The organism is Streptomyces sp. NPDC049915 (assembly GCF_040656475.1).
Classification (GTDB): domain Bacteria; phylum Actinomycetota; class Actinomycetes; order Streptomycetales; family Streptomycetaceae; genus Streptomyces.
On record NZ_JBFAMH010000001.1, the window covers coordinates 230,687 to 288,357 of the forward strand.

General features: G+C 71.3%; 41 protein-coding genes and 1 pseudogene (2 of these 42 running past the window's edge). 14 read left to right on the forward strand and 28 right to left on the reverse strand.

Annotated elements, in window-relative coordinates:
- From AB0J12_RS00980 to AB0J12_RS01005, 6 genes are all read right to left on the reverse strand, one after another.
- Positions 1-1,176 carry the beginning of a glycoside hydrolase family 2 TIM barrel-domain containing protein gene (locus AB0J12_RS00980; protein WP_363262272.1) on the reverse strand. Its footprint begins 2,721 nt before the window's first position, so 1,176 of the gene's 3,897 nt are visible here — the first part of the coding sequence; the start codon lies at positions 1,174-1,176; its stop codon lies beyond the left edge, outside the window.
- A 210-nt stretch (positions 1,177-1,386) separates the two neighbouring features.
- Complete coding sequence (locus tag AB0J12_RS00985) at positions 1,387-1,896, reverse strand: SRPBCC family protein (RefSeq protein ID WP_363261968.1); 510 nt, start codon at positions 1,894-1,896, stop codon at positions 1,387-1,389.
- A 136-nt stretch (positions 1,897-2,032) separates the two neighbouring features.
- A complete protein-coding gene (locus AB0J12_RS00990) occupies positions 2,033-2,542 on the reverse strand; it encodes an O-acetyl-ADP-ribose deacetylase (protein WP_363261969.1) in 510 nt (169 codons plus the stop codon).
- A complete protein-coding gene (locus AB0J12_RS00995) occupies positions 2,539-3,948 on the reverse strand; it encodes an NAD(P)/FAD-dependent oxidoreductase (RefSeq protein WP_363261970.1) in 1,410 nt (469 codons plus the stop codon). The genes AB0J12_RS00990 and AB0J12_RS00995 overlap by 4 nt, the downstream gene beginning before the upstream one ends.
- A 148-nt stretch (positions 3,949-4,096) precedes the next feature.
- Positions 4,097-4,975 (reverse strand): inositol monophosphatase family protein, encoded by an 879-nt coding sequence (locus AB0J12_RS01000; RefSeq protein ID WP_363261971.1) that lies wholly within the window; start codon positions 4,973-4,975, stop codon positions 4,097-4,099.
- 108 nt (positions 4,976-5,083) lie between these two features.
- Complete coding sequence (locus AB0J12_RS01005) at positions 5,084-6,919, reverse strand: gamma-glutamyltransferase (protein ID WP_363261973.1); 1,836 nt, start codon at positions 6,917-6,919, stop codon at positions 5,084-5,086.
- 116 nt (positions 6,920-7,035) lie between these two features.
- Here AB0J12_RS01005 and AB0J12_RS01010 point away from each other — a divergent pair, with 116 nt between their 5' ends.
- Positions 7,036-8,100, forward strand: coding sequence for a biotin/lipoate A/B protein ligase family protein (locus AB0J12_RS01010; protein WP_363261974.1), 1,065 nt, complete (start codon positions 7,036-7,038; stop codon positions 8,098-8,100).
- Between the two features lie 173 nt (positions 8,101-8,273).
- Positions 8,274-8,945 (forward strand): hypothetical protein, encoded by a 672-nt coding sequence (locus AB0J12_RS01015; RefSeq protein ID WP_363261975.1) that lies wholly within the window; start codon positions 8,274-8,276, stop codon positions 8,943-8,945.
- Between the two features lie 14 nt (positions 8,946-8,959).
- On the opposite strand, the gene AB0J12_RS01020 is transcribed toward AB0J12_RS01015, so the two are convergent.
- From AB0J12_RS01020 to AB0J12_RS01060, 9 genes are all read right to left on the reverse strand, one after another.
- Positions 8,960-10,489: an NCS1 family nucleobase:cation symporter-1 gene (locus AB0J12_RS01020; protein WP_363261976.1), complete on the reverse strand. Its 1,530-nt coding sequence runs from the start codon at positions 10,487-10,489 to the stop codon at positions 8,960-8,962.
- Positions 10,490-10,604: 115 nt separating this feature from the next.
- Positions 10,605-11,627 carry a TIGR03842 family LLM class F420-dependent oxidoreductase gene (locus AB0J12_RS01025; protein WP_363261977.1) on the reverse strand — a complete coding sequence of 341 codons (1,023 nt, stop codon included), beginning with the start codon at positions 11,625-11,627 and terminating at the stop codon, positions 10,605-10,607.
- 20 nt (positions 11,628-11,647) lie between these two features.
- Entirely contained in the window at positions 11,648-13,051 is a 1,404-nt protein-coding gene (hydA, locus tag AB0J12_RS01030) for a dihydropyrimidinase (RefSeq protein ID WP_363261978.1), read from the reverse strand.
- 112 nt (positions 13,052-13,163) lie between these two features.
- The gene (locus AB0J12_RS01035) at positions 13,164-14,006 is read right to left on the reverse strand and encodes a nitrilase-related carbon-nitrogen hydrolase (protein WP_363261980.1); all 843 of its coding nucleotides are present in this window, start codon (positions 14,004-14,006) and stop codon (positions 13,164-13,166) included.
- 157 nt (positions 14,007-14,163) lie between these two features.
- Complete coding sequence (locus AB0J12_RS01040; protein ID WP_363261981.1) at positions 14,164-15,720, reverse strand: PucR family transcriptional regulator; 1,557 nt, start codon at positions 15,718-15,720, stop codon at positions 14,164-14,166.
- Positions 15,721-15,784: 64 nt separating this feature from the next.
- Positions 15,785-17,035, reverse strand: coding sequence for an aspartate aminotransferase family protein (locus AB0J12_RS01045; protein WP_363262273.1), 1,251 nt, complete (start codon positions 17,033-17,035; stop codon positions 15,785-15,787).
- 29 nt (positions 17,036-17,064) lie between these two features.
- The gene (locus tag AB0J12_RS01050; RefSeq protein WP_363261982.1) at positions 17,065-17,907 is read right to left on the reverse strand and encodes a nitrilase-related carbon-nitrogen hydrolase; all 843 of its coding nucleotides are present in this window, start codon (positions 17,905-17,907) and stop codon (positions 17,065-17,067) included.
- 194 nt (positions 17,908-18,101) lie between these two features.
- Positions 18,102-19,991: a hypothetical protein gene (locus tag AB0J12_RS01055; RefSeq protein WP_363261983.1), complete on the reverse strand. Its 1,890-nt coding sequence runs from the start codon at positions 19,989-19,991 to the stop codon at positions 18,102-18,104.
- A 128-nt stretch (positions 19,992-20,119) separates the two neighbouring features.
- The gene (locus AB0J12_RS01060) at positions 20,120-20,395 is read right to left on the reverse strand and encodes a helix-turn-helix transcriptional regulator (protein WP_363261984.1); all 276 of its coding nucleotides are present in this window, start codon (positions 20,393-20,395) and stop codon (positions 20,120-20,122) included.
- A 24-nt stretch (positions 20,396-20,419) separates the two neighbouring features.
- Here AB0J12_RS01060 and map point away from each other — a divergent pair, with 24 nt between their 5' ends.
- Positions 20,420-21,187, forward strand: a complete 768-nt coding sequence (map, locus tag AB0J12_RS01065) for a type I methionyl aminopeptidase (RefSeq protein WP_363261985.1) — start codon at positions 20,420-20,422, stop codon at positions 21,185-21,187.
- A gap of 205 nt (positions 21,188-21,392) precedes the next feature.
- Positions 21,393-23,927 carry an ATP-dependent Clp protease ATP-binding subunit gene (locus tag AB0J12_RS01070; RefSeq protein ID WP_363261986.1) on the forward strand — a complete coding sequence of 845 codons (2,535 nt, stop codon included), beginning with the start codon at positions 21,393-21,395 and terminating at the stop codon, positions 23,925-23,927.
- A gap of 9 nt (positions 23,928-23,936) precedes the next feature.
- On the opposite strand, the gene ggt is transcribed toward AB0J12_RS01070, so the two are convergent.
- Positions 23,937-25,736 (reverse strand): gamma-glutamyltransferase, encoded by a 1,800-nt coding sequence (ggt, locus tag AB0J12_RS01075; RefSeq protein WP_363261987.1) that lies wholly within the window; start codon positions 25,734-25,736, stop codon positions 23,937-23,939.
- Positions 25,737-25,813: 77 nt separating this feature from the next.
- Between ggt and AB0J12_RS01080 the strand changes: the two genes are divergently transcribed.
- Positions 25,814-26,572: a hypothetical protein gene (locus tag AB0J12_RS01080; protein ID WP_363261988.1), complete on the forward strand. Its 759-nt coding sequence runs from the start codon at positions 25,814-25,816 to the stop codon at positions 26,570-26,572.
- A gap of 372 nt (positions 26,573-26,944) precedes the next feature.
- On the opposite strand, the gene AB0J12_RS01085 is transcribed toward AB0J12_RS01080, so the two are convergent.
- Positions 26,945-27,688, reverse strand: a complete 744-nt coding sequence (locus tag AB0J12_RS01085; RefSeq protein ID WP_363261989.1) for an amino acid ABC transporter ATP-binding protein — start codon at positions 27,686-27,688, stop codon at positions 26,945-26,947.
- 147 nt (positions 27,689-27,835) lie between these two features.
- Positions 27,836-28,255, reverse strand: coding sequence for a DUF6278 family protein (locus AB0J12_RS01090; RefSeq protein WP_363261990.1), 420 nt, complete (start codon positions 28,253-28,255; stop codon positions 27,836-27,838).
- 264 nt (positions 28,256-28,519) lie between these two features.
- On the opposite strand from AB0J12_RS01090, the gene AB0J12_RS01095 reads away from it, so the two are divergent.
- On the forward strand, positions 28,520-30,226 hold the full coding sequence (locus AB0J12_RS01095) for an SGNH/GDSL hydrolase family protein (protein WP_363262274.1): 1,707 nt from the start codon (positions 28,520-28,522) through the stop codon (positions 30,224-30,226).
- Positions 30,227-30,268: 42 nt separating this feature from the next.
- On the opposite strand, the gene AB0J12_RS01100 is transcribed toward AB0J12_RS01095, so the two are convergent.
- The 5 genes from AB0J12_RS01100 to AB0J12_RS01120 form a co-directional block, all read right to left on the reverse strand.
- Positions 30,269-31,048 (reverse strand): exodeoxyribonuclease III, encoded by a 780-nt coding sequence (locus tag AB0J12_RS01100; RefSeq protein WP_363261992.1) that lies wholly within the window; start codon positions 31,046-31,048, stop codon positions 30,269-30,271.
- Positions 31,049-31,100: 52 nt separating this feature from the next.
- Positions 31,101-31,736, reverse strand: coding sequence for an MBL fold metallo-hydrolase (locus tag AB0J12_RS01105; protein ID WP_363261993.1), 636 nt, complete (start codon positions 31,734-31,736; stop codon positions 31,101-31,103).
- A 54-nt stretch (positions 31,737-31,790) separates the two neighbouring features.
- A complete protein-coding gene (gene pcaC / locus AB0J12_RS01110) occupies positions 31,791-33,092 on the reverse strand; it encodes a 4-carboxymuconolactone decarboxylase (RefSeq protein WP_363261994.1) in 1,302 nt (433 codons plus the stop codon).
- Between the two features lie 32 nt (positions 33,093-33,124).
- Positions 33,125-34,222: an IS110 family transposase gene (locus AB0J12_RS01115; RefSeq protein ID WP_363261995.1), complete on the reverse strand. Its 1,098-nt coding sequence runs from the start codon at positions 34,220-34,222 to the stop codon at positions 33,125-33,127.
- A gap of 853 nt (positions 34,223-35,075) precedes the next feature.
- A complete protein-coding gene (locus AB0J12_RS01120) occupies positions 35,076-39,431 on the reverse strand; it encodes a LamG-like jellyroll fold domain-containing protein (RefSeq protein WP_363261996.1) in 4,356 nt (1,451 codons plus the stop codon).
- Between the two features lie 459 nt (positions 39,432-39,890).
- On the opposite strand from AB0J12_RS01120, the gene AB0J12_RS01125 reads away from it, so the two are divergent.
- On the forward strand, positions 39,891-48,365 hold the full coding sequence (locus AB0J12_RS01125) for a ricin-type beta-trefoil lectin domain protein (RefSeq protein WP_363261997.1): 8,475 nt from the start codon (positions 39,891-39,893) through the stop codon (positions 48,363-48,365).
- Between the two features lie 28 nt (positions 48,366-48,393).
- Positions 48,394-48,861, forward strand: coding sequence for an SMI1/KNR4 family protein (locus AB0J12_RS01130; RefSeq protein ID WP_363261998.1), 468 nt, complete (start codon positions 48,394-48,396; stop codon positions 48,859-48,861).
- Between the two features lie 297 nt (positions 48,862-49,158).
- Here AB0J12_RS01130 and AB0J12_RS01135 read toward each other — a convergent pair.
- A pseudogene (locus tag AB0J12_RS01135) lies at positions 49,159-49,257 on the reverse strand (3-oxoadipate enol-lactone hydrolase); the annotation flags it as partial.
- Between the two features lie 300 nt (positions 49,258-49,557).
- Between AB0J12_RS01135 and AB0J12_RS01140 the strand changes: the two are divergent.
- The gene (locus AB0J12_RS01140) at positions 49,558-50,250 is read left to right on the forward strand and encodes a GAF and ANTAR domain-containing protein (protein ID WP_363261999.1); all 693 of its coding nucleotides are present in this window, start codon (positions 49,558-49,560) and stop codon (positions 50,248-50,250) included.
- A gap of 169 nt (positions 50,251-50,419) precedes the next feature.
- Entirely contained in the window at positions 50,420-50,938 is a 519-nt protein-coding gene (locus AB0J12_RS01145) for an ATP-binding protein (protein ID WP_363262000.1), read from the forward strand.
- Between the two features lie 72 nt (positions 50,939-51,010).
- On the opposite strand, the gene AB0J12_RS01150 is transcribed toward AB0J12_RS01145, so the two are convergent.
- Positions 51,011-51,964, reverse strand: a complete 954-nt coding sequence (locus AB0J12_RS01150) for a sensor histidine kinase (protein WP_363262001.1) — start codon at positions 51,962-51,964, stop codon at positions 51,011-51,013.
- Entirely contained in the window at positions 51,961-52,743 is a 783-nt protein-coding gene (locus tag AB0J12_RS01155; protein ID WP_363262002.1) for an MEDS domain-containing protein, read from the reverse strand. The genes AB0J12_RS01150 and AB0J12_RS01155 overlap by 4 nt, the downstream gene beginning before the upstream one ends.
- A 117-nt stretch (positions 52,744-52,860) precedes the next feature.
- Between AB0J12_RS01155 and AB0J12_RS01160 the strand changes: the two genes are divergently transcribed.
- The gene (locus AB0J12_RS01160) at positions 52,861-53,604 is read left to right on the forward strand and encodes an AraC family transcriptional regulator (protein ID WP_363262003.1); all 744 of its coding nucleotides are present in this window, start codon (positions 52,861-52,863) and stop codon (positions 53,602-53,604) included.
- A gap of 120 nt (positions 53,605-53,724) precedes the next feature.
- On the opposite strand, the gene AB0J12_RS01165 is transcribed toward AB0J12_RS01160, so the two are convergent.
- Entirely contained in the window at positions 53,725-54,189 is a 465-nt protein-coding gene (locus AB0J12_RS01165) for an ATP-binding protein (RefSeq protein ID WP_363262275.1), read from the reverse strand.
- Positions 54,190-54,361: 172 nt separating this feature from the next.
- Between AB0J12_RS01165 and AB0J12_RS01170 the strand changes: the two genes are divergently transcribed.
- Positions 54,362-54,739: an STAS domain-containing protein gene (locus AB0J12_RS01170; RefSeq protein ID WP_363262004.1), complete on the forward strand. Its 378-nt coding sequence runs from the start codon at positions 54,362-54,364 to the stop codon at positions 54,737-54,739.
- A gap of 239 nt (positions 54,740-54,978) precedes the next feature.
- Here AB0J12_RS01170 and AB0J12_RS01175 read toward each other — a convergent pair whose 3' ends face one another.
- A complete protein-coding gene (locus AB0J12_RS01175; protein WP_363262005.1) occupies positions 54,979-55,263 on the reverse strand; it encodes a cupin domain-containing protein in 285 nt (94 codons plus the stop codon).
- Between the two features lie 310 nt (positions 55,264-55,573).
- On the opposite strand from AB0J12_RS01175, the gene AB0J12_RS01180 reads away from it, so the two are divergent.
- On the forward strand, positions 55,574-56,011 hold the full coding sequence (locus AB0J12_RS01180) for an STAS domain-containing protein (protein ID WP_363262006.1): 438 nt from the start codon (positions 55,574-55,576) through the stop codon (positions 56,009-56,011).
- 288 nt (positions 56,012-56,299) lie between these two features.
- Positions 56,300-57,671: the 5' portion of a ribonuclease J gene (locus tag AB0J12_RS01185; RefSeq protein WP_363262007.1), read on the forward strand. The gene runs 314 nt beyond the window's last position; 1,372 of the gene's 1,686 nt are visible here — the first part of the coding sequence; its start codon is at positions 56,300-56,302; its stop codon lies off the right edge, out of view.

Consider the following 57,671-nt stretch of genomic DNA (forward strand, 5'->3'; position numbering starts at 1 on the left):
GAGCGCGAACTCCCGCAGCCCCACCCGGTGCGAGAGCGTCTCGGTCACCTTCCCGGCCGCGTCGCGCAGTCGCAGGACGGCGGTGTAGAGATACGGCCGCTCGGCCGACCACAGCTTCGGATCGGGTACGGCTCTGGCGGCCTGTACGGTCAGCTCGCCGCCGGAGCCGAGGTCGGCGCTCTGCTGCAGGGGCCGGGGCCACACGGGGTGGCCGGCCGCGTCGTACAGCATCGTCTCGACGGTGTACCGGCCGCCGCCCTCACCGGCGTAGTCGCGCACGCTCGCGGTCACCTTCAGCTCCGCCGACCGGTAGCCGTCGCCGAGCGGGGTGTCCAGCTTGAAGTCGCGCAGGTGCACGTTCGGCGTGGAGTACAGGTAGACCGAGCGGAAGATGCCGCTCAGCCGGATCATGTCCTGGTCCTCCAGCCAGTCGCCGTCGGAGTAGCGGTAGACCTCTACGGCGATCTGGTTGGTGCCGGGCTTCAGATGGTCGGTGATGTCGTACTCGGCGGGCGTGTAGGAGTCCTCGTGGTAGCCGACGAGCTGTCCGTTGATCCACACGTAGTGCGCGGACTTGACGCCCTCGAAGTGCAGGAAGGTGCGGCGGCCTGACCAGTCCTCGGGGACGGTGAAGGTGCGCCGGTACTGGCCGACGGGGTTGTAGCGGGTCGGCGCGGCGGGCGGCTGCACCTCCTCGCCGAGGCCGTTGGGACCCCAGTAGGGGTAGGTGATGTTGACGTAGATCGGGAAGTCGTGGCCGTGCAGCTGCCACACGGAGGGGACGGGGATGGTCTCCCAGTCCCGGTCGTCGAGGTCGGTGCGGTGGAAGTCGGCGTCCCGGTCGTCGGGGCGGTCGGCGTAGGCGAACTTCCAGGTCCCGTCGAGACTGCGCCGGTACGGCGAGGCGGTGCGGTCGGCCTTCAGCGCCTGGGCGAGGTTCGCGTACGGCATGAGCGTGGTGTGCGGTGGCTCGGTGCCGACCTGGAACAGGTTCATGTGCCCGTTCCACTCCGGGCGGTCGCCCGCTGCCTCGCGCGGTCCTGCGGCACGCGCGGTGGCGGACGGTCCGGACAGGGCGAGCGCGCCGAGCACGGCGGCGGAGGACTCCAGGAGACGACGGCGGCTGACGACCGTGCGCTCGGGACGGGCGGACGGGGACGCGTTCGGGTGCGGCATGACCAGGGCCTTCCTGACGACCGACACGCAACTCATGGTGACTGAGGGCTTACTGAGCCCCCGTCACCCTAGAACCCGAACACATTCCTATCAATGATTCTGTCGGAGTTTGTGCGATCCTGATGGGCACGCTTCGCCCATCAGGATCAGCGGCACGTGGCGTGTCCGGCTCGGGCCGCGCGGAACCGGCGGCACCTCGGCGCGGAACGGCTACGCCCCGACCTCGGCCTTCACACCGGCGAGCGTCGCCTCGATGCCGGTGCGCAGCAGGGCGAGCCGGCCCTCGATGATCTGCTCCTCACGCTCCGGATACTTCTCCACGAATTCCTGCAGCGGGCCGCGGCCGGGACCGATGCGCATGCCGTGCCGCAGCCGGGTGGCCGTCCCGTCGGCGACCGACTCCAGGGTGTACGTCCACAGGGCGAGCGCCTCTTCGTCCGGGTTGCTGTGCCGGACGACCTCCCAGGTGAAGGTGCGCGGCTCCTCGAGCGCCGTGATGCGGCTGACGGTGCGCCACTCCCCGATGCTCTCGTTGTGGTTGCGGCCGGAGAAGCGCGCGCCGACGGCCGGCCCGCGCGCCCCGTCGAGCCACTCCACCTCCTGCAGCTCCGGGCTGTACTTCGCCGAGGTGGCGATGTCCGTGACGACCTTCCACACCTGCTCCGGCGCGGCGGCTATCTCGATCTCACATTCGACGCCGGGACCATCGGAAAAACGCATCGCTTCGACCTCCGGAAAAGGGGAACGGCTCCATGCCGCGCGGCCGGTGAACGATCACCGGCTGCACGGCGCGGCCAGGCTAGCGCGCGCCTCTGACGCACCGTCAACGACGGGGGCCTTCGGGCGCGCCGCCGCGTCAGCCCAGTTGCCGGGCGAACGCCTCGTACGCGCGGTCGTCGAAGAGGACGAAGCGGACCTCTTCCACCGCCGTGGGGGTGGCGCGGACCGTCTCCACCGCGATGCGGGCCGCGTCGTCCATCGGCCAGCGGTAGACGCCCGTGGAGATCGCCGGGAAGGCGACGGTCTTCGCGCCGAGTTCGTCGGCCACGCGCAGGGACTCCCGGTAGCAGGAGGCGAGCAGGCCGGAGCGGTCCTCGCTGCCGCTGTGGACCGGGCCGACCGTGTGGATCACCCAGCGGGCGTCCAGCTCGCCCGCGGTGGTGGCGACCGCCTGGCCGGTGGGCAGGCCCTTGCCGTAGGAGGAGGCGCGCAGCTTGCGGCAGTCCTCGAGGATCGCCGGGCCGCCGCGGCGGTGGATCGCGCCGTCGACACCTCCGCCGCCCAGCAGGGAGGAGTTGGCCGCGTTGACGAGGGCGTCGGCGCTCTGCCGGGTGATGTCTCCCTGGGCCAGGGTGATCCTGGTCATTCCTGCCTCAGCCTCCTCCACACGGCCTTGGCCGCGTTGTGCCCCGACATGCCGTGCACGCCCGGACCCGGCGGGGTGGCCGACGAGCAGATGAAGACCGCCGGATGCGGGGTGGCGTACGGGAACAGGGACAGTCTGGGGCGCAGCAGCGTCTGGAGTCCGGACACCGCGCCGGAGGCGATGTCACCGCCTACGTAGTTGGCGTTGCGGGCGGCCAGTTCGGGCGGGCCGGCGGTGGCGCGGGCGAGGACGCGGTCGCGGAACCCGGGGGCGAACCGCTCCAGTTGGCGTTCCAGCGCGTCGGTGAGGTCGCCGGTCCAGCCGTTCGGGACATGACCGTAGGCCCAGAAGACGTGCCGGCCCTCGGGCGCGCGGGTGGGGTCGACCACGCTCGGCTGCACGGTGATCAGGAACGGCCGCTCGGGGGCGCGGCCCTCGCGGGAGGCAGCGCGCAGGGCCGCGCCGATCTCCGCGCTGTTCGCCCCGATCTGCACCGTGCCGGCGGTGCGGGCCTCCGGCGCGGTCCATGGGACCGGGCCGTCCAGGGCGTAGTCGATCTTGAAGGCGGCGGGGCCGTAGCGGAAGCCGTCGTAGTAGCGGCCGAATCCCGCGATGCGGGCCAGGGCGGTGGGTGAGGTGTCGAAGACGTAGGCGCGGGCCGGGGGCAGGTCGTCGAGCCGCTTGACCTCGTAGTCGGTGTGGACCTCGCCGCCCAGGTCCGTCAGGTAGGCGGCGAGCGCGTCGGAGATTGACTGGGAGCCGCCGCGGGCGACGGGCCACCCGCGGGCGTGTGCGGCGAGCGCGAAGACCAGGCCGATGGCACTGGTGGCGACGCCGCTGAGCGGGGCCATGACGTGCGCGACGAGACCGGCGAACAGCGTCTTGGCCTTCTCGTCGCGGAAGCGGCGGGTCAGCCAGGTGGACGGGGGCAGACCGGCCAGGCCGAAGCGGGCGAGCGTCACCGGGTCGCGGGGCAGCGAGGTCAGCGGCAGGGACATGAAGTCCCGGGCGAGGGTGTCCCATCTGTGCAGGAACGGCTCCACCAGCCGGCGGTAGGCGCCGGCGTCGCGCGGGCCGAAGGACGCGGCGGTCTCGGCGACCGAGCGGGCGAGCACGGCCGCGCTGCCGTCCGGGAAGGGGTGCGCCATGGGCAGCTCGGGGTGCAGCCACTCGAGCCCGTAGCGATCCAGCGGCATGGCGCGGAAGGCGGGCGAGTTGACAGCGAGGGGGTGCGCCGCGGCGCACGGGTCGTGGCGGAAGCCGGGCAGCGTCAGCTCCTCGGTGCGCGAGCCGCCGCCGACGGTGTCGCGGGCCTCGAACAGGGCGACGGAGAAGCCGCGGCGGGCCAGCTCCACGGCTGCGGTCAGTCCGTTCGGCCCCGCACCCACCACGACCGCATCGAGCATCGACGGCACCTTCGGACCCCTTCGTCAGCCGATGGCCTGCCTGAGGGGATCAGGATATGCCGGGGCACCGACGGGCCCGGCGGCGCGGTCGGCTCCCACCCCGCGGGCCTTGCCCGCCGGCCCCCTGCCACGGCACCGCTCCCCCCCCTTACGCCCCCTGCTGCGGCACCGCTCCTCCCCTTACGTCCGTCTGCGTCAGCAGGGCCTGTATCCGGCGCGCCGTGGCCGCGTCGCGGGCCGCGGTGAAGGGCAGGGCGTTGCCGCCGGTGATGCGGAACGGCTCTCCGGTGATCGTCAGGTGGGTGCCGCCCGCCTCCTCGACCAGCAGCAGGCCCGCCGCGTGGTCCCAGGCCGCCTCCCAGGAAAAGGCGACACCGTCGGACTCGCCGCGCGCGACGGCCAGATACTCCAGGCCCGCCGAACCGCAGGCGCGCGGCGCGACGCCCGGCGTCCACAGGCCCAGCAGGGCGCGCTTCTGCTCATCGGTGGTGTAGTCGGGGTGCGAGGTGGCGACCCGCAGGTCCCTCCCGGAGACCGGCGGTCCGGCGTACAGCCGCTGTCCGTCGAGGTGGGCGCCACCGCCCCGTACCGCGGTGGCGAACTGGCCGCGGGCGGGCGCGAACGTCCACGAGGCGCACAGGACGCCGCCGTGGGCGAGCGCGACCAGGGTGCAGAAGCCGTCCTCGCCGCGCACGAACTGCCGCGTGCCGTCGACGGGGTCGACGATCCACACCGGCGCCTCGCCCCGTATCGCCTCGTACGTCGCCGGGTTGGCGTGGACGGCCTCCTCGCCGACCACCACGGAGCCGGGCAGCAGGGCGCGCAGGCTCTCGGTGAGATACAGCTCGGCCTTGCGGTCGGCGTCCGTCACCAGGTCGTGCGGCCCGCTCTTGACGTCCACCTCGTGGTCGGCGAGCTGCCGCCAGCGGGGCATGATCTCGGCCGCGGCGGCCTCGCGGACCGCCTCCTCCACGTCGGCCGAGCGGCGGGCGAGAAACTCCTCGATGGTTCCCGTGTCTTGGATCATGCCTCCATCACAGCATGCGGCACTGACATTCCTCACTCGCCCCGTGCACATCGGGTGGAATCGGTATGAACGTGCGGCTCCGCACCTCCTGCACGAAACCGCGGAAGTTCAGCGTCCCACCGCGTACCCCTGCATCCCCCGCGGGTTCGCCGCCGCCGACAGCACGCCGGTGCGCGGGTCCCGGGCGACCGCGCAGAGCCGGCCCTCGGACCAGGGCGGGCCGACGGTGACGTCATGGCCGCGGCGGCGCAGCCCGGCGACGACGCCGGGGTCCGTGCGGGACTCGACGGTCAGGGCGCCCGGCCGCATGGCGCGCGGGTAGAAGGAGCCGGGGAAGCTGTCGTGGTGCCAGTTCGGGGCGTCGATGGCACCCTGCAGGTCGAGTCCGCCGCGCACCGGGGAGCGCAGGGCCGCGGCGAGGAAGAAGTGCAGCTGCCACTGGTCCTGCTGGTCGCCGCCGGGGGTGCCGAAGGCGAGGACGGGCACGCCGTCGCGCAGCGCGAGGGACGGCGTGAGGGTGGTGCGCGGGCGGCGTCCGGGCGTCAGGGAGTTCGGCAGCCCCTCCTCCAGCCAGGTCATCTGCAGCCGGGTGCCGAGCGGGAAGCCCAGCTCGGGCACGACGGGGTTGGACTGCAGCCAGCCTCCGCTGGGTGTGGCGGAGACCATGTTGCCCCAGCGGTCGACGATGTCGAGATGGCAGGTGTCGCCGCGTGTGGTGCCGTCCGCGGTCACCAGCGGCTCGCCCGGCACCGGGGAGGTGACCGGCTTGGCGACGGTGGGCTCGCCGACACCGAGCGCGGCCAGTGGATCGGAGCCCGGCCGGACCGTGGCGGCCACGCGCGCGTGCGCGCTGAGCCGTGGGGTGCGGCCGCCGGGGCTGCCGGGCCGCAGCTCGGTGGAGGCGGTGTCGCCGATCAGGGCCCGGCGGGCCGCGTTGTAGTCCTCGGAGAGCAGCTCGTCGACGGGCACGCCGGCGGCGTCGCCGTACCAGGCCTCGCGGTCGGCCATCGCGAGCTTGCAGCCCTCGACGAGCAGGTGGACGTAGTCGGCGGAGCCGTGGGGCGGCAGCTCCGGCGGGAGCAGGGCGAGTTGCTGGAGCAGGACGGGTCCCTGGCTCCAGGGGCCGGCCTTGCACAGGGTCCAGCCGTTCCAGTCGTACGTCACGGGCGCCTCGTAGGTCGCGGACCAGCCGGCGAGGTCGGCGAGCGTGAGGGTGCCGGTGTGGCGCTCACCGCTGGTGTCCAGCGTCGGCCGGCCGGCCTGGCGTACCAGCGCCTCGGCGATGAAGCCGCAGCGCCATACCTCCCGCGCGGCCTCGATCCGCTCCTGACGGTCCCCCGCCCCGGCGGTCTCGGCCAGCAGCCGCTTCCAGGTGGCCGCGAGCGCGGGGTTGCGCAGCAGTTCGCCGGGCCGGGGCGCGCGGCCGCCGGGCAGATAGACCTCCGCCGAGGACGTCCACTCGGTCTCGAACAGCTCCCGTACGGTCTCCACGGTCGCGCCGACGTTCTCCACGGGCGCGTGCCCGTGTTCGGCGTAGCCGACGGCGTACTTCAGGACGTCGGCGAGGGACTTGGTGCCGTGGTCGCGCAGCAGCAGCATCCACGCGTCGAAGGCGCCCGGCACGGCGGCGGCGAGCGGGCCGGTGCCGGGCACGAGGTCCAGGCCGAGCGCGCGGTAGTGCGCGACGCTCGCGCCCGCCGGGGCCACGCCCTGTCCGCACAGCACCCGCACCTCGCCGCCGGCCGGGGCGAGCAGGATCGGCACCTCGCCCGCCGGCCCGTTCAGGTGCGGCTCCACCACGTGCAGCACGAACGCCCCGGCCACGGCGGCGTCGAAGGCGTTGCCGCCGTCCTCCAGGACCGCCATGGCCGACTGGGAGGCCAGCCAGTGCGTGGAGGACACCATGCCGAAGGTGCCCTGCAGGGTGGGCCGGGTGGTGAACACGGGCGCCTCCTGGGTTCGGGGTACGTCTCCCGGGTGGATCGTACGAGCGTGATCACGCTCCGGGGAACACGGCGACGACCTGCGGCGTTGATCTCGTAGGCAGGAGGGGAGGCCCAGTGCACGGTGAGTACAAGGTGCCCGGCGGCAAGCTGGTTGTCGTGGACGTGGACGTGGCGGACGGCGTGCTGCGGCACGTGCGTGTAGCGGGCGACTTCTTCCTGGAGCCGGACGAGGCGCTGTACGCGGTGAACGGCGCGCTGGAGGGCGCCCCGGCGGACACCGACGCGGCGGGGGTCGCGGCCCGCGTCGACGCGGCGCTGCCCGAGGGCACCGTGATGTACGGGCTGACCTCCGAGGGCGTCGGCATCGCCGTGCGCCGCGCCCTCGCGCACGCCACGGACTGGACGGACTACGACTGGCAGCTGATCCACGACGGCCCGCAGTCACCGGCGCTGCACATGGCGCTGGACGAGGTGCTGACCGCCGAGGTGGCGGCCGGACATCGCCCTCCGACGCTGCGCGTGTGGGAGTGGGGCGCACCCGCGGTGATCATCGGCAGCTTCCAGTCCCTGCGCAACGAGGTCGACGCGGAGGGTGCCGCGCGCCATGGTGTCCAGGTCGTGCGCCGGATCTCCGGCGGCGGCGCGATGTTCGTCGAGCCGGGCAACACGATCACCTACTCGCTGTCGGTGCCGCAGGCGCTGGTACAGGGCCTGTCCTTCCAGGACAGCTACGCCTATCTCGACGACTGGGTGCTCGGCGCGCTCGGCGACATGGGCATCCGGGCCTGGTACCAGCCGCTGAACGACATCGCCACCGACCAGGGAAAGATCGCGGGCGCCGCACAGAAGCGGCTCGTGGCCCCGCACGGCGGGTCGGGAGCCGTCCTGCACCACGTGACCATGTCGTACGACATCGACGCCGACAAGATGGTGCAGGTGCTGCGCATCGGGCGGGAGAAGCTGTCCGACAAGGGGACCAGGAGCGCGAAGAAGCGGGTGGACCCGCTGCGCCGGCAGACCGGGCTGCCCCGCGAAGCCGTCATCGAGCGGATGGTCGACTCCTTCCGTACCCGGTACGGCCTGACCGAGGGCAAGGTCACGGACGAGGAGCTGGCACGCGCCGAGGAGCTGGCCCGCACCAAGTTCTCCTCACCCGAGTGGACCGCCCGGGTGCCCTGAGCATCCCGGCAGGAGCGGCTTTTCGCCCAAGTCCGGCGTCCGCCGACACGTCAGCGTCACCGCACCGGCACGGAGCGAGTTCGCCCTTCCGCCCCACGGGGAGTCATGTGACACTGTCGTCCCGTCCGCACTGCGGACCCCCCCTCACAGCCTCCCCCCATGAGAAGTGCGCCGTGCGTTTGCTTCCTCTGCCGCTCGCCCTGACCGCGCGCCTGTCCCCGGTGGCCGTGCTCGCCACGGCCGGCTGGGCGCTGTCGTCCGGCCCGCTCGCCCCGGCCCCGGCCGCGGGGCACGAACCCGTGCAGAACAAGACGGCCACCCAGTCGGCCACCGCCCCGTCGGCGACGACGGAGTCGAAGACGTACGCCACTGCGCCCGCGCCCTGCGACAGCATCGGCACCAAGACCATCACCGCGCTGGTGCCCGGCGCCAAGACGGGCGGCAAGGAGATCCCGTCCACCGACGCGAAGCTGCGCCGCACCTGCTCCTGGAACGCGCTCAAGGGCTACGACTACCGGTGGCTGGACGTCTCCTTCGAGGTCATGGGCTCCGGGGAGCAGGCGCAGAAGTCGTACCAGGAGCGCACGACGGAGAAGAGCGGCGGCGGTGCCGTGCCCGGTCTCGGGGACGAGGCCTACTCGGTGGTGAACCTGACCACCGAGGACAAGCAGCAGACCCGGGAGGGCGAGGTGATCGCCCGCGCCGACAACGCCCTGGTGGTGGTCACCTACAACGGCAGCGACTTCGAGACGAAGAAGGCGCCGAGCACCGACGAGATCAACAAGGGTGCGATCAAGGCGGCCAAAGAGGCGATGGCGGCGCTGAAGGGCGGCCAGGCCGGCTGACCGCCCTCGTGCGCTCACGCCTCGGCGTACGCGCGACGGCGGCGCGCCAGCATCAGCGCCAGGTACAGCACCAGGGAGGTGCCGAGGCCCACGGCCCAGCCGTAGTCCGCCAGATCGGCCAGCGCCGGGATTGGGCGGCCGTCGACGAGCGGGTGGAAGTCGGCGCCGCCGACGGCGAGTACCCCGCCCGCCGCGAAGGCGACCACGGCCCGCCAGTTCCAGCCGCCCGCGTACCAGTAGCGGCCGCCCGCCCGGTACAGGTCGGCGAGGTCGAGCCGGGCCCGGCGCAGGATCCAGTAGTCGGCGACGAGGATCCCGGCGACCGTGCCGAGCAGCCCGCCGACCAGGCCCAGCCACGTGAAGATGTAGCCCTGCGGGTCGGCGTACAGCTTCCACGGACAGATCAGCACGGCGAGCACGCAGGTGATCAGCGCGCCGGTGCGGAAACTCACCCGGCGCGGCGCGACGTTGGAGAAGTCGAACGCCGGGGAGACCAGGTTCGCCGCGACGTTCACGGACAGGGTCGCCACCAGGACCGTGACGAGGGCGTACAGCAGGCCGACCGTGTTGTCCGTCTTGGCGGCCAGCTGGACCGGGTCCCAGACCGGCTTGCCGTACACCGCCTGAGAGCCGGAGGTGACCAGCACGGACAGGAACGCGAACAGGGTCATCGTGGTGGGCAGGCCGAGCGCCTGGCCCCGGGTCTGCGCCTTCTGGCTGCGGCCGTAGCGGGTGAAGTCGGGGATGTTCAGCGACAGCGTGGACCAGAAACCGATCATGCCCATGAGCGAGGGCGCGAAGAGTTTCCAGAAGTCGGCGCCCCAGCCGAGCCTGGACGGCTGGTCGAAGAGCGGGCCGAGGCCGCCGGCCTTGTCGCTCATCCACCACAGCATGACGAACGCGCCGACCAGGACGAAGGGCGCCGCCCAGTTCTCGAAGCGGCGGATGGTCTCCATACCGCGGTGGATGATGGCGACCTGGAGCACCCAGAACAGCGCGAACGACAGCCACATGGTCCAGGCGTAGCCGCCGATGTGGGACGCCTGTGACCAGCCGGAACCGATCAGCTTCCCGGCCAGGAAGTAGATCGCCTCACCGCCGATCCAGGTCTGGATGCCGAACCAGCCGCACGCCACCAACGCCCGTACCACGGCGGGGAGGTTGGCGCCGCGCACGCCGAACGAGGCGCGCGCGAACACCGGGAACGGGATGCCGTACTTGGGTCCGGCGTGCCCGGTGAGCAGCATCGGCACGAGCACGATCACATTGGCCAGGGCGATGGTGAACACCGCCTGCTTCCAGTCCATCCCGACGGCGATCAGCCCGGAGGCCAGCGTCCAGGAGGCGGTGTTGTGGGCCATGCCGACCCACAGCGCGCAGAAGTTGTACGTCGTCCAGGTGCGCCGCGCCGCCGGGACCGGCAGCAGGTCCTCGTTGGCGTAACGGCCGGCGGGCGGCCCGGAGTCCGGCGCGAGCTCCACGCGGCCGTCGGGCAGGGTGACTTGGGTGGTCGAAGGTATCGCGGTGGGAGCGGTCTCGGTCATGGCAGCCCCATGGGGTGAGGTGGGTCGGGGTGTGTGCGGGCACCGGCCCCTCCCCCCGGGCGGCGGGGAGGGGCGACCAAGGGCATGAAGAAGGGGGGTTCAGGCGGTGAAGCGGTCAGGCGGTCAGTGCGGGGATGACGTGCTGCCCGTAGGCGTCGATGACGGCTTCCTGCGCGTCGTGCATGTCGTACACGGCGAACTGGTCGACGCCCAGCGCGCGCAGCGCCTGGAGCTTTTCGATGTGCCGCTCGACGGGGCCGATCAGGCAGAACCGGTCGACGATCTCGTCCGGTACGAAGGCGGTGTCGGGGTTGCCGCTGCGTCCGTGGTGGGCGTAGTCGTAGCCCTGGCGGGACTTGATGTAGTCGGTGAGTTCGTCGGGGACGGCCGCCGAGTGCTCGCCGTACTTGCCGACCAGGTCGGCGACGTGGTTGCCGACCATGCCGCCGAACCAGCGGCACTGCTCGCGGGCGTGGGCGAGGGCCTCGGGCGAGTCGTCGGCGGTGACATAGGCGGGGGCGGAGACGCAGACCGTCACCTCGGACGGGTCGCGTCCGGCGCCGGTGGCGGCGTCGCGGACGGCCTTGACCATGTACTCGGTCAGATACAGGTCGGCGAGCTGGAGGATGAAGCCGTCGGCCTCCTCCCCGGCCATCTTCAGCGCCTTGGGCCCGTAGGCGGCCATCCACACGGGCAGTTCGGCGCCGGGCCTGATCCAGGGGAACCGCACGACCGTGCCGCCGCCGAGGTCGGCCTCCCGGCCGCCGGCGAGGGCCCGGATGACCTTCATCGCCTCGCTGATCCGGGCGAGCGTGTTGGGCTTGCGGCCGGCGACGCGCATCGCGGAGTCGCCGCGGCCGATGCCGCACACCGTGCGGTTGCCGAACATGTCGTTGAGGGTGGCGAAGGTGGAGGCGGTGACCTCCCAGGTGCGCGTCCCGGGGTTCGTCACCATCGGCCCCACGGTCAGTGTCTCCGTGGCGGCCAGGATCTGGCTGTAGATCACGAACGGTTCCTGCCACAGCACGGCGGAGTCGAAGGTCCAGCCGTGGCTGAAGCCGTTGCGTTCGGCCCGTTTCATCAGGTCGATGACCCGGGATGCGGGCGGGTCGGTCTGCAGGACGAGTCCGAAATCCATGGGCGCCACTCCTCGTTCGACTAGTTCAGGTACTGGCAGGTGGAGCGGGGGAGATAGACGCCGTGACCGGCGTGTCCGGTGTACTCCCGCTGGTCGATGACGAGTTCGCCGCGCGAGAGAACGGTCTCGACACGGCCGGTGACCCGTTTGCCCTCGTACGCCGAGTAGTCGACGTTCATGTGGTGCGTCTCGGCGGAGATCACCTGCTCGGCGTGCGGGTCGTAGACCACGACGTCGGCGTCGGCGCCCGGGGCGATGGTGCCCTTTTTCGGGTACAGGCCGAACATCCGGGCCGGGGTGGCGCAGGCGATCTCGATCCAGCGGCGGCGCGAGATGTGCCCGTCGACGACGGCCTGGTGCAGCAGGTCCATCCGGTTCTCCACGCCCGGCAGGCCGTTGGGGATCTTGGAGAAGTCGCCCAGGCCCAGTTCCTTCTGGCCCTTGAAGCAGAACGGGCAGTGGTCGGTGGAGACGACCTGGAGGTCGTTGGTGCGCAGGCCCTTCCACAGCTGGGCCTGGTGCTCCTTCGGCCGCAGCGGCGTGGAGCAGACGTACTTGGCGCCCTCGAAGCCGGGCTCGGCGAGGTTGTCGGTGGACAGGAACAGGTACTGCGGGCAGGTCTCGCCGAACACCGGCAGCCCCTCGTCACGGGCCCGGGCCAGCTCGGCCACCGCTTCCGTCGCGGAGACGTGCACGACGTACAGGGGCGCCCCGGCCACCTGCGCGAGCCGGATCGCACGGTGGGTCGCCTCGGCCTCGAGCAGCGCCTTGCGGACCTCGCCGTGGTAGCGCGGGTCGCGCTCGCCGCGCTCCAGGGCCTGCTGCACGAGCACGTCGATCGCGATGCCGTTCTCGGCGTGCATCATGATCAGCCCGCCGTTGTCGGCGGAGCGCTGCATGGCGCGCAGGATCTGGCCGTCGTCGCTGTAGAAGACGCCCGGGTACGCCATGAACTGCTTGAAGGAGGTCACGCCCTCCTCCACCAGCAGGTCCATCTCCTTCAGCGTCTCGTCGTTGACGTCCGAGACGATCATGTGGAAGCCGTAGTCGATCGCGCAGTTGCCCTCCGCCTTGGCGTGCCAGGCGTCCAGCCCCTCCCGCAGGCTGTGCCCGACGCCCTGCACCGCGAAGTCGACGATCGTGGTCGTTCCGCCCCAGGCGGCGGCCCGGGTGCCGGTCTCGAAGGTGTCCGAGGCGAAGGTGCCGCCGAACGGCAGCTCCATGTGGGTGTGGGCGTCGACGCCGCCCGGCAGGACGTACTTCCCGGTGGCGTCGATCGTCCGCTCGGCCGTCCACGCCTCGGCGGCCGCGGTGCCGGAGGCGGCGAGGGCGGCGATGCGGCCGTCCTCGATCAGGACCTCGGCGTGGATCTCGTCGGACGCGGTGACGACGAGGCCACCGCGGATCACTGTCCGGTTGCTCATGTCTGGGTCGCTCCTCCCGGTGGGGACGTGTCGGTTGTCGGTGGCCGGTCGTGCCCGCGCGGCGGCAGCCGCGGATCGCCCGCGCCCCAGGGACCTTGCCCTCGGCGGCGCTCTACGGTGCCGTCAGCGGTTCGTACGCTCCCGGTGCGCGGTCCCGGTAGAACTGCCAGCGGTCGCGCACCTCGCGCAGCTTCGCCATGTCCAGGTCGCGGACGACCAGTTCGGCCTCCTTGTCACTCGCGACCTCTCCCACGAACTGGGCCTCGGGGTCGACGAAGTAGCTCGTGCCGTAGAAGTCGTTGTCGCCGAGGTCCTCGACACCGATCCGGTTGATCGCGCCGACGAAGTACTCGTTGGCCACGGCCGCCGCGGGCTGCTCCAGCTGCCACAGGTAGCGGGACAGGCCGCGCGAGGTGGCCGACGGGTTGAAGACGATCTCGGCGCCCGCGAGCCCGAGGGCGCGCCAGCCCTCCGGGAAGTGCCGGTCGTAGCAGATGTAGACGCCGATGCGGCCGGCGGCGGTGTCGAAGACGGGCCAGCCGCCGTTGCCGGGACGGAAGTAGAACTTCTCCCAGAACCCCTTGACCTGCGGGATGTGCGTCTTGCGGTACTTGCCGAGGTAGGAGCCGTCGGCGTCGATCACGGCGGCGGTGTTGTACAGGACGCCGGGCTGTTCCTCCTCGTACATCGGCAGGACGAGGACGATGCCTGCCTCCCGCGCGAGCGCCTGGAAGCGCTGCACGATCGGGCCGTCGGGGATCTGTTCGGCGTACGCGTAGAAGGCGGGGTCCTGGACCTGGCAGAAGTACGGCCCGTAGAACAGCTCCTGGAAGCACAGCACCTGGGCGCCCTGCGCGGCGGCGTCGCGCACCGCCTGCTCATGGACCTGGATCATGGACTCCTTGTCGCCCGTCCACGCGGTCTGGAAGAGGGCGGCGCGGATCACTCGGCTCATCACGTTCCTCCGCTCGGTCGGTGTGCGGCGAGCGTAGAAAGTCCGCGGGCGCGCGGTGAGGTACACGGTGTCACGTCCGCAGTGGTGCGGCGTGTCACCGTGTCACCCTTCGTCCGGGCCATGTTTCACCGCCGTTTTCCCAGGTGGTGGTCGTGTGTCAGGGGTGTTGCGCGTCGTGCGCGAGGAGGGCTATGTGCACCGAGACGGCCTGTTCGAAGTCGTCCAGGTCCACGCCGAGGCGGGTCTGTATCGCTTCCAGGCGGCGGTAGAGGGCGGGCCGGGAGACGTGGTGGAGCTGGGCGGTGCGGGATTTGTTGCGGCCGGTGGCGAGGTAGGTGCGCAGGACGGCGAGCAGGTCGTCGTCCGCGGCGCCGAGCAGCCCGTCCAGCTCCCGTTCCGCGAAGGACTGCACCTGCGGGTCGTCGCGCAGCAGCCGGATCAGGCCGCGCAGATGGACGTCCCGGAGGCGGACCACGGGCGGCAGGTCGAGGGGGGCGGTGGAGTCGGCGACGGCGTCGGCCACGTGCTGCGCCTCGCGCAGTCCGGCCGGTACGTCGTCCCAGGCGGTGCACGGGTCGGCGGCGGCGACCACCACCGGGGCCGCCTCGCGCAGCCGGGCCGCGAGGTGCGCGGTGAGCGCCTCGGCGTCCTGATCGCGGGCTAGGCTGAGGAGGACGGCGGTGGCCTTGCCGTCGGCTTCGGCGACGATTCCGGGGAGTCCCAACAGGCGCAGGAAACGGTCGAGTTCGCCTGGGCCGCGGTCGCGGACGACGAGCGGGACGAAGGTGCGCCGGTTGACCGGCAGCCCGGCGGCGCGCGCCCGGGGCAGCAGGTGCCGGGCCGGTACGGCGCCGGAGACCAGGTCGGTGAGCAGGCTCTGCGCGGACTGCTCCTCCCAGGTGCGGGCCGCGGGTCCGGCGAGCATGCGGTGCAGGACGAGGGCCTCGGCGGCCCGGTCGGCGAGGAGGCGGCCGACGGCCGGGTCGGTGCGGTGGCCGCACAGCACGAGGCGTCCCCAGCGTTCGCCGCGGCTGCCGAGTTCGGCGCGGATCCAGCCGTCGGCGTCACCGGCACCGGCCTGGCGCGCGATGCGGTCCCAGTCGCGCAGCACGTCGTCCACCGCGGGCCGCTCCCCCGCCGTGGCCAGCACCCGGTGGGCGAGGTTGGTGACGACGACGGGGCACCCGCTGTGCCGGGCGATCTCCTCCAGGAGGTGTTGCAGCGGGGCGCCGGAGGTGATCAGCGCGGTCAGCGCGGTGCGCACCGACTCCGACAGGCTGACCGCCGCGAACTTGCGCCGCACCAGCCGCGCCTGGACCTCCTCGGTCAGCTGGGCGAAGGGGAACGGCCGGTGCAGCACGACCAGCGGCAGCCCGCACCGCTCGGCCGCCCGGCGCATCGCCTCCGGCGCGGCCGGGAACGCCCGCCCGAGGCCCAGGACCACCGCGGCGGCCTCGGCGCGGTGCAGGGAGCGGATGTAGTCGGCCTGCTTGTCCTCGTCGCCGGCGAGGAGGACGCCGGTGGTGAGCACGAGTTCGCCGCCACTGAGCATCACGCCGACGTCGGGCGCCTCGGCGACGTGCACCCAGCGCACGGGACGGTCCAGCCGGCCGGCGCCGGCCACCACCTCGGGCTCCCCGGCGAGCACCCGCTCCAGGGTGAGGATCTGGCGTACCGACAGGGCCGGTTCCACGGGTTCCCAGGTGGTGGTCATGGCGCCTTCCCCGCTCAGTCTCGCCGCTCGGTTCCTGCCGCTCGGCTCCCCGCTCACCGCGCCGCTACTGAACGCTTCTCAGGGCGTCCTCGAGGATCGCGGCGCCCTCCTCGGCCTCCGCGACGGTCAGGGACAGCGGTGGGGCGATGCGCAGGGCGGCGGTGTTGTGCCCGCCGCCCTTGCCGATGAGCAGTCCCTGCGTGCGGCACGCCTCCAGGACGGCCGCGGCGGCCTGCGGATCGGCCTCGTCGGTACCGGGACGCACCAGCTCGACGCCGATCATCAGTCCGCGTCCGCGTACCTCCCGTACGGCCGGGTTCTGGGCGGCGATCGCCCGCAGCCGCTCCATGAGCAGGCCGCCGACGCGCCGGGCGTTGCCCTGCAGGTCGTGCTCCAGCAGGTAGCCCAGGTTGGCGAGGCCCGCGGCCATCGTGATCTGGGTGCCGCCGAAGGTGGAGATGCTGTTGGCGTCCAGGCAGTTCATGATCTCGGCGCGGGCGATCACGCCGCCGATGGACATGCCGTTGCCGATGCCCTTGGCGAAGGTGACGAGGTCCGGCGGGCCGCTGCGGGCGTGCGCCTGCCAGCCCCAGAAGTGGTCGCCGGTACGGCCCCAGCCGGTCTGCACCTCGTCGGCGATCCACAGGATGCCCCGCTCGGCGAGCACCTCGCGGAAGGCGGCGTACAGGCCGTCCGGCGGGGAGGTGAAGCCGCCGACGCCCTGGATCGGCTCGGCGATCAGCGCGGCGGGCGGGCGGGTGTGGCCGAGGAGGTCCTTCAGGTCGTCCACGCAGGCCGCGATGAAGTCGGCGTCGTTCAGGGAGGCGTAGGGCCCGCGGGTGCGCACCCCGCCGTGCACGTACAGCGTCTGCAGCGGGGACAGCGAGGTCGGTGACCAGCTGCGGTTGCCGGTGATGCCGACGGCGCTGAAGGAACGGCCGTGGTAGCTGTTGCGCATCGCGAGGATCGTGTTGCTGCGCCGGTGGGTCGTGGCAAGCAGCAGGGCGGTGTCGTTGGCCTCGGTGCCGGAGGTGGTGAAGAAGACACGGGCGTCGGGGATGCCGCTGAGCCGGGCGATGCGCTCGGCCAGCTCCACCATCGGGCGGTTGAGGTAGAGGGTGGAGGAGTGGATGATCCGCCCGGCCTGCTCGCTGACCGCCTTGGTCACCTCCGGCAGGGCGTGCGCGGTCATCGTCGTCAGGATGCCGCCGAAGAAGTCCAGGTAGCGGCGGCCGTCGGAGTCCCAGACATGGCGGCCCTCGCCGTGCGTGATCTCGATCGGGTCGTCGTAGTACAGCGCGAGCCAGTCCGGCATCACACTGCGGTGGCGGGCGTACAGGTCGCTCACGGCTCCACCAGTCCTTCGTAGGCGTCGGGGCGGCGGTCGCGGTAGAAGGCCCACTGCTGCCGCACCTGGTCGATCAGGTCGAAGTCGAGGTCGCGGACGACGAGTTCCTCCTTGGAGTCGGAGGCGGCCCCGCCGACGAACTGTCCTCGCGGGTCCACGAAGTAGCTCGTGCCGTAGAAGTCGTTGTCGCCGTAGGGCTCCTGGCCGACGCGGTTGATCGCCGCGACGAAGTACTCGTTGGCGACCGCGGCGGCGGGCTGCTCCAGGTGCCACAGATAGGACGACAGCCCTCGGTGGGTGGCCGACGGGTTGTAGACCAGCTGGGCGCCGTTGAGCCCGAGTTGCCGCCAGCCTTCCGGGAAGTGCCGGTCGTAGCAGATGTAGACGCCGACCTTGCCGACGGCCGTGTCGAAGACGGGCCAGCCGAGGTTGCCGGGCTTGAAGTAGTACTTCTCCCAGAAGCCCCGAACCTGCGGGATGTGATGCTTTCTGTACTTCCCCAGATAGCTGCCGTCGGCGTCGATCACGGCCGCGGTGTTGTAGTAGAAGCCGGACTGCTCGACCTCGAACACGGGGACGACCATCACCATGCCGGTCTCGCGGGCGAGCTCCTGCATACGGCGCACGGTCGGCCCGTCGGGCACGGGCTCGGCCCAGCGGTAGTGCTCGGGCTCCTGGACCTGGCAGAAGTACGGGGCGTTGAAGACCTCCTGGAAGCCGATCACCTTGGCTCCCTGGCGGGCGGCCTCGCGGGCGTGCTCCTCGTGCTTCGCCACCATGGACTCGGTGTCGCCCGTCCAGGTGGCCTGGACCAGGGCGGCACGGACGACGTTCGCCATGAGCTGCTCCTTCGACGCGACGTCAGAGCCTCTACGCCCGTAGAAACAGGCTGTAGAGGGACGAACGTAAGCCTCTCGGACGGGCTTGCCAAGACCATCGTCGCCAACCCGCTGAGTCGAGCGCGTATGACACTCCTCTGGGTGATGTCCGGGGCTGGTGGGGCGGGTGTGGCGTCCAGCGCTCGGTTTGCGAGTCAGTGGGCGAGACCGGCGACCCGCAGGGCGTGCAGGAGGTCCCAGTGGCGTTCGTCGGAGACGCCCCGGGCGGCCTCGAGCAGCAGCGGCGCGAGCAGCCGGGGGTCGGGGGCGGCGCTGCGGGCGGCCTCCTCGGGGGCGCGGACGCGGACGTAGGCGCCGAGCAGCGCGCGCACGTCGCGGTGGCGGCCGCCCGCGTGCAGCGTGCGCACGGTGGCCCCGATCTCCTCGGCGGGCCGTACGACGCCCTGGCGCAGGATGTGCTCGCCGTCGGCGTCCCGGCCGGCCGCCACGAGCGCGTCCGCGGCGGCGACCAGCCGCTCGGCGGGCAGCGAGGCGGCCTCCCACAGCAGCGTCGTCCAGTCCGCGCCGAGCCCGGCCCGGTGCAGCGCGGCGGCGAGCAGCGGGAAGCGGGCGGCGGGCCAGTGGGCGAGCTCGACGAGCAGCGCATGCGCGTCACCGGTACGGCCGTCGGCGCGCAGCCGCGCCAGCCGGTCCACGGCGCCCTGGACCGCGCGACGGTCGGCGCCGTCCATCGGCTCGGCCGAGGGTGCGGGCGCGGCCACGGGCGCAGCCTCGGCGTGTTCCCCGGCCCCGGCGAACCGGGCCCCCCGTGGGGCACGTCCGGCAGCGGGAACGGGCGCCGGCTCGGCGAGAAGGGGAGCGTCCCCCTCGTCGACGGCACCGGCGAACCGGGCACCGCCACGGCGACGCTTGCGCGTCGTGGCGTCGGGGGGTGCCGGGCGGACGGAAGGCTCGGCGCCGGGAGCGGCGGCTGCAGGGGGCGGCACGGGACCGGGCTGCGCCGAGGAGACGGCCTGTACTCCGGGCGGGGTGGACGGGCCGGCACCGGGCTGTGCGGGGGTTTCGGCGAGCCGGTGCGGGGCGGGCGCGGCAACGGCGGGAGCGGGCGCGAGGGCCGAGGGGGCGGGGCCGGGCAGGGGTCCGGAGGGTGCCGGGCGAGCGTCGCGCCCCGGCCGGGAGGCGGTCGCACCATGCCCTGTGTGCGGTGCGGCACCGACGGGGGCCGTGACCTCCCGGCCGCCGGGGAGTGACCCGGCATGCGGAGTGGAGACCGGCGCGCGATGCCCGGCGCCTGCCGCCGCATCCGTCGCCGCCACAGGGTCGGCGCCGCCTGCGCCCGCACCCCTGGCCGCCACAAAGTCGGCGCCCCCTGCCGCCGCACCCCTCGCGGCCACAGGGCCGGCGCCCTCCGCGTCTCCCGCCGCGAACCAGGAACCTCCCTCCCCGGCACGAAGCGCGGCCGCGTGGGCGTCGGGTGCGACCGGGACGTGGCCTGCTTGCCCGAGCGCGTCCCCGAGGGGGCCGTCGTCCCGGGAAGGGCCACCGTTCCCCCTCCCCCGCATCCCCTGCGTCGGCAGCCCCCGCTCCAGTCGCGCCATCCGGGCCCGCAGTTCCGCGCAGCGGGCGGTCGCGCGTTCGTGGTCGTCGTCGGACCAGGCCAGGTCGAGGCGGAGGGCATCGGCCTCCTCGCGGGTCGCGGCGCGCGCAAGCGTCCGGGTCAGGACCGCGCGGCGCTCCGCCGCGTAGCGCTGTTCGCGGAGCATCACGTCGAGACGGTCCGCGAGCGCCTCCCGGCCACCGGGGCGGGCGTCGTACGCGGCGACCGCGGCGGCGTGCAGGACGCGGGCCCGCTCCGCCTCCCGTGCCGCGGCCTCCCGGCCGTGACGGGAGGCGAGGTCCTGCAGCAGCGCCGCGACCACGTCCCAGGGCGGCATCTCGCGGCCCTCCCGGCACGCGCGCATGCCGTCCGGGTCGCGTTGCCAGAAGACGCCGCACCAGCCGTCGGCCGTATCGAGACGCCCCAGCAGGGCGTCGAGGTACTCCACGAACTCCCGCATTTCGCCCGGGAGTTGCTCCACCGCCATCGCCCGACTCCCACCCGAGGGGAACACTCCGGCCTCGTAGCCAACACCAGGTGTGTTACGGCGCGGCTACGCGGAGTTTTCCCCCGGGGTGCTGGGACCTCAGTCCCGCACCCCGGCCACGGTGACGTTCAGGCGGCGGCGAGGTCCACCCCCGCCTGCGCACACCGGGCGGCCAGCTCGTCCAGGGACAGCCCGAGCGCGCCGGCCAGCGCGGCCACGGTGAAGAAGGCCGGCGTCGGGGCCCGTCCGGTCTCGATCTTCCGCAGCGTCTCCGCCGAGATCCCGGCATCGGCCGCGACCCGCGTCATGCTGCGGGCGCCGCGGGCCTCGCGCAGCAGCCGCCCGAGCCGCTCGCCGCGCTCGTGCTCTTCGGGTGTGAGAGGGGTACGCACCATGGCACCCATTCTAATACCGGTATAGTAATTGGCATGGTGGAACTGAAGACGGACACGTCGATCGATGCGATGTACGAGGCGGGCCAGGTCGTCGCCCGGGCCCTGACGGCCGTACGGGAGGCCGCGGACGTCGGCGTCTCCCTGCTGGAACTGAACGAGATCGCCCACGACGTGCTGCGCGAGGCGGGTGCGACGTCCCCCTTCCTGGGCTACCGGCCCTCCTTCGCGCCCACCGCGTTCCCGGCCGTGCTCTGCGCCTCCGTGAACGACGCGATCGTGCACGGCATCCCCACGACGTACCGCCTGCGGGACGGCGACCTCCTCTCCGCCGACTTCGGCGCCGAGCTGAACGGCTGGGTCGGCGACTCCGCGATCAGCTTCACGGTGGGCCGCCCGCGACCGGCGGACCTGAAGCTGATCGAGACCGCCGAGCGGGCCCTCGACGCCGCCATCGCCGCGGCCGTCGTCGGCAACCGCATCGGCGACATCGCCCACGCCGTCGGCACGGTGTGCCGCGCCGCCGGCTACGGCATCCCCGACGGCTTCGGCGGACACGGCATCGGCCGCCGTATGCACGAGGACCCGGGCGTCCCCAACGAGGGCCGTCCCGGCCGCGGCCTGCCGCTGCGCCACGGCATGGTCCTCGCGATCGAGCCGATGCTGATCGCCGGCGGCACGGACGCCTACCACGCGGATCCCGACGGCTGGACCCTGCGCACCAACGACGGCACCAGGGCAGCCCACGTGGAACACACGGTGGCGATCACGGAAAGCGGGCCCCGCGTCCTCACCCAGCGGTGAGATGACGTGCGCAAGGGGCGCGGCGCTGTATCGATATGCGGCTCCGCCGCGTGAGCGCGAGCAACCACCGAGGACCCGCACCCGCGAGACGAGAGAACACCCCGAGTCGGAAGGCGCACCCCCACAGAACATGCCATCGTGGGCATGACCGACCCCACCCCCGGTTACCCGCCTCCGGTACGTCTCAGCGAAGGAACGGAGCGCCATGACCAGCGGCTACCTCGGCCCGGAGGGCGACCCCTTCGGAGAATTCCTCGCCCGCTTCTTCGGTGGCCCCCGTCCGGGGCCCCGCCAGATCGACATCGGCCGTCTGCTCAGTCAGCCCGCCAGGGAACTGGTGCGCGGCGCCGCACAGTACGCCGCGGAACACGGCAGCCGGGATCTGGACACCGAGCACCTGCTGCGAGCGGCGCTGGCCAGCGAACCCACCCGCAGTCTGCTCAGCCGTGCCGGCGCGGACCCCGACTCGCTGGCCTCGGAGATCGACGAACGCTCGGGGCCGGTCCAGCACCCACCCGGCGAGGCGCCCGCGCCGACCTCGCTCTCGCTCACCCCGGCGGTCAAGCGGGCGCTGCTGGACGCGCACGAGATGGCGCGCTCCACCGGCGCCGGCTACATCGGCCCGGAGCACGTGCTCAGCGCGCTCGCCGCCAACCCGGACTCCGCCGCCGGGCACATCCTGAACGCGGCCCGCTTCGCTCCCTCGGGCCCGCCGTCGGCGCCGGAGGCCCCGCAGATGCCCCGGTCCGAGCGGGCGCGCCCGACGGGCACGCCGACCCTCGACAAGTACGGCCGTGACCTCACCGACCTGGCCCGGCAGGGCCGTATCGACCCGGTGATCGGACGCGACACGGAGATCGAGCAGACGATCGAGGTGCTCTCCCGGCGCGGCAAGAACAACCCCGTGCTGATCGGCGACGCGGGCGTCGGCAAGACCGCCATCGTCGAGGGGCTCGCGGAGCGCATCGCCGACGGCGACGTCCCGGACATCCTCATCGGGCGGCGGGTGGTCGCCCTGGATCTGACCGGGGTGGTCGCGGGCACGCGCTACCGCGGTGACTTCGAGGAGCGGCTGAACAACATCGTCGAGGAGATCCGCACCCACTCCGACCAGCTGATCGTCTTCATCGACGAGCTGCACACCGTCGTCGGCGCCGGGGGCGGCGGCGAGGGCGGCAGCATGGACGCGGGCAACATCCTCAAGCCCGCCCTGGCCCGCGGCGAGCTGCACATCGTCGGCGCGACCACGCTGGAGGAGTACCGGCGCATCGAGAAGGACGCGGCGCTCGCCCGCCGTTTCCAGCCGATCCTGGTGCCGGAGCCGTCCGTGCCGGACACCATCGAGATCCTGCGCGGGCTGCGCGACCGCTACGAGGCCCACCACCAGGTCCGCTACACCGACGAGGCGCTGGTGGCGGCCGTGGAGCTGTCCGACCGCTATCTGACCGACCGGCGGCTGCCGGACAAGGCGATCGACCTGATCGACCAGGCCGGCGCGCGGGTGCGGCTCCAGGCGCGCACCAAGGGCACGGACGTACGGGCCCTGGAGCGCGAGGTCGAGCAGCTCAGCCGGGACAAGGACCAGGCGGTCGCCGACGAGAGCTACGAGACGGCCACGCAGCTGCGTGACCGGATCACCGAGCTGAAGCAGCGGATCGCCGAGGCCGGCGGCGACGGCGAGGCGGACGAGGGGCAGAACCTCCAGGTCACCGCGGAGGCGATCGCCCAGGTGGTGTCCCGCCAGACCGGCATCCCGGTCAGCAGCCTCACCCAGGAGGAGAAGGAGCGCCTGCTGGGCCTGGAGGAACATCTGCACGAGCGGGTCGTCGGGCAGGAGGAGGCCGTCCGCGTCGTCTCCGAGGCGGTGCTGCGCAACCGCGCCGGTCTGTCCGCCCCGGGCCGGCCGATCGGCTCCTTCCTCTTCCTCGGCCCGACCGGCGTCGGCAAGACGGAGCTGGCGCGGGCGCTGGCGGAGGCGCTGTTCGGCAGCGAGGACCGCATGGTCCGCCTCGACATGAGCGAGTACCAGGAGCGGCACACCGTCTCCCGGCTGGTCGGCGCCCCGCCCGGGTACGTCGGCCACGAGGAGGCCGGCCAGCTCACCGAGGTGGTGCGCCGGCATCCGTACTCGCTGCTGCTGCTCGACGAGGTGGAGAAGGCGCACCCGGACGTCTTCAACATCCTGCTGCAGGTGCTGGACGACGGCCGGCTGACCGACTCGCAGGGACGCACGGTGGACTTCAGCAACACCGTGATCGTCATGACCAGCAACCTCGGTTCGGAGGCCATCACCCGGCGCGGCGCCGGCATCGGTTTCGGGGCGACCGGCACCGAGGCCGACGAGGAGGCGCGGCGCGAGCAGATCCTGCGGCCGCTGCGCGAGCACTTCCGGCCGGAGTTCCTCAACCGCATCGACGAGATCGTCGTCTTCCGTCAGCTGACCGGCGACGAACTGCGCCGGATCACCCAGCTGCTGCTGACGCAGACCCGCCGGCTGGTGCAGGCGCAGGGCGTCTCGGTGGACTTCACCGACGCGGCCGTGGACTGGCTCGCCGAGCGCGGCTACCAGCCGGAGTACGGCGCCCGGCCGCTGCGCCGCACCATTCAGCGGGAGGTCGACAACCAGTTCTCCCGGCTGCTGCTGAACGGCACGATCAGCGAGGGCGGCCGGGTGACCGTCGACGTCGAGGACGGGCGGCTCGCGTTCCGCACGCAGGAGCGGCCCGCCCCCGAGCTGTGACGGCTTGCGCTACGGCGCCGGGCGGACGACCATCGCCGAGCCGCCGCCGCGCCGTACCTTCTCGGCGGCGGCGAGCCAGCGGCCGTCCGGCAGCCGCTGCACGCCGGTCCCGGCACCGATCTCCGGGTTGAGCTTGAAGGAGTGCCCGAGCTTCTCCAGCTGCGCCCTCAGATCGCTGTTCCACAATCCGGGTTCAAGCTCCGTCTGGGCGGCGTTGCGCTGACTGGCGCGCGGCGCGGCGATCGCGTCGACCAGTGGCAGCCCGCGGTCGAGGAACTCGGTCAGGGTCTGCAGCACGGTGGTGATGATGGTCGCGCCACCGGGCGAACCGAGCGCCACGACCGGCTTGTCGTGGCGGTCCAGCACGATCGTCGGGGAGATCGACGAGCGCGGCCGCTTGCCGGGTCCCGGCAGGTTCGGGTCGTGCACGGCCGGGTTGGCCGGGGCGAAGGAGAAGTCGGTCAGCTCGTTGTTGAGCAGGAAGCCGCGGCCGGGCACGGTGATGCCGCTGCCGCCGGTCTGCTCGATGGTGAGCGTGTAGGCGACGACGTTGCCCCACTTGTCGGCGACGGTGAGGTGCGTGGTGTTCTCGCCCTCGTACGTCGTCGGGGCCGCGGTGCCCGGGGCGCCGCAGTCGGCGGGGTGGCGCGGGTCGCCGGGCGGCACGGGGCTGGTGAGCACCGCGTCGTCCTTGATCAGGCAGGCCCGCGAGTCGGCGTACCGCTGCGAGAGCAGTTCCTTCGTCGGTACGTCCTCGAAGGCGGGGTCGCCGACCCAGCGCCCGCGGTCGGCGAACGCGATCCGGCTCGCCTCGATGTAGCGGTGCAGGTACTGCGCCTCGGTGGCCTTCGACAGGTCGGTGTTCTCCAGGATGTTGAGCGCCTCGCCGACGGTGGTGCCGCCGGAGGAGGAGGGTGCGATGGAGTACACACCGAGTCCGCGGTACGACGTCTTCGTGGGCGCCTGGTACTTGGCGCGGTAGGCGGCCAGGTCCCGCTCGGACAGCTCACCCGGGCGCGCGTTCCAGCCGGAGGCCGGGTCGACGGGCGGGTGGTTGACGGTGTCGACGATGTCCCGGCCCAGGTCGCCGTGGTAGATCGCGCCGACGCCCTTGCGGGCCAGTTCGGCGTAGGTGGCGGCGAGGTCGGGGTTCTTGAACGTCGAGCCGACGGCGGGCAGTTGTCCGCCGGGCAGGAACAGTTTCGCGGTGTCCGGGAAGTAGCGGAACCGGGTCTCGTTGGCGGCCGTCTGCGAGCGGAAGGTGTCGTCGACGGTGAACCCGCCCCGGGCGAGCCGCTCGGCGGGCTTCAGCACGCTCGCCAGCCGCTTGCTGCCCCAGGCGTCCAGCGCCGCCTGCCAGGTGGCGGGCGTGCCCGGGGTGCCGACGCTCAGTCCGCTGCTGACGGCGTCGGCGAAGGCGAGCGGCTTGCCGTTCTCCGTGAACAGGTTCTGATCCGCGCTCAGCGAGGCGGTCTCGCGGCCGTCGATGGTGTGCACGGTGCGCGACTCGGCGTCGTAGTAGACGAAGTAGCCGCCCCCGCCGATACCGGCGGAGTAGGGCTCGGTGACGCCGAGCGCGGCGGCGGTGGCGACGGCCGCGTCGACCGCGTTGCCGCCCTTCTTCAGCACCTCGATGCCGGCCGCGGAGGCGTCCGCGTCGACGCTGGCGACGGCGCCGCCGTAGCCGACGGCGAGGGGTGACTTCGGGACGGGATCCCGGTGGGCGGTGGGCGGTGCTGCCGCCCCCACCGACACCACGGCGGCCGAGACCGCCAGAACGGACAGTTTCCGGGCAACAGGACGACGCATCCGCACCTCCGTTGAGGGACCGTTCGCGCAGCCTATTCCACCATCATGGTCACGTCAGTCACGTAGCATGCGCGCCCATGAACGACGACGTGCGCAACATCCTCCTCGGGGTGATAGCGGCCGGTATCAGCGCCGCGCTGGGATGGCTGTCCCGCACCTGGTTGTGGAACCGGAAACTCAGGCGCAAGCAGGCCTTCTTCGGGCTGCCGGACGACTCCGAGTCGCTGCTGGTGGTGAACCGGAACGCCGCCGGACCCGAACTGGCGGTGATGCGCCACGACGTGTTCGCCCTGCTCGAACTCGCCGCGCTGATCAAGGACTGCCGCGCCCACGCGCAGGTGCTGCCGCACGACACGGCCCGTCAGGGCTTCGGGGAGCGCACCGAGTTCTGCGTCGGCGGCCCGGCCTCCAACCGCCGTATGGCCGCGCACCTGTCCTCCCTGCTGCCCGGGGTGCGGATCAACGTGGACGCCGAACCCGGCCCGGACCGGGGCGTCTACCAGATCGGCTCCGAGCGCTACCGGCTGGAGGCCGGCCGCGTCGAGTACGTGCTGCTCGCGCGGCTCACCGTGGACGGCAGCCACGGCGACCGGCCGGTGTTCCTCTTCTGCGGCCAGACCGCGCTCACCAACCAGGCCGCCACCCGCTACCTCGCCCGCAACCACGAGCGGCTCGCCCGCAAGCACGGCAGGAACTCCTTCGTGCTGCTGCTGAAGGTCGTCAACTCGCAGGCGTACGGTCCTGACGTGGTGGAACTGGTCGCGGACGTCACCCGGGCCGCGCTGGCGCCGCTGCCGGCGTCGACGCCGAGGAACTCGCACCGGGCCCAGGCCTGACGCCGTATCGGCCGGGGAAGACGTCCCCGGAACGAGCACAACCCGACCGGCGCGCGGCTGACCTTCTCCTCGCGGCCAGCGGCCCCTGGCGTGGGTCGCTGCCGCCGCGAGCAGTGATCTGCGGCCGCGGCCGGGCGGGTATGGCCCTGTGTACTGCTGCCCCCTACGGACGAGGGGCCGTGGGGGAACCCACCCCCGGCAGCAGCGTTCGTGGTGCGGCCGCACCGGCGGGTACGGCCTCGGTCGTCACCACAGGGATGAACGGCACATCGTAGTTGAGAACCGCCGTGCGGGCACAAGCGGTACGGACCATGCGGAGCGCTCCTCGTTCGATTCCGCGCAGGGCTCGGCGCCCCGAGGGCCTGAACTCCCTCAGTGCTTGAGGATCTTGGAGAGGAAGTCCTTGGCCCGGTCGCTGCGCGGGTCGGTGAAGAACTCGTCGGGGCGGCGGTCCTCGACGATCCGGCCGTCCGCCATGAACACCACGCGGTTGGCGGCGGAGCGGGCGAAGCCCATCTCGTGGGTGACGACGACCATGGTCATGCCGTCGCGGGCGAGTTGCCGCATCACCTCCAGCACCTCGTTGATCATCTCCGGGTCCAGGGCGGAGGTCGGCTCGTCGAACAGCATCACCTTGGGGTCCATGGCGAGGGCCCGGGCGATGGCGACGCGCTGCTGCTGGCCGCCGGAAAGCTGCGCGGGGTACTTGTCGGCCTGTTCGGCCACCCCGACCCGGTCGAGCAGTTCGTGCGAGCGCCGGTCGGCCTCGGCCTTCTTGCGGCCGCGTACCTTGACCTGGCCGAGCGAGACGTTCTGCAGCACGGTCTTGTGGGCGAAGAGGTTGAAGGACTGGAAGACCATGCCGACCTCGGCGCGCAGCCGGGCGAGCGCCTTCCCCTCCCCCGGCAGCGGCTGCCCGTCCAGCAGGATGGTGCCCGAGTGGATGGGCTCCAGCCGGTTGACGGCCCGGCACAGCGTCGACTTGCCCGACCCGGACGGGCCGATGACCACGACCACCTCCCCCGTGCCTACCGAGAGGTCGATGTTTTGCAGGACGTGCAGCTCCCCGAAGTACTTGTTGACGTTCCGCAGCTCGATCAACGGTTCGACGGCCATGCGCAGCCCTACTCACTCTCAGCTGTGTCGTGGTTGCCGCAACCTATCCAGCGGCTCTGCCCCCGGAGAGACGACACGCACTTTCCGGGCATAAGCCGTATTTAAGCCGGAGGTTGGGCCATGACCTCACCCTCGGATCCCTCGGAGTCAGTCCTCGGCGACCTCCGCGTACAGCTGCGACAGCTCGGGAACCCCGCTCTCGGCCCAGTCCCGGCCCGCCGCCACCACGTCGATCTCGCGCCCCGAGGCGAGCCGGACCACCGGCGGCCCGCCGGAGCGGATCTCCCACACCGCGCCGGGCACCGTGCGCACGACCACCGTGCCGAGGTACAGACCCGCGTCGTTGCCGAGCCGGGGCAGCGTCTCCGCGTCGTCCCGCCAGCGCGGCACCAACTGGTCCAGCGCCTCCAGCGAGACCGCCGTGTCGTCGAGCCGTACACCCGCCTCGGCGGCCTGCGAACGCAGCAGCTCGCACTCCGACAGCAGCGCCGCCACCGCCTCCGGTGCCGCCGTGAACCGTGCCTCATCGGTCTTCCTGCGCCCGATGCCCAGAAAAGGGAGATTCATAGGGACAGCGTGGCATTCGCACCCCCGTGCGCACCACAGGCGCGCGGACCTCCTTTTCACCCGCGCACGGGCCCCGTACGGCCCATTTCGCGCCCCCACCCGCGCATGGCGCGTTGACGGGTCCCTGACGGGTTCCTAGCTTCGCGGTGCGCGGGCCTGCCAGGGTCCGTATGAGCGGGAGAACGCGGGGAGGAGCGGGTGCCGGTGACGCGCCGAGGCATCGGGGGGCCGGTGGCGGCTCTCGTCCTGGCCACGGCCGCACCGCTGCCGGCCGCCGCGGTCCCGGCGGCGGCCACCGTGCCGCTGCCGCTGGAGCGGCTGTACGACAATGCCGCGGTCAGCGACGACTCCCGGCCCGGCGGCGCGGACTTCGACGGTGCGGGGGCGTCCCTGTCGGCGCAGGATCTCGCGGCCGCTGGCTGGACACCGGGCCGGACGCTGACCGTGCAGGGCGCGCGGCTGGCCTGGCCGCGGCGGGCACCGGGCGAGGCGGACAACGTACGGTCCGCCGGGCAGTGGGTGCGCCTGTCGGGGCGTGGTGACGCATTGGCCTTCCTGGTGGCGGGGACGGCCGGGGACGCCACGGGCGGCACGGGCACGGTCCGCTACACGGACGGCACGACCGCCCCGTACCCGCTCACCGCGCCCGACTGGCGCACCGGCCCGCCCGCCACGAAGGCGGTCGCGCTCCCGCACGTCAACACGCCCGGCGGCCGGCTCGCCCGCCAGGCCCGGCTGTACGTCGTGACGGTGCCGCTCGCCCCGGGACGCGCCGTGGCGGCGGTACGGCTGCCCGTCGCGCCTGGGCTGCATGTGTTCGCGGTGTCGGTGCGCTCGCACGCGCCGGGCTGGACCGGCAGCTGGGCCGCGCCGACCGGCGGCTGTCCGGCCGTCGGCCCGTGGACGGACCGCACGCTGCGGCTGGTCGTGCACACCTCGGCGGGCGGTCCCCGGGTGCGCCTGCGCTTCGACAACACCTTCGCGGGGGCGCCGGTGCGCATCGGCGCGGCGACGGTGGCGCTGCGGGCGCCGGGAGCGGCGGGGGCGGTGCCCGCGGCGGCGCCGGTGGCGCTGTCCTTCGACGGGGCGGCCGGGGTGGTGATCCCGGCGGGGGCCCAGGCGGTCAGCGATCCGCTGGACTTCGCCGTGCCGGCCGGGGCCGATTTGCTGGTCAGCTTCCATCTGCCGGGTCCGGTGACGGCGGCGCCCGTGCACCGGCTCGGGCAGCAGCGGTCGTATCTGAGCGAGCCGGGCGACCACACCGCGGACGTCTCCCCGGCCGCGTACACCGCGACCCTGACCAGCCGGCCGCTGCTGACCGGGGTGGACGTCGGCGGCGGGCCCGGGGCCGTGGTCACCCTCGGCGACTCGATCACCGACGGCGACCGTTCGACGCCCGACACGAACCGGCGCTGGCCCGATGTCCTGGCCGCGCGTCTGCGGAGGCAGAGTGCCGTGCCGCGCTACGGCGTGCTGAATCAGGGCATTTCAGGCAACCGGGTGCTGACCGACCGCTACCCCGGCGACGGCGTCTCGGCCGAGCAGTCCGGGGTGAGCGCCCTGCACCGGCTGGACCGGGACGTGTTCGCGCAGACAGGTGTGCGCACGCTCGTCGTCTTCGAGGGCGTCAACGACCTGCTGGACGGTGTCACGGCCGCGCCGCTGATCGACGGGCTGCGCACGATCGCCGACCGGGCCCACGCCCGCGGGCTGCGCGTCCTCGCCGCGACCATCCTGCCCTGCGGGGGCCACTCCCGGTGCCCGGCCGCCGTGGACACCGAACGGACGGCGGTGAACGCCTGGATCCGCTCCACCGGGGCCTTCGACGGGTTACTGGACTTCGACGCCGTGATCCGCGACCCCGCGCACCCGGCGCGGATGCCGGCGGCCTACGACAGCGGCGACCACCTGCACCCCGGGGACGCGGGGCTGGCCGCGCTGGGCGAGTCCGTGGACCTGCGGCTGCTGTGAGCCAGGGCCCCTCGCTCGGCCGGGAGGATCCGACGACGGGACCTACACGTCCAGGTCGACGACGACCGGCGCGTGGTCCGAGGCGCCCTTGCCCTTGCGCTCCTCCCGGTCGACGTAGGCGTCCTTGACGGCCGTGGCGAACGGCTCGTTGCCGTAGACCAGGTCGATGCGCATGCCGCGGTTCTTCGGGAAACAGAGCTGGCGGTAGTCCCAGTAGGTGAACGGGTGCTCGTACTTCAGCGGGCGCGGCACCACGTCGTTCAGCCCGGCCTCGCGCAGGGAGGCGAGCGCGGCGCGCTCCGCCGGGGTGACATGGGTGGAGCCCTCGAAGGCGGCCGCGTCGAAGACGTCGTCGTCGGTCGGCGCGATGTTGTAGTCGCCCAGCACCGCGAAGGGGCGACCGCCCTGGGCGTCACCGGCGACGGCGGCTCTGAGGGCCTCCAGCCACTGGAGCTTGTACGCGTAGTGCGGGTGCTCCACCTCGCGGCCGTTCGGCACGTACACCGACCACACGCGGACCGGGCCGCAGGTCGCGGAGATCGCGCGCGGCTCGACCCCGCCGTCGAAACCCGGGTCGCCGGGCAGGCCCTTGACCACGTCCTCGATGCCGACGCGGGAGAGCACCGCCACGCCGTTCCACCGGCCGGTGGCGTGCACCGCCGCCTCGTAGCCCAGCTCGCGCAGCTGCTCGACGGGGAACTGCTCCTCGGCGACCTTGGCCTCCTGCAGGCACAGCACGTCGGTGCCGCTGCTCTCCAGCCAGGCCAGCAGCCTCGGAAGGCGAGCGGTGATCGAGTTCACGTTCCAGGTCGCGATGCGCATGCCTCACAACCTACCCGGCGGCACTGACAACGCGATCCCGCCCGGGTCGGTCCTAGACGTCGGTGCTGTCGCCGGGGGTCAGCCGCCGGTGGTCCGTGCCGCCGAGGGCGCCGATCTGGCGGTCGTAGATCGGGCGGGCGAGGTCGGTGAGGAGGGCGTCGTGGATGTCGTAGGCGCGCCGCGGCTTCACCTCGCGGACGTAGTCGATGACCTCGGAGATCTTGTTCCAGGGGGCCATGACCGGCAGCATCAGCGTCTCGACTCGGTGGTCGGGGACGGTGAGCGCGTCGCCGGGGTGGAAGACGGTGCCGTCGTCGATGAGATAGCCGACGTTGGTGATGCGCGGGATGTCCGGGTGGATCACGGCGTGCAGCTCGCCGTGGACCTGCACGTCGAAGCCGACGGCGGTGAAGGTGTCGCCGTGGCCGACGGTGTGCACCCGGCCCGGGAAGGCCGCGGAGATCTGCTCGGCGACCGAGCGCAGGGTCCAGATCTCGGCGGCGGGGTTGTGCTCCAGCGCGGCGCGCAGCCGCCCCTCGTCGAAGTGGTCCGGGTGCTCGTGCGTGACCAGGACGGCGTCCGCGCCGAGCGCGGCGTCCTCCTCGCTGAAACCGCCGGGGTCCAGGACGAGGGTCCGGCCGTCCTTCTCCAGGCGGACACAGGCGTGCGACATCTTCGTGAGCTTCATGCGTCCCATCCTGCATGCGCGGGGCGGGGTGCGGTGGCGCACCCCGCCCCGGGATCACTCCGCGAGGGTGGTCTCCTCGAGGATGACCTGCTGGGCCACGCGGAAGGCGCTGTTCGCCGCGGGGATGCCGCAGTAGACGGCCGCCTGGAGCAGGACCTCCTTGATCTCGTCCGGGGTGAGGCCGTTGCGCAGGGCCGCGCGGGTGTGGAAGGCGAGCTCTTCCAGGTGGCCGCCGACGACGAGCGCGGTCAGGGTGACGCAGCTGCGGGAGCGCCGGTCGAGGCCGGGTCTGTTCCACACCTCGCCCCAGGCGTAGCGGGTGAGAAGCTCCTGGAAGTCGCCGGAGAAGTCACCGGCCTGCGCCAGCTCCCGGTCGACATGTGCGTCGCCGAGCACCTCCCGGCGTACCTTGAGCCCCGCGTCGTACGGGTCGGGCCGCCCGGCGGGCTGGGGCTGCGCCACGGGCGGCGCGATCTCGGCGATCGGCGCCGTCGGCTGCGGCGGCGGTGCGGCCAGCACCGGCTTGACGGGCGCGGCCAGGATCGCGATCTGGCCGGTACCGGGGTCGATGAGGGGCTGCCAGGCGGTCGAGAAGTGCGTGACCAGCAGATCGGTCACCGCGGCCGGCTGTTCCACGGGAACCAGATGGGAGGCGCCGGGTACGACCGCGAGGCGGGCGTCGGGGATGCCGGCGACCAGCGTGCGCGCCTCGGCGGGGCCGGTGACCTGGTCCTCGGAGCCGACCAGCACCAGGGTCGGCACGCCGACCCGGCCCAGCTCGGGCCGCACGTCGAACGCGGCGAGCGCCTCGCAGGCGGCGATGTAGCAGCCGGGGTCGGTGGTGCGCACCATCTGCACGGCCCACTCGGTGATCGCGGGCTGGGCGGCGGCGAAGCCGTGCGTGAACCAGCGGTCGGGGGACGTACGGGCGATCGGGTCGAGGCCGTTGGTCCGGACGATCACCCCGCGCTGGCGGAACTCGTCGGCGGTGCCGAACCGGGGGGAGGCGGCGATCAGCACGAGCGAGGCGACCCGCTCGGGGTGGCGCAGCGCCAGCTCCACGCCGACGGCACCGCCGAGCGCGCATCCCGCGTAGCCGAAGCGCTGCACGCCGAGCGCGTCGAGGGTGGCGAGCAGACGGGCGGTCAGCTCGGCGACCGACCCCGCGGGGTGGGCGGGCGCGCCGCCGTGCCCCGGCAGGTCGAACCGCAGGACGCGCCACTGCTTGGCAAGCTCGGGGACCTGCCGGTCCCACATGTGCCATGTGGTACCCAGTGAGGGACCCAGGATCAGGACGGGGGCCTCTTCTGGCCCGTCAAAGCGGTATTGCAGGGTGTTCGACGGTGTCTCACTCACGCCCCAGACCCTCTCACGTCTCACGGACGCCCCTATAACGCGGGGGTGCGGGAAACCGGTCTGACCAGGCTGAAGACCTCGCGGGCTGCGTATCGCTTGAGGCATCGGACGATCTCACGTCGTGTCTTGCCCTCCTGCGTGCGGCGTTCGTAGTACGCCTGGGTGCGCGGGTCGTGACGCAGCCGGGTGAAGACGATGCGGTGCAGGGCGGCGTTGGCCTGGCGGTCGCCGCCATGGTTGAGCCGGCGCGTGCGCCGTCGGCCGGAGGAGTACTCGATGGGGCTGACTCCGCAAAGGGCAGCAAAGGACGCCTCGGTGTTCAGTCGCTCGGGGTTGTCTCCCATGGTGATCAGGAGAGTGACGGCGCTGTCCGGGCCGATGCCCACCGGTTCGAGTAGCTGTGGGGCGTGGCGTTCGACGAGCCGGGTAAGGCGTTGGTTCAGCTCATTGATCTGTCCGGTGAGCTGCTCGATGCGCTCGGCGAGCATGCGCAACGTCAGGTGGGTGGCCTGGGCCACCGCGTCCTCGTCTCCCCCACCGCCGGGTAGGCCGAGGCGTGCGCAGGTGCGGAACAGTTCGCGGTTGCCCAGGCTGGACAGCTGTTCCCGCAGGGCGGGGTCGGCGATAACCAGGACGGCTTTGAGCTGGTTGATCGCCTGGGTGCGGGCTTTGACCGCGGAGTCCTTGGCGAGCTTGAAGATCCGGGCGCTGTGCACCGGACCGTCGCCGGACTTGGCCCGGGCCCGGGCACGACCACTGAGCACGGCTCGCGCGGCGGCCTGCGCATCGAGCGGGTCCGACTTGCCGAGCAGACGGCGGGCCGTGCGGTCGGGCCGGTTCACCTCGTACACCTCGACCTGCTGGGTCAGCAGGTAGCGGGACAGGCCCGCGCCGAAGGTGCCGGTACCCTCCACGCCGGCCCGGCGCACCGTACCCCGCTTGCGGGCCCACACGAGCAACCGGCGATAGCCGGCGGCCGTCGCCGGAAAGGACTCGGTTCCAAGAACCTTCCCCAGCGGGGAGACCACGGCGGCGACATGCACCTCGCCGTGCGTGTCCACACCCAGGACGACCTCGCGCCGAACGGGCGGATCCGTGCTCGAGGAGGTGCTGCGTTGTCGGGTCGTCATGATGGTTCGCCTCCCACGTGGTGACGTGCTGGGTGGATGGCACCGGCCCGTATGGGCGGTCTGAACCGTGATGGCGCCTGGAACTCGGCAAGGCCCCTATAGGGACACGCCCTGTGGCTCGGTGACAGGAGTACGCATCCCGCAACGACGGTCGACATGCCTGTGACTGGACACTTCGGTCAAAGATCTCAAGAGTCAGACCCCCGTACGGGACGGCATCGCGCAACCGTCCCATCGATCCCGGCGCAGCAGCACCTCCCGACCACAGCCGGATGGCTTCGCCCGAACCAGTGCCCAACCTGGCTGAGGCAGGCTGAGAATGAGTCGAATCCCCGCCCACTCGTGACCGGCAATGACGGACAACCGCCTGACCCGCCACACGGTCCTCCCTTCATCGATCATCGCACGAACGGCTTCGAGTCTTCTCTCCGGTACACGGCTTTCCACAAGTCATGTGGCGGGCGCCGACGGTCCTCGACGCGCGAACTCGGCCCGCTGTCGGCGTTCCCGCACCTGGCGGGTCTGGCTTGGGCTGTCCACCACTGCCGTACGCGAGCCTCGACGGCTGGGATTTGGTTTCGGGCCACGGGCGCATCGACTGCGGAGCCCTGACACCCGGCCTGCTCCAGCAGTTCTCGGTATCCAGCCGCGTGGGCGGAGCTCCCCGGTGACGAGCACTTCCCACACAAGGGGGAGCACAGCGGGAACATGGGTATCCTGCTGCGTCCACTCCCAGGACCACCTCTCCTGCAGTTCGGCTCCGCACCGTCAAGGATGCGATCCTCCGCCGTCCCTCGACACGCATGGGTGTGTGGAAGGGGCGGGCCGCTCGACGGCCCGCCCCGCTCGACGGTCAGTCCAGCTGTGTAATCCCCGGTAGTGACCCCGTTGCGGCCGCGTTCGCGGCGGGCAGGGCGGTCGGATAGACGCGCACGTCGCTGACCGAGCCGTTGGCGTACTCGCCGTACGCGCTCTGGTAGAGCCGGCGGCCTATCTGCACCCCTCCGTCGGCGTTCCACGTCGTGCCCGCGTATGCCTTGGTGGCCGAGAGCTTGCCGTCGACGTACAGGAGCAGCTGGTCGGTGTCCGCGTCGTACACGCCGACGAGGTGTGTCCACTTGCCGACCACGGCCGATGTGCCGTACGCCGCGGTGAAGGCAGTGCTGGCCGTGTCGTCGTGGTGCCGGCCGAAGGCCCAGGCTTTGGCCCCCGAGGAGTAGTACAGCTGGAATCCGTTGGCGTTGCCCGCCCCGTCCGACTGTGAGACGAAGGTCGAGTTGCCGGTCGCCGAGGCCAGCTTGACCCAGGCGGAGACGGTGAAGCTGCCCGAGGTGTCCACGGCCGGTCCGGTCGTGGCGGCGTACCCGGTGGTTCCGGAGAGGGTGAGCACCTTCCCGCGGGTAGCGTCCGTGTTCCAGGCGTACGTGCCGGTCAGTGAGGCGTCGAGGGAGCCGGGGCCGTCGGCAGCCGAGACGCCCGCGCCCTCGTCGAGGAGCCACTCGTGGGTGGCGGTGTTGCCGACGGCGCCCAGTGAGGCGGGGGCGGCAAATGTGGCCGTGTTGCCCGTGGGCGTGGTGCCTGCGTACTCGATGAGCTGTCCGGCGGTGTCGACGGTGTACAGCTCGGGATGCCCGTCGGGGCCGCCCGCCGGGCTGTTGAGATCGCCCGGGGACGTCACTGCGGGGTACGTTCCCGACCAAAGGACCGGTGAGAGCGCGTCGGGCGGATTGGTCCCCCAGCCGGCGGCAGCTCCTGTGGTCCAGTTTTGGGCGGTGGTGCCGTTGCAGGTGTAGATCTGCAGTTGTGCGCCAGGGGTGTTACTGCCGTTCGGGATGTCCAGGCACTTCCCAGAATTGGGGTTGACCAGGCTCCCCGAGGCGCCGGCAGTCCACTTCTGGGCGGCGGTGCCATTGCAGGTCCACAGCCGTACCAGGGTTCCGTTGGCCGTCCCGCCTCCGGTGACGTCGAGGCAGCTGCCCAGCGCCCGGAGCGCGCCGTCCGACGTCAGCATCCAGTTCTGTGCGCGGGACTGGTTGCAGGTCCACGTCTGGACCTTGGTGCCGTTGGCGGTCTGCTGCTGGTAGACGTCCAGGCACAGTTTGCCCCCACCGGCCGCCGCCACCGCGGAGGTGAGGGCCGACCGCACCGGGGCATGCAGCAGCGACGGCACCAAGGTGTCGGGGGTGTAGCTGATCGGGAAGCTGAACAGCGAGCCGCTGGAGTCGTCCCGGGCCCACAGGACCGGCCCGGTGAGGTTGCCCTTGTCGTCGGTGCCCGTGGCGAGCGTGCCGGGCGCGATCAGGGTGTAGCCGGACCAGTCTCCGTCACCGAGGAGCAGCGGGTGCTTGAAGTGGCCACCGCCGTCGGCCTGGTAGATCCAGAGCTTCTTGTTCTCCAGGGTGATCACCGCTGGGTAGCCGGCGCTGTTGCCGTACAGGTTGCCGGCCGTGACGATCTGGTCGACGTTCCAGGCACTGGCGTTGTAGCCGGCGGTGCGGCAGCGGGTCTCGTCCGCGATCCGCTCGACGGGCTCACAGGCGTCCTTGGGCACGACGTCGAAGCGCTTGCCCATGAACCCAGGGTAGGTGGAGTAAGGCGAACGCGGGAAAGCGTCGTCGGCGGCGGGGTCGAGGTCGTTCTTGACGATGTACAGCTGGTGGGTCTGCTTGTTGTAGGCGAACAGGTCGTCGACGTCCGAGCCGTGCAGGTTGCCGCGGTGGGCGATGAGGTAGTTGTTCCAGCCCGTCCCGTCCGGAGACTGCGCCGCGGTCGAGACCGTCACCGGGCCCGTCGCCGGGGTGGCGGGACCGGTCTGCGGGGCGGTCTGTGCCGGGGCCATCGGCTGCGCGGCATCGGTGTTGCCCGGCAGCATGACCAAGTCACCGGTGCGGGTGGTGGCCAGCAGGTCGGCGATCCCGTCGCCGCTGACGTCCCCAGGTGTGATCTTGGTGGTCGGGTTCCACGGGACGGTGTATGTGTAGCCGACCGGGGACTGCGAGAGGTTGCCGGCCTTGTCCACGGCGGCGACGTACAGCGTGTGGACACCCCAGGCCGTGACAGGGACGGTCAGCTTCGCGGTGGCGTCGCCGGAGCTGTTGGTACCGCTCGCGGGGACGGAGGTTCCGGCCTGCGCGGTCGGTTGGGCGTCGAGCCGCCACACGAAGTGGTCCACGCCGCTCATGAGGCACGGGCCCGGGGTGCAGGTGGCGGCGGGAGCGTGGTCGCCCGCGGAGACGTCGAACTGCGTGCTATTGCCGGGGCCCGCGTAGACAAGCGGGTCGCCCGCACCCCCGCCCACCTGCGGGAAGGACGGGTTGGTGGCGATGTCCGGGGTTTCGGGTGGGCTGAAGTCCGTGCGGAACCAGCAGTGTGCGGAGACCGGCGAAGTCAGGTGCGGGGCGGCGTTGTCCTTGGCGTAGACGTCCCAGCCGTACTCGTGGCCGTCCTGGAGGGTGACCCCCACGGGAACGTCGGCGTCCGTACCGGAGGCGACGTACGGGCTGGCAGGTGTGGCGATGATGGTGCCATTGCCATTGGTGAGCACAGTGCGGTCCCACACCTCGTAGTTGGCGCTGGCCAGTTCACCCGTGACGTTCGTGGTGACCGTTGCGTGCAGTTGGAGGTTGCTGCCGGCCGCGCCGTACGTCGTGGCGCCGATCCAGCCGACCCCGCTGGTCACACAGGGACCCGACGCACCGGCGGCGGACGGGGCGGTGTGCAGGGCGGTCGGGGTGCTGGGAGGGATGTCGAAGGTCGTGGTCAGGGTGAGGACCGTGGACATCCGCAGGTAGTTGTCGTTGTCGCTGGATATCGACTCGTCGCCGAAGAGACCGACGGTCCACCAGTCGGTGCCCGCGTCGGCGATTTTCTGTGCCTGGCCGGTCACGATGAAGCTGGCGGTGTGGTTGCTGCAGCTGCTGCCGGGGTTCGCCGCGCTCGGGATGGTGGTCTTCACGGGCGCGTAGGTGCTGTCGTTGGTGGCCGGCTTGCTGTTCCAGTCGGTACTGGAGTTGATCGACGCTGTGGTGTGCAGGGTGATGGGCTGGTCCTTGGAACAGTCCCAGCTGGAGGCGTACGTCGAGGCCACGGTGACGATCGCTTTGGAGACCACCATCGTGGGGCTCAAACCGCTGGTGTTGATGGCGTAATACGAGCGCTCCAGGCCCGTGCCGCAGGCTCCGCCCCAGCGCTGGTAGCCCACGCCCTCGCCGTTGGACTGCGGCTTGTCGTACTGAGGGCTGTCCGCGCAGGTCGAGCTGGAATACACCTCGGTGAAGTGACCGGACTTGCTGGAGACCGGGTTGGTGTACGGGTCGATGTAGACCGGGTAGACGGTGCCTGGGTCGGTGAGCACGGACGAGTCCGGGCGCAGGGTGACCCCGCTCTGGGTGGTGGTCATCGGGACCTGGTCGACCAGTGCGCCCGGGCCGGGGCCGTCGACCGAGGAAGCGGGAGTGTCGCCGGCCCCGTCGACGGTCGTCGTCGCTGCGTATGAGGCCGGCTGCACCCCGGCGGTGGAGGTCTGCGGCGAAGCCGCCGGGGCGTCGGAGGTGGCGGAGTCCCACATCACCGGGCGCGGGGAGACGTAGTCGAGGGTGCCGTCGGCAGTCTTGGCCTCCATGCCCCCGGAGGGCGTCGGGTGGAGAGTCAGGCCGTTGGTGGTGGCAGTGAGCATCAACTCCTTGACGCGCGGGTCGGCGGCCGCGGCCGCGTCGTGGATGATCAGGATGTCGCTGAAGCCGCCCTGATCGGTGACGGAGACCGACAGGTCGACGCCGGGCAGGACCGCCGGGTAGAGGGCGGTGTCTCCAGAGACCTGCGGGGCCGGCAGCGGGAAGGGCATGGTCAGCGCGAGCTCGCTGCCGTCCTGGTGGGTGAGCCTGACCATGGGGCCGCTGCCGCCGCTGGAGAGGGCCACTGAGTGCGGGCTCGCCTTGGGGGACCAGCTGCCGTCGGGGTTGCGCTCGAGCGTGGCGTCCACCGGGACCCAGGCGCCGTCCTTATGAACCCGTACGGGCATGAGGCTGGCGACGCTCGTGAACGTGCCGTCCGGATATGCCGTCGTCTGGGTGGTCTCGGTGGTGAGCGCGTCCACGGGCACGGGCTTGCCCTCGGTGACCGCCTCCTGCTGCGCGGTGAACAGGGGCCCTGAGGTGACGGACTCGCCGTCCTGCGCGAACGCCGGCACGGCGGGTGTGGTCAGCGCCACAGCGGACAGGCCCAGCAGGACTCTCTGAGTCAGTGTCAGGCGTCTGAGTCGTCGCGGATGTCGATCAAGATGGAAAAGCACGCGTCAAGTTCCTCACAAATCGAGTGGTGCGGAATCATCGATTCCCCCATGCGTCAGGCAGCGATCGTGCGACGGCATGGACTAGCAGGCCCTGCGGTTTGTCTGGTTGACTGATTCTTTATCCCGCACAAATCGGGCAGTTCGCGTGGCCGGAATTACCAATTCCGAATCGAACTGGGGTTCTGGGCCACGGTATTGATCGAACCTCCTGAACATCAATAGCCTCCCGCAGGTCGCACGCGCCGTGTGATCGATGGATGCGGTGGCCTCAGCAGCCACCGTCGGGTGGGGGGATGGCACGTGGCCGATCGGCGTCGCTGGTTCGTGGGCAGGAGATTCCTAAGATGGGGTGGCAAGGGCCTGTTGACCGTGGGCCTCTTGGCCACGCTGTCGCTGCTGCTCCCGCTGGCGTTCTCCCAGGGTCTCGACCTGAACCTGCTCAATGCGGCTTCGAACGACGACTGGGAGGGCCGGGGAGGACAGGCCGGCCACTACCACTTCCGCGGTGAGGTCTGGCACCCGAAGGAGGTCTCCGACGTCGCTGGTGTCGGCGGTCATCCGCTCACGCCCGTCCCGCCTCCCACGGCGGGTCACCCCCGTGGTTACCGGCCGCTCAAGTCTCACCGGGTGGCGCGCCCCTCTTGGCCGGCCTCCGGCAGCGCGGTCGTGCATCTGGGCGCGCCTGGGACACGTGCCAAGGGCGCCCCGGCACCCGTGAAGGCGGGCCGCCTGCCCGTGTACGTGGCCCCGGCGAAACCGGCGGCCGGTCTTACTCCGCACAGCACCCACAGCGGCAAGCGCACTGGCACGGCGGCCGCCCCCGACGCCGTCCGCGTCAAGGTCGCCTCGCACGCGCAGGCCCTGCGGGCCGGTGCCAATGGCATGCTGATCTCCGTCGCGCCGGCAGATACGGCGAGAGCCGCCGGCAGGGTCCAGGTCGTCATCGACTACGGGGCGCTGGCCAAGGCTTACGGCGGCGGATACGGCTCCCGCCTCCAACTCGTGCGCATGCCGGCCTGCGCACTGACCAGCCCTCAGCTCGCCGCGTGCCGCACCCGCACCCCGATCCCCTTCACCAACCGGGCGACCTCCGACCAGCTCACTGCCACCATCCCGGTCGGCAGTCCGGCTCCTGCCAAGTCGGCGAAGTCGGCCATGGCCGCCACCACCGCCCAGTCTGCCGACAGCACCACCACCATCGGTGTCACCTCCGGCAGCGGCGGCTCGCAAGGCGACTACGGCGTCACTTCACTCAATCCCTCGGGCAACTGGCAGGCCAGCGGCACCGGCTCGTTCACCTACTCGTACCCCATCGACGTCCCGGCCGGCCTCGGCGGCAACGCGCCTTCGGTGGCCCTGGGCTACGACTCCCAGTCCGTGGACGGGGAGACCTCGGCCCGCAACTCCCAGTCGTCCTGGATCGGCGACGGCTGGAGTTACGACCCGGGCTTCGTCGAGCGCGCCTACCGCGCCTGCGGCAGTCTCCGCGACGCCGACGGCAACCGCGTCCTCAAAGGCTCCGGCGACGAGTGCTGGGGTGGCGCCAACGCACAGATCTCCTTCGGCTCCCACTCCGGGGTCCTGGTGCCGGCCACCAAGGACCCGAACGTCCCCGGCCTGCTCCGCCAGTGGACGCTGCGCGGCGACGACGGCACGATCGTCCAGGAGTTGTCCGGTGCGGCCAACGGCCTCCAGGACGGCACATACTTCCGTGTCCTGACCACCGACGGCTCCGCCGCGTACTTCGGCTCGGACCACGCCCCCGCCGGGGTCGGCACCGCCGGCGTCCCGCAGTCCGGCACACCCACCGACACCAGCACCAACTCCGCATGGGGTGTGCCGGTCTTCCACCCGCAGACCGGCGACCCGTGCTACGACACCGCCAAGGGCAAGGCGTCCCGCTGCGGCAAGCCCGAGGGCTGGCGCTGGAACCTGGACTTCGTCGTCTCACCCAACGGCCTGGTCCAGCGGTACGACTACACCACCGAAACCAACTACTACAGCCTCGGTGGCGGCCAGGCACCCGACGGCGACTTCGGCGCGCTCACCCCCTACGTCCGGGGCGGCACCCTGGCCAAGATCAGTTACGGCTACACGCTCGCTGACGCGCTCGCCCAACGCACCCCTTCGGCACAGGTGCTCTTCAACTCCGAGCAGCGCTGCCAGCAGACCGCGGACTTCACGGACTGCTCCGCCGGCAACCTCAAGGACGAGACCTCACCACACTGGCCGGACGTGCCGTGGGACCTGCACTGCGACTCCACAGACAGCACCACGATCCCCGACGGCTCGACCACCGTCCCGAAGGACGTCTGCGTGATCGCGGGCCCGACCTTCTGGTCGACCACGCGCCTGGACTCCATCACCACCCTCGTACACGTCAAGGACGACGCGAACAGCACCGACAAACTGATACCCGTCGACTCCTACCAGCTCGGGCACGTCTTCTCCGACGCCGGCGGCAGCGTCGACCCGGTCACCGGCACCTCGGTGGACCCGCAGAATTCAGGCTTCCTCCAAGCCGTGATGTGGCTCCAGACGATCCAGCACACCGGCAAGGACACGTACCAGAACGGGAACAGCGACATCACCTTGAACAAGGTGGCGTTCACGGGCACCGAGATCGACAACCGCGTCAACGACGTCTCGCCCTCAGCCCCTCCGCTGTACCACCCCCGGATCTCGACGGTCCAGACGGAGACAGGTGAGTCGATCGCGGTCGACTACAACCTCGATCCGTGCGCGGGCAAGAGCCTGTCGTTCGCCACCGCGGACACCAACACCAATTCCTGCTACCCCGTGTACTGGAACGTGCCCGGGGCCTCCAAACCGATCGAGGACTGGTTCAACAAGATCACCGTCCACACGGTGACCACCTCCGACCTCACCATCGCCTCCGCCTACAAGCCCGACGGAACGGCCGCCCCGGCCGGCTCGGCCATACGCGTGGCGACCTACGACTACGCGAGCGCCGCCTGGCACCGTGACGACTCGTCCTTCACCGACGACCAGTACCGAACGTGGGGCCAGTTCCGCGGGTTCCGCACAGTGACCGTCCGAACGGGACGCGCCCCCGAGCCGGTCACCCAGACCGTCTCCACGTACCTGCAGGGGATGGACGGCGACTACAAGGCCGACGGCACGCAGCGTTCGGTGAGTGTGGCCGCCAAGGTCGGCGGCTCGGTCGTGCAGACCGTCACCGACGCCGACCAGCTGGCGGGCACCGAGCTCCAGAAGGACGTCTACACCCAGGCCGGTGGCACGATCGCGGCCACATCCGTCAACGCGCCCTTCGCCTACACCAGCACCGCCAGCAGCCCCCAGACCGCCTGGACCGGCTGGGACACGGCCGACCACCCCGGCGAGACCAAGCCGGCCCTGTCCACGCTGCCGCCGCTGGCCGCATACCGGATGAACAGCACGCAGAGCCACGGGTACGCGAAACTCGCCGACGGCACCTGGCGGCACACCCGCACCGACACGGTGTACGACACCCAGGGCCGGGTCTCCACGGTCGACGCGCACGGCGACGTGAGCGACGCGAGCCAGGAGAAGTGCACGACCACCGCGTACGCCACCGCGCCCGCGAGCAACCCGGCGATGCTGTCGTACCCCGACCGGGTCACCACCGTGCATGGCCCGTGCGGCACCGCGGCCGACGCCTCCACCCTGCTGTCGGACCGGAAGATCTACTACAAGGGCGACGGCACCCTCACCGGCCTCGGCGCCTTCGGCGAGGTCTCACCCGGCGCCACTGCCACCGGCGTGCAGATCGCCACCGGATTCACCGGAACCACCGAGAACTGGCTGACCTCGGCCGCCATGAAGTACGACGGCGTCGGCCGGGTCACCGACGCTCTCGACGCCACAGGGCAGAACACCCACACCGACTACGCCCCGCCCTGGAGCGGCTCCGGCAACAACACCGCCCCCACCACGGTCACCACCACCAACAGCAAGGGCTGGAAGGTCACTTCCACCCATTCGCCGCTGCGCGGGCTGGAGACCCTGCACACCGACGCCAACGGCCGCAAGACCGAGATCACGTACGACGCGCTCGGTCGCCGTACCGCGGTGTGGCTGCCCGGCCGTGACAAGGGCGCGGGCCAGAGCGCCGACCGTGTCTTCTCGTACTCGGTCAACCCGGGCGCCGTCGCGGCCCCCGGCGGCACGGTCACACAGCCCGGCGCGCCCATCTCCGTCACCACCAAGACGCTGCGCGAGGACGGCACGTACAACGTCAGTGTCGCCATCTACGACGGCATGCTCCAGCCGCGCCAGACGCAGAGCACGCCGCAGGGCGACAGCGACACCGGCCGGATCGTCGCCGACACCTTCTACGACTCGCACGGCTGGCCCGTCACCTCGTACGCCCCGTACTACGAGCCGACCACCGGGCCCTCGGGCACGCTCTTCGCGGCGAACGAGAACCAGATCCCCTCGGAGAGCACCACCGCCTACGACGGCCAGGGCCGCGCCATCACCTCCACCCTGTGGCACCAGGCCGTAGAGCAGTGGCACAGCTCCACCTCGTACCCGGGCGCCGACCAGACGGACAGCACTCCCCCGGCGGGCGGTCGCACGACGTCCACCATCACCAACGCGCTCGGGCAGACCGTGCGTACCGTGGTCAAGAACACCGACGCCACCGTGATCGTGCGCGGCGGCGACGTGATCCCCTCCGGCTCTTCGCTCGCCTCCAACAGCGTGCGGCTGACCATGCAGGGGGACGGCAACCTGGTGCTGAGCGCCCTGGCCACCGGCAAGGTCGTGTGGTCCAGCGGCACTGCCGGAAATCCTGGGGCCTACGCCAAGTTCGGGACCGACGGCAACCTCGCCGTGTACACCACGACCGGGACCGTGAAGTGGACCACGGGCCTCGCCGCCTCGACGGGCTCCACTCTCCGGGTGGGGACCGACTCCACCGTCGCGGTCGTAGCGAGCGACAACAGCACAGTTCTATGGAAGCAGGGCACCGCGGGCGCGGTCCCGCCGGCCAACGCCACCACGGTGTACGCGTACACGCCGGGCGGCCAGATCAAGTCGGTCAAGGACAACGCCGGCAACACCTGGTCCTACAGCTACAACCTGCTCGGCCAGCCTCTCACCCAGACCGACCCCGACACCGGCACCGTCAGCTTCGACAAGTACGACGTGGCGGGCAACCTGCTACAGAGCACGGACGCCCGAGGCCAGATCCTGTCGTTCACCTACGACTGGAGCAACCGCCGCACCGGCGAGTACACCGGCGCCTGGCAGGCCGCGCCGGATCCGACCAAGCTGCAGGCGAGCTGGCTGTACGACACCCTCGCCAAGGGATACCCGACCTCCTCGACCCGCTACGTCGGCGGTTCGACGGGCAAGGCGTACACAAAGGAAGTCACCGGCTACAACACCGCCTATCAGCCGCTGGGCAGCACCCTGACCATCCCGGCCACCGACGGCTTCGCCGCGGCCGGCCAGTCCACGGCGCCGACGAGCGGGACGGTCACGTACAAGACGACCGCGGACTACACGCCCACGGTCGGCCTGCTGTCCACTACCCACTACCAGGCCGACGGCAACCTGCCGATGGAGGACGTGGACTACGGCTACACCCAGCAAGGGAACCTGGACGTCTTCGGCGGGTACATCAACGCCGCCAACACCCCGGCGTACCTCTCGAACACAGTCCACGACGCTTTCGGCCGTGTCCAGCAGACCAACTACGGCCTGAGCGGCAAGCAGATGGCGACCTTCGCCCAGTACGACGGCACCACCGGGCGGGTCCTTCAGACCAGCAGCATGGTGCAGACTTCGGCCACCGCGCTGGACGTCGTCAACTACCGCTACAACCAGGTCGGCGAGATCACCGCCACCGACGACCTGCAGAACAACACCACACACGACACGCAGTGCTTCACCTACGACTCCTTCCAGCGCCTGACTCAGGCATGGACGGACACCGCCGGGATCACCTCCCCGTCGGCGGCACCCGTCGGCGCGGTCGGCGGCTGCACCACCGGCAGCGTGCAGACCAGCAACAGCAGTGGGCAGATCAAGACCACGACGGTCGGCGGCCCCGCGCCGTACTGGCAGACGTACACCTACGACCAGCTCGGTGACCGCACCGGCATGGTCAGCCATGACCCGAACGGCAACGCGCTCGCCGACACCACGCAGTCCATCGCCTACCCGGGCACGGACGGCACGGTCGCGGCCACCCTGCCCAACCAGGCGGGCACCACGGTCAGCGCCAACCCCGGTGAGGGATCGGCGACGTGGACGAACACCTACACGGACCCCGCCTACAGCAACAAGAACGCCGGCAACACCATCACCCGCAAGGTCACCACCACCGGCCCCCTGAGTACCGGATTCACGCTCTCGGGCGGCGGCAAACTATGCGTCGAGACCGCCGGTGGCGCCGCCACCGCGGGCACCAAGGTCCAGATCAACACCTGCTCGAGCACCAGCACGGCTCAGAAGTGGACCATCGGCACGGACGGCACCGTCAAGGTGCTCGGCATGTGCCTGGACACCGCATCCAACGGCACCGCGGCCGGCACCCTCGTGGTGATCGACACCTGTAGCGCCGACGCCACCCAGAAGTGGAAGGCCACCACCACCGGCACTCTGGTAAACAACGCCAACAGCGCCGTGTGTCTGACGGATCCGGCCGCCAACGCCACCAAGGGCACCCAACTCACCCTGGCTGCCTGCGGTGCCGCGGGCCAGTTGTGGAAGACGGCACAGACCGGAGCCGTCCCGGCCGGCCAGACCCAGACTCTGTCCTACGACACCGAGGGCCACACCGCCTCGGTCACCACACCTACCGGCACCACCACCAACACCAGCAAGTACCTGTACGACGCCGACGGCCAACTGCTCCTGCAAACCAGCGCCGTGGGCGGGACCGACAAGACCCGGATCCTGTACCTGTTCGGCGGCGCCGAGCAGATCACCCTGAACGTCACGGCCAAGACCTGGACGGGCCTGCGCCACTACGAGGGTCCCGACGGCACCACCATCACCCGCACCAGCGGGGGCTCCGTCAGCTACCAGATCGCCAACGCACAGGGCACATCCACGACTTCGGTGGACGCGAGCAGCCTGCTCGCCACCCGCCGGTACTACGACCCGTACGGCAACGCCCGCGGGCCGAAGCCCACGTCGTGGGTGTCCCCTGACGAAAACCGTGGCTTCCTCGGCCAGCCGATGGACCAGGTCACCGGCCTGAACCTGCTGGGCGCACGCCACTACGACGCCGCCACCGGCCGCTTCCTGAGCCCGGACCCGGTGTTCCAGGCAGGCGACCCGAACCAGATGGGCGGGTACACGTACTCGGCCGACAACCCGGCCAGCAGCAGCGACCCCAGCGGCGCCTGTCCCAAGGACGTCTGCGACGGCTACGGCCAGAACCCTACCCATCCCTCCTCTCCCCCTGCGCCTACCAACACCACGACCACGACGGTCACGACGACCACCACGACCTCATCCGGCGGTGGTGGCAGCGACGATGACGACTGCGACGGGTTCTGGGGTTGCGCCGGTCACTTCCTGAAGAAGGCAGCGCCGATCATCGAGGCGGTCGTCGTGGTCGTGGTGGTCGTGGTGGTCGTCGCCACGGTCGCCAGCGCCTGCGCCGGCACGGTGGTTCTCGCGCCGGCCTGCCTCCTCGGCCTCGGCGAGGCCGCAGGCATCGCGGGCGGTGCGGCAGGAGCGGACTGCGCGGCAATGGGCTGCGCCGGTGCCGGCGGCTTCCATCCATCCGTTGAAGGCGAAGGAGCGGCGGCCGAAGGCGCCGCCGGCGCCGGGGGCAAGGCGTCCGGAGAGGCAGCCGGCGCGGGGGCGAAGGCGTCCGGAGAGGCGGCCGGCTCCGCCCCGAAGGGCGCGGCCACCGCGAGCGGTGCCGCCAAGGAGGCGGCCCACGATGCGGCCGGCAGCAACGCGGCGGCCCCGAAGAAGGCAACGACGCAGGACGCGGCGGAAGCCAGCTCAAGTACGGCAACACACGCGGACGAGCCGAGCACTGGCACCCCCGGCACAACCTGCAGCTTCTCGCCCGAGACGCCAGTCCTCATGGAGGACGGCACGGCGAAGCCGATCGTGGAGATAACCGCGGGCGACAAGGTCGAAGCGGCCGATCCGGACAACGGCAAGGACAAGGGCTCCCGCACGGTCGTGGCCACTTGGGCTCACGCCGACAGCGACCTGATCGACCTCACCGTCGAGGTCTCCCCCGGTGACGCCGAAACGCTCCACACCACGTCGGAGCACCCCTTCTGGGACGCGACGACCCACGCCTGGGTCCCGGCCGCGGGCCTGATCCCCGGCCACGCGCTCACAACCCCCGACGGGCGCGCGATCCACGTGCGCAAGGTCCAGCCGACCCCGGGCACGGCCACCCGGTACAACCTGACGGTCGACCAGCTGCACACGTACTACGTGCACGTGGGCTCGGTCTTCGTGCTCGTGCACAACAAGTGCGGAGACGCGGTCAGCGGGGATATTCCGACCAGAAGGCCTGCTGCCGTCGGCAGCGGCGCACCGGTAAGCGCGGACTACCGGGCCAATTTCTTTAACGCGAACCCAAGCGTGAAGGCGAGTAACGGATACTGGGTCCACCATGCAGTTGAGCGACAGGTCCTGAAAAGATACCCCGGGCTATTCAGCATTGACGAACTCAACGCACCGGAAAACCTGCGGGGGATCCCGAGCAGCGTCAACAGCGATCTCCACCTAAGCCGTATACGAATTCTATGGAACGGCTTTTACAACACGCATCCGACAGCCACTAGGCAGGAGATCCTGGACTATGCCACGTTCATCGACGATTTCGTCGGTGGAGAATTCGAGCCTCGGCTCCGCTAGTTGACCGAATGCTGTATGCTGTCGCGGAGTGAAGCTTAAGCGAAGGGAATCCCCGGTGTGGAAAGAGTTGGCTACCGAGGCCTACGTCGGCGCCGCGTTCAGGGACCCTGTCCCTTCCGTCGACCTTGAGGAAGCGGAGCGCTCGCTGGGGGAATCCCTTCCGCAGGAGCTGAAAAGCCTCTTGGCAGAGACCGATGGAATCATTGGACGCACGAGCTCGGACGCCGTTTGGCCCTTGGAGAGGATTGTCCGGGAGAACCTGAGGTTCCGTCGGGAGAGCTCCTTCATCGAGCTCTACATGCCCTTCGATCCGTTTCTCTTCTTCGGTGACAATGGAGGCGGGGACCAGTTCGCCTTCGTGCTCCGCCCGGCGCGACCAGACATCTTCGTCTGGCAGCACGAGAGTGACAGTCGCAAGTGGGTCGCCAACAATTTGCAGGACTACCTTTCCCGCCGACTGAGCCAGGGCGGGGACGACTGGTACGAGAGCTACTAGCAGGGGGCGGCGGGAGCCCAGGCCGCTTAGGCCGCAGCGGCGCCGACCGCATCGCGCCCGACAGCGCGGCCGATCTCATGACGAAGCCGCACCGGAGAGCTCCGGTGCGGCTTCGTCATCCCACGGCTCCGCGCCCAGGCCCCGCCAGGTTGGACCTCGACGGGACCTCGCCGTATCACCTGCCTATCACACAGCCATCACCAACTGGGCGGCCCCTCGCGGACCAGGAGGCCCTGACCTGCGATTCCATGCCCGCGCTGGATTGGCGTAGACTTCCCTGGACGGCTCCTACAACCTGTGCCATGTGGTACCCAGTGAGGGACCCAGGATCAGGACGGGGGCCTCTTCTGGCCCGTCAAAGCGGTATTGCAGGGTGTTCGACGGTGTCTCACTCACGCCCCAGACCCTCTCACGTCTCACGAAATCGCACACGGCCGGGGGAACCGGCGGCAGCCCGAACGCCACATGGCGGACAAGCCGCGTCTTCCGCCCGTAGGGGACTTGGGGCCGTACCCCGACCGCCCCTCCCCACTTGCGGCTACCGGTCCTCGGCCGGGCGGCCGGTCGACGTAGCCGGCGTTCCGTCGGACCGGGGCAACGACTTGCCCTGGGTGGGCGGCTGTACTGAGGTCAAAAACATCCCCCGTCGCAGAACTCGGTCTAGTGTGGCTCGGTCGGTGACGAGGCGGGGTGGCTATGGAGTGGCGGAAGTACGCCGAGCAGATGGCGGTGCTCGCGCGGCATCTGCTGGCCCAGGATTCGCTGCAGGCGACGCTGGATGAGATCGCGGCGTCGGCGGTGAAGCTGATCGAGGGCTGTGATGCGGCGGGGATCCTTGCGGTGCGCAAGGGACGGGCGGTGACGCTGGCGGCCTGCGGGGACATGGTTTACGAGTCCGACCGCCTGCAGGGCGAGCTGGACGAGGGGCCCTGTTTCGATCTCGCCCGGCACAAGGACGGCGAACGCGTGTACCGGATCGAGGACCTGAACCAGCCGCAGCCGGCATGGGAGCGTTTCGCCGCGGAGGCCCGCAAGCTGGGCATCGGCAGCATGACCGGCGTACTGCTCTACACCGACGAGGACGACTTCGGCGCACTGAACCTGTACGCACGCCGTCCCGGAGCCATGGGCAAGGACATCGAGACCGCGGGCTGGCTGCTGGCCTCACACGCAGCCGTCGCCCTGGACAGCGCCCGCACCATCGACCAGCTCGAGCACGCCATGGAGTCCCGGCACTCCATCGGTGAGGCCATGGGCATCCTCATGGAGCGCCACCAGTTGAGCGAGGACGACGCCTTCGACGTGCTGCGCCGCATCTCCCAGCAGCACAACATCAAACTCCGCGATGTCGCCCAGCGGGTACGGACCGGACGCACCGACCCGGCCTGAGCGGCAGCCCGCACGCCCTGGCCGACCGTCCGGGCACGGTGTCGGCGTCGCAGTCCAGGGCGATGCACCGCACTTGCCGGCAATTCACCTGAGGTGTGTGCGGTCGACAGGGGGGTACACGCGGGCCCGACAGCCGCAATGGACGGCAAGCACAACGAAAGAGCCCCGGATGGTCACCCCGCTTAGGAATCAGGCGGCGGATGAACAGGGCACGGGTGAGCCCGTCACGCTGCGCTGCAGCGTGACGTGGGACGGCGGAACGGCCCGCGTCAGTGACGCGCGCCATGCTTTGCGCGCCTTCCTCGCCTGCGTCCGGTACCGCACGCCCGTGCCGCCCCCACTGGTCCTGGACGCCGAGCTCGTCGTCAGTGAGCTCGTCACGAACGCGATCCGGCACGCCCCCGGCCCGTGCGGGCTGACCCTGCAGCTGTCCGACGAAGAGCTCGCGATCACCGTCCGGGACACCTCCACCGAGCGGCCGACAGTGCACCGACGCGACCCACAGCGCGTCGGCGGCCACGGACTGCACCTGGTCCACGCGGTCAGCGATCACGTCGCCGTCACACCCCATGCCGTGGGAAAGCAGATCACCGCCCGTCTGCGCCTCATCTCGCAGGACGACACCTGTGCCACGGATCGGGCCCGCCGCATCGAGACGGCGGGCCCTGCTTCCTCACCGCGGCCATGAGCGTGCGGCTCAGGGAAGGTCCTCGCGACGCCGCCTCACTCCGGCGCTGAGCCGAGCGCGGCCCGGCAGAGATCAGCCGGGCAGCTCCGTGTGCAGACGGATGGTGGTGCCCGTATCAGGGGTGGAACGTATCTCGACGAGGTCGCACAGCTGGTGTACGAGCCAGAGCCCGCGGCCGCCGATCTGCATGCCGTGGGGACGGGACCGGCCCACGAGGGGGTCCTTGATGTAGCCGGCGTCGCGGAACTCGCACACCATCCGGTGGTCCTCGCCCCAGGTCCGCAGCACGCCCTGGCCTCCGCCGTGCCGGATGCTGTTGGCGGCCACTTCGGTGGCGGCCAGATGCAGCTCGCGCAGCTTGCGACCGCTCAAGCCGTGCCGTTCGGCACAGCGCTCGATCTTCTCCCGCACCGCCGTCAGGTCACCACGGGCATAGACCAGTTCGTCGTACGGGTCGCAGGGATTGGTCAGCGGATCGAAGGCGAACGGTGTGTGCGGAGCGTAGTCCGTGCACGGCACGGTGCGGCCGTCCCTGCGGACCTCGGGGTGGCAGCGCGCCATCTCCTCCAGCACGGCCCCGTGGCCGGTGGTGTCGTACGGGCACAGCAGCCACCAGGCCGGGCCGTCGGCGAAGGCCTTGTTCAGCAGCCACTCGTGGTAGTGCAGTTCCTGCGCCTGGGCGCGGTTGCGGATCTCGTCCCAGGGGGATTCGCCGATCCCGCGCACCGGCCGCCCCTCGGCGACATGCTCCTTGATCCACTCCTGCCAGGCTCCGATGAGCCGGCCCGGATGGTGCGCCACCATGGTGGTGTCGACGTAGCGCACCGCCGCTTCGGCGGGAATCTCGGCCCGCAGCAAGGACACCTTGTCCTCGGGGACGGCCACGACGACGGCCTCGTCACCGTCCAGCGCCTCCTGGATGAAACCGAGGGTTCCCTCGACGAACTGGTCCCGGCCGCGGTACGGGTACAGCTCGTGCCGGTACCCGGCGTCGGAGGGTGTGGAGGCGGTGTGGGTGGAGGTCACGGCGCCATCACCACCGGAACGTCCCGCACGGCGAAGCCGGACAGTTCCCAGGCCAGCCGCACGGTGTCGTTGGTCCCTTCCAGAACGACCTTGCGGTCCGGCAGGCATCTGGCCGCGCCGGCCAGGGCGCTCATCCCGGCTGCGTCGAAGAACTCCAGGGCGTGGCAGAGCAGGCGCACTGTCGCTGTCTGCGCGAGCAGCGTGCGCAGGATGTTCCCGAAGGCCGGCGCGCCTTCGCTGTCGATGACCCCGTTCACCGTCCAGCCGTCCTTTCCTGTCCGGTACACCTGGAATGCGGGTGATGCCGGACGGCTGCCCAGGTGGTGAGGGTGCACGCACCTGACCTGTTCCAGTGTAGAAGCGTCCCAGTCACCACCGCTGTAGGCGCACACCACCAGAGCCCCGCTGTCGGTGGCGAACTCCTCCAGCTCGAGCTCGCTGCGCAACAGGTCCTCCGGCCGCTCCGTGCGGCCGCTGGGCGTCACGTGATGCAGCACCCGAAGCGAGCGGAAACCCTCACGGCCGGCGCTCACCGCCTCGCGCCGCACGGCGGCAAGGAGAGAGCCCTCCAGCCGGGAAGGGTCGAGCACCAGCTGGGCGAACTCGCCGCCTGTCCGCGGAGCCGGGCCGATGATCACCACTTTGTCGCCGAACAGCGCCCCGTCCGCGACGAAGGCCCGGCTGCGGTCCATGACATCGTCCGCAGGATCCAGCACCTGGCAGACATGATCACCAGGGTCGACCTCGTCCAGGGTCGCCAAAGTCCGCGCCGCTCTCACCGCTCCTCCCCTCGCCATCGCATGCCCACCCTACTGACCCGCACACCTGTCGCCGCCCAGAGGGCCGGGCGGCGACAGGGAAGATCCACCGTCGGGAAGTGGCTGGGCAGCGGGGTGGTGACCTCGTCTCGGGGCGCTCGTGCCGGCACCGGCGCCCACGAAGCGGACTTCCACACCTACCGGCTGGCGGAAGGCAGCGCCGTATGGATCCGGCCCGGCATGGTGCACCGCTGGAGCGACATCGACGCCTGCGACGGCCCGCTGGTCCTCTTCCGGCCCGGCTTCCTCCCCGGCCTCACCGCCGCGGAGGCCACCGCCCCGGCGTGCCGGCGCCTGGACCGGCAGCGGCTGGACCTGGCCCTGCTCGCGGCCGAACACCTCGGCCGCGAGCACGACACCGCAGCGCGCACCCCGCTCCTGGCATCTCCCGCACTGCTGTCCCACCTGCTGGCGGCGCTGGTCCTGCGCGTACTACCGGACGCGCCGGCCCGAACCGACGGAGTCCCGGCAGGCAACCGGTCCACGGACGTGTTCCGCGCCTACCGGGCCGCCGTCGAAGAACACTTCACCGACTGGCACCACGTGGCCGACTACGCCCGGGCACTCGGTTACGACGTACGCACCCTCACCCGGGCGACGCGCGCCGCCACCGGCACGGGCGCCAAGACCTTCCTCGACCAGCGCACCCTGTTGGAAGCCAAGAGGCTGCTCGCCCACACCGACCTGCCGGTCGCCGGCTGCGCCCGACGCCTCGGCTTCCGGGACGCCGGCAACTTCACCACCTTCTTCCGGCGTCAGGCAGCCACGACCCCCGCCGCCTGGCGCGACGCTTACGGCGCGGCCGACATCCGCGGGGTCTGATGTCGCCACGACCCGTCCCGATCAGGGACCCCGGGTCCGGCTCCCAGAGCAGCGAGTTCGCCGCAACGGCCACGGCGTGAGCAGGGGCGCTCACCGGGCAGCACGCAGGTTCCCCGTGCCCTACACAGAAGTGCGGCCGCGGAGGTCTCCGCCCGGGTCGTCCAGCAGGGTGATGCGGGCGGTGACGCGTTTGCCAGTCCGCTCGCGCTGGACCTCGAAGCCCTGTGTGACGGCCATGACGATCTCCAGACCGTGCTGTCCCACCCGTCCCGCGTCCGCGGCCCGCGCCACCGGCAGCACCGGATCGGAATCCCGCACCGCCACCTCGACCGCGTCCCCCGTGATCCGCACTTCCAGCAGCACCGGACCGGGCGCGTACTTACGGGCGTTGGTGACCAGCTCGCTCACCACCAGCTGCGTCACTTCCATGGCGCGCCGCGAGACCGGAAGGCCGTGCTCCGCCTGGACCCGGGTCAGGAAGTCCGCGGCCACGTGCCGGGCACGAGCGATGACGGAGCCGTCGCCGTCCAGGGCCGCCGTGACCTGGAGCGCCCGCGCGTCGGGCGTGGTGGGGTCCTCCTCCAGCGGAACTCGTTCCGTCACGGCCGCCTTCACCATCCCGTTCACGCCCACGCGCTCACCCGCGCCCGGTCGGCTGCACACCCCAGCCCCTGCGCCGGCTCCCGCGGCACGCGGACACCCGGTTCTTGCTGGCCGGCGCTTCGAGCGTGGGTCTCGGTGTGCCAGTATCACCGCTATGGCGGACGGACGAACGACGGACACCGAAACCACCGGGCAGCTCGGCGGGCTGTCCGTAACAGCCACGGCCGCCGGCGGCGCCCGCGTGCTGACCCTGGCCGGAGAGATCGACCATCACACCGCCGACACGCTCCGCGAGGCCCTGGACGTCACCGGCGCCCCGCGGCCGCGCCTCGTGATCGACATGCGCCAGGTCACCTTCATGGACTCCAGCGGCATCAACATCCTCATCGCCGCCTACCAGGCCGTCACCGCGGCCGGCGGCCGGCTGCGCCTGGCCGGACCCACCCTGCCCGTGCTGCGCACCCTCCAGCTCGTCGGCATCGACACTCTCATCGACTGCCACCCCACCCTCGACGACGCCCTCGCGTCCTGACCACTGCCGATCCGGTCCCGGGCACACGGCCGGGGCGAGCGTGAAGGCACCCCTGGGTGCGGCGAACCGCATCACCACCCGGTTGGCCCCGTGTCCGCGCGCTGATCCAGGGCATCCGGCTCTGGTCCCTGGGCGTAGGCCTCTCCCGCGCCCCGGGCGGTGGTGCCGCGGCCGATCCCCGAGTACGGACGCGGCACCACCCGGCCAGGGCCACGAGGTGAGCGGCGGTGTCCGTTGCGCTACTTCAGTTCGATCTCGACGAAGGCCAGCGCGGAGGTGCCGGCGTTGACGACCTCGTGTTCGCCGCCGGCCGGGCGCGCGTAGGACTCGCCCGCGCGCAGCTGCGACAAGGTGACCGTGCCGTCGGCGGTGATCACCTGGGTCTGCCCGTCGGTGACCGGCACGACGACGTAGTCGTACCCGTGCACATGACGGCCGGTGCTCTCTCCCGGCCGGAAGTCCCAGCGGGTCACCCGGATCCGCTCGTCCTCGTGCTGCACGGTGGCACGGGCGGTGCTCGCCATGAACGCCTCCTCTTCGTCGGTTGCCCCCACAGACAGGTGCGGCAACATCCCAGGTGGCAGGCTATCCGCCAGGCTCTGCCGTACTACGTGACGCGGGGCGTCGCCCGGGTCGTCCGCCTGCACCACCCGCCCCCCGCCGGCCACTGACAGGCGCCGGGCCCAGGCATCGGCGAGCGAGCATCGCGCCGCCGCACTCGCCCCCTCACACGGGTGACGACTTTCCCCCGCAGTGGGGAACCGGTTCCCGTGGCAGGGTGAAGGCCGGGCGCGTCGCGCGTCCTTGATCAACCCGGGCTTGGTTGATAGGGGCATGAGCAACACGGACACGAGCCCGATACTGACCACACCGGCCGAGAAGGCCGGGGCCGCACAGGGCGCGGACGCCGCGCCCGGGGACATACTCTCCCTGTCCTGCACCACACCCGACGCACGCACGGTGAAGGTGGTCGCGCGCGGGGAGGCCGACCACTTCGGCCTCGCTCCGCTGCGTGTCCTTCTGACCACCGCGGCCGTCTACGGTTACCGGCGACTGGTCCTCGACTGCCGGCACGTCACCTTCTGCGACAGCGCGCTCCTGGCCGCCTTCGATTCCTGGTACGCGGCGGGCGGGAGGGTCGTGATCCAGCACCCGCCGCCCCAGCTCGGGCTGCTCCAACCCCTGCTGCGGCGATTCCGGCCGGGGCCGCCGACGGGGGCACCCGGCGGCCGGCGAGCGGCGACGGCCGCCGGCTTCCTGCCGGGGACGTGAGCGGCGGGCGCCGAAGGGCGCTGTGGGAAAGGACCGCCTGCATGCACGGTGTGCATGAACCGTGTGCATGAGCCTTCGGCCCCTGGCCGATACGCGCACCTGATGAGGGCCCGGACCATCGCACGGGGTTCGGGCCCTCCCGCACGACCGGCCCGGGCCCAACGGGGCTGGTCCGGCGGCTGATCGGGTCGTCCCGGGGTGCCCGCTGCGGGTGCCCCTCTCCGCTGGGAGAAGCCAGATCGCGGAGGCAATGGATCACCCCGCCCACTCTCCGGGTAACGTCAAGGTATGAGTCATCCGCACCCCGAACTGAAAGCCGCCCCGCCCCTGCCCGAGGGAGGGCTGCGCGTCATCGCCCTGGGCGGCCTGGGGGAGATCGGCCGCAACATGACCGTCTTCGAGTACGCCGGCAAACTGCTCGTCGTCGACTGCGGTGTGCTGTTCCCCGAGGAAACCCAGCCCGGCGTGGACGTGATCCTGCCGGACTTCACCTCGATCCGGGACCGGCTGGACGACATCGTGGCCGTGGTGCTCACCCACGGTCACGAGGACCACATCGGTGGCGTGCCGTACCTGTTGCGCGAGCGGTCCGACATTCCCCTCGTCGGCTCCAAGCTGACGCTGGCGTTCCTGGAGGCCAAGCTCAAGGAACACGGCATCCGGCCGCGCACGGTGCGGGTGCGGGAGGGCGACCGGCGCGGCTTCGGGCCGTTCGACTGCGAGTTCGTGGCGGTCAACCACTCCATCCCCGACAGTCTCGCGGTCGCGATCCGCACCGGCGCCGGGATGGTGCTGCACACCGGTGACTTCAAGATGGACCAGTTCCCTCTGGACGACCGCATCACCGATCTGCGCGCCTTCGCCCGCCTCGGCGAGGAGGGCGTGGACCTGTTCCTCACCGACTCCACCAACGCCGAAGTGCCCGGCTTCACCACGTCCGAGCGTGAGCTGAATCCGGCGATCGAGCAGGTGATGCGCACCGCACCGCGCCGGGTCATCGTCTCCAGCTTCGCCAGCCATGTGCATCGCATCCAGCAGGTCCTGGACGCCGCCCACCAGCACGGCCGCAAGGTCGCCTTCGTCGGCCGGTCGATGGTCCGCAACATGGGCATCGCCCGTGACCTGGGTTATCTGAAGGTTCCGTCCGGTCTGGTCGTGAGCACGAAGGAGCTGGAGAAGCTCCCGGATCACAAGGTCACTCTGGTGTGCACCGGCTCCCAGGGCGAACCGATGGCCGCGCTGTCCCGGATGGCCAACCGCGACCACATGATCCGCATCGGCAAGGGCGACACCGTCCTGCTCGCCAGCTCCCTCATCCCCGGCAACGAGAACGCCATCTACCGGGTGATCAACGGACTCACCCGGTGGGGCGCCCACGTGGTCCACAAGGGCAACGCCAAGGTGCACGTCTCCGGGCACGCGAGCGCCGGCGAGCTCGTCTACTGCTACAACATCGTCAAGCCGCGCAACGTCATGCCCGTGCACGGTGAATGGCGGCACCTGCGGGCCAACGGCGACCTCGCCATCCGTACCGGCGTCGACCCCGACCGGGTCGTCATCGCCGAGGACGGTGTCGTCGTCGACCTCGTCGACGGGCGTGCGTCCATCACCGGCAAGGTCCCCGCCGGCAACGTCTACGTGGACGGCATGGAAGTCGGCG

What these genes read in the sequence shown, in the direction of transcription:
- AB0J12_RS01175 (WP_363262005.1), bottom strand. Translation starts at nt 55,263, where the DNA reads ATGGCGAGCACCGCCCGTGCCACCGTGCAGCACGAGGACGAGCGGATC.
- AB0J12_RS01035 (WP_363261980.1), bottom strand. Translation starts at nt 14,006, where the DNA reads ATGAGCCGAGTGATCCGCGCCGCCCTCTTCCAGACCGCGTGGACGGGC.
- AB0J12_RS00990 (WP_363261969.1), bottom strand. Translation starts at nt 2,542, where the DNA reads ATGACCAGGATCACCCTGGCCCAGGGAGACATCACCCGGCAGAGCGCC.
- AB0J12_RS01115 (WP_363261995.1), bottom strand. Translation starts at nt 34,222, where the DNA reads ATGACGACCCGACAACGCAGCACCTCCTCGAGCACGGATCCGCCCGTT.
- AB0J12_RS01085 (WP_363261989.1), bottom strand. Translation starts at nt 27,688, where the DNA reads ATGGCCGTCGAACCGTTGATCGAGCTGCGGAACGTCAACAAGTACTTC.
- AB0J12_RS01070 (WP_363261986.1), top strand. Translation starts at nt 21,393, where the DNA reads ATGACCAGCGGCTACCTCGGCCCGGAGGGCGACCCCTTCGGAGAATTC.
- map (WP_363261985.1), top strand. Translation starts at nt 20,420, where the DNA reads ATGGTGGAACTGAAGACGGACACGTCGATCGATGCGATGTACGAGGCG.
- AB0J12_RS01145 (WP_363262000.1), top strand. Translation starts at nt 50,420, where the DNA reads ATGGTCACCCCGCTTAGGAATCAGGCGGCGGATGAACAGGGCACGGGT.
- AB0J12_RS01090 (WP_363261990.1), bottom strand. Translation starts at nt 28,255, where the DNA reads ATGAATCTCCCTTTTCTGGGCATCGGGCGCAGGAAGACCGATGAGGCA.
- AB0J12_RS01025 (WP_363261977.1), bottom strand. Translation starts at nt 11,627, where the DNA reads ATGGATTTCGGACTCGTCCTGCAGACCGACCCGCCCGCATCCCGGGTC.
- AB0J12_RS01105 (WP_363261993.1), bottom strand. Translation starts at nt 31,736, where the DNA reads ATGAAGCTCACGAAGATGTCGCACGCCTGTGTCCGCCTGGAGAAGGAC.
- AB0J12_RS01080 (WP_363261988.1), top strand. Translation starts at nt 25,814, where the DNA reads ATGAACGACGACGTGCGCAACATCCTCCTCGGGGTGATAGCGGCCGGT.
- AB0J12_RS00995 (WP_363261970.1), bottom strand. Translation starts at nt 3,948, where the DNA reads ATGCTCGATGCGGTCGTGGTGGGTGCGGGGCCGAACGGACTGACCGCA.
- AB0J12_RS01060 (WP_363261984.1), bottom strand. Translation starts at nt 20,395, where the DNA reads ATGGGTGCCATGGTGCGTACCCCTCTCACACCCGAAGAGCACGAGCGC.
- AB0J12_RS01045 (WP_363262273.1), bottom strand. Translation starts at nt 17,035, where the DNA reads ATGCCGGACTGGCTCGCGCTGTACTACGACGACCCGATCGAGATCACG.
- AB0J12_RS01040 (WP_363261981.1), bottom strand. Translation starts at nt 15,720, where the DNA reads ATGACCACCACCTGGGAACCCGTGGAACCGGCCCTGTCGGTACGCCAG.
- AB0J12_RS01100 (WP_363261992.1), bottom strand. Translation starts at nt 31,048, where the DNA reads ATGCGCATCGCGACCTGGAACGTGAACTCGATCACCGCTCGCCTTCCG.
- AB0J12_RS01055 (WP_363261983.1), bottom strand. Translation starts at nt 19,991, where the DNA reads ATGGCGGTGGAGCAACTCCCGGGCGAAATGCGGGAGTTCGTGGAGTAC.
- AB0J12_RS01140 (WP_363261999.1), top strand. Translation starts at nt 49,558, where the DNA reads ATGGAGTGGCGGAAGTACGCCGAGCAGATGGCGGTGCTCGCGCGGCAT.
- AB0J12_RS01180 (WP_363262006.1), top strand. Translation starts at nt 55,574, where the DNA reads ATGAGCAACACGGACACGAGCCCGATACTGACCACACCGGCCGAGAAG.
- AB0J12_RS00985 (WP_363261968.1), bottom strand. Translation starts at nt 1,896, where the DNA reads ATGCGTTTTTCCGATGGTCCCGGCGTCGAATGTGAGATCGAGATAGCC.
- AB0J12_RS01170 (WP_363262004.1), top strand. Translation starts at nt 54,362, where the DNA reads ATGGCGGACGGACGAACGACGGACACCGAAACCACCGGGCAGCTCGGC.
- hydA (WP_363261978.1), bottom strand. Translation starts at nt 13,051, where the DNA reads ATGAGCAACCGGACAGTGATCCGCGGTGGCCTCGTCGTCACCGCGTCC.
- AB0J12_RS01050 (WP_363261982.1), bottom strand. Translation starts at nt 17,907, where the DNA reads ATGGCGAACGTCGTCCGTGCCGCCCTGGTCCAGGCCACCTGGACGGGC.
- AB0J12_RS01020 (WP_363261976.1), bottom strand. Translation starts at nt 10,489, where the DNA reads ATGACCGAGACCGCTCCCACCGCGATACCTTCGACCACCCAAGTCACC.
- AB0J12_RS01000 (WP_363261971.1), bottom strand. Translation starts at nt 4,975, where the DNA reads ATGATCCAAGACACGGGAACCATCGAGGAGTTTCTCGCCCGCCGCTCG.
- ggt (WP_363261987.1), bottom strand. Translation starts at nt 25,736, where the DNA reads ATGCGTCGTCCTGTTGCCCGGAAACTGTCCGTTCTGGCGGTCTCGGCC.